The 57671-nt window shown below is 38.9% G+C and carries 50 protein-coding genes (1 of these 50 running past the window's edge); 23 read left to right on the top strand and 27 right to left on the bottom strand.

Going from position 1 to position 57671, the window contains the following annotated elements:
* From QMA08_RS00250 to QMA08_RS00240, 3 genes are all read right to left on the bottom strand, one after another.
* Positions 1-1953, bottom strand: the 5' portion of a protein-coding gene (locus QMA08_RS00250) for a TonB-dependent receptor (protein ID WP_290173302.1). It extends 1077 nt beyond the left edge of the window; only the first 1953 of its 3030 coding nucleotides appear in the window; the start codon lies at positions 1951-1953; the stop codon falls past the left edge of the window.
* Positions 1954-2340: 387 nt separating this feature from the next.
* Positions 2341-3408, bottom strand: a complete 1068-nt coding sequence (locus QMA08_RS00245) for a glycoside hydrolase family 43 protein (protein WP_007585184.1) — start codon at positions 3406-3408, stop codon at positions 2341-2343.
* A gap of 62 nt (positions 3409-3470) precedes the next feature.
* The gene (locus QMA08_RS00240) at positions 3471-4826 is read right to left on the bottom strand and encodes an MFS transporter (RefSeq protein WP_165721810.1); all 1356 of its coding nucleotides are present in this window, start codon (positions 4824-4826) and stop codon (positions 3471-3473) included.
* Positions 4827-5190: 364 nt separating this feature from the next.
* Between QMA08_RS00240 and QMA08_RS00235 the strand changes: the two genes are divergently transcribed.
* The 3 genes from QMA08_RS00235 to QMA08_RS00225 all read left to right on the top strand — a co-directional run bounded on the left by QMA08_RS00235 (position 5191) and on the right by QMA08_RS00225 (position 8542).
* Positions 5191-5919, top strand: coding sequence for an NUDIX domain-containing protein (locus QMA08_RS00235; RefSeq protein WP_101162754.1), 729 nt, complete (start codon positions 5191-5193; stop codon positions 5917-5919).
* Positions 5920-6189: 270 nt separating this feature from the next.
* Positions 6190-7680 (top strand): SulP family inorganic anion transporter, encoded by a 1491-nt coding sequence (locus tag QMA08_RS00230; protein ID WP_138489202.1) that lies wholly within the window; start codon positions 6190-6192, stop codon positions 7678-7680.
* A gap of 10 nt (positions 7681-7690) precedes the next feature.
* Entirely contained in the window at positions 7691-8542 is an 852-nt protein-coding gene (locus tag QMA08_RS00225; protein WP_290173301.1) for a universal stress protein, read from the top strand.
* A gap of 58 nt (positions 8543-8600) precedes the next feature.
* Here the strand turns inward: QMA08_RS00225 and QMA08_RS00220 are convergent, their stop codons facing one another.
* Positions 8601-8819, bottom strand: a complete 219-nt coding sequence (locus tag QMA08_RS00220) for a hypothetical protein (protein WP_290173300.1) — start codon at positions 8817-8819, stop codon at positions 8601-8603.
* A gap of 394 nt (positions 8820-9213) precedes the next feature.
* Between QMA08_RS00220 and nirB the strand changes: the two genes are divergently transcribed.
* From nirB to QMA08_RS00190, 6 genes are all read left to right on the top strand, one after another.
* Complete coding sequence (nirB, locus tag QMA08_RS00215) at positions 9214-11787, top strand: nitrite reductase large subunit NirB (protein ID WP_290173299.1); 2574 nt, start codon at positions 9214-9216, stop codon at positions 11785-11787.
* Positions 11774-12127 (top strand): nitrite reductase small subunit NirD, encoded by a 354-nt coding sequence (gene nirD, locus QMA08_RS00210; protein ID WP_290173298.1) that lies wholly within the window; start codon positions 11774-11776, stop codon positions 12125-12127. Before nirB ends, nirD begins: the two co-directional genes overlap by 14 nt.
* Before the next feature lie 9 nt (positions 12128-12136).
* Complete coding sequence (gene cobA / locus QMA08_RS00205) at positions 12137-13000, top strand: uroporphyrinogen-III C-methyltransferase (RefSeq protein WP_290173297.1); 864 nt, start codon at positions 12137-12139, stop codon at positions 12998-13000.
* 274 nt (positions 13001-13274) lie between these two features.
* A complete protein-coding gene (locus QMA08_RS00200) occupies positions 13275-14537 on the top strand; it encodes a nitrate- and nitrite sensing domain-containing protein (protein ID WP_182737628.1) in 1263 nt (420 codons plus the stop codon).
* A 275-nt stretch (positions 14538-14812) separates the two neighbouring features.
* A complete protein-coding gene (locus QMA08_RS00195) occupies positions 14813-16006 on the top strand; it encodes a HAMP domain-containing sensor histidine kinase (RefSeq protein WP_290173296.1) in 1194 nt (397 codons plus the stop codon).
* 55 nt (positions 16007-16061) lie between these two features.
* A complete protein-coding gene (locus tag QMA08_RS00190; protein WP_039489492.1) occupies positions 16062-17783 on the top strand; it encodes a GGDEF domain-containing response regulator in 1722 nt (573 codons plus the stop codon).
* Between the two features lie 150 nt (positions 17784-17933).
* On the opposite strand, the gene QMA08_RS00185 is transcribed toward QMA08_RS00190, so the two are convergent.
* From QMA08_RS00185 to QMA08_RS00175, 3 genes are all read right to left on the bottom strand, one after another.
* Complete coding sequence (locus QMA08_RS00185; protein ID WP_039488082.1) at positions 17934-18383, bottom strand: response regulator; 450 nt, start codon at positions 18381-18383, stop codon at positions 17934-17936.
* Positions 18384-18456: 73 nt separating this feature from the next.
* Entirely contained in the window at positions 18457-19833 is a 1377-nt protein-coding gene (locus tag QMA08_RS00180) for a HAMP domain-containing sensor histidine kinase (protein ID WP_290173295.1), read from the bottom strand.
* 289 nt (positions 19834-20122) lie between these two features.
* A complete protein-coding gene (locus tag QMA08_RS00175; RefSeq protein ID WP_007585216.1) occupies positions 20123-20560 on the bottom strand; it encodes a PACE efflux transporter in 438 nt (145 codons plus the stop codon).
* 129 nt (positions 20561-20689) lie between these two features.
* Here QMA08_RS00175 and QMA08_RS00170 point away from each other — a divergent pair, with 129 nt between their 5' ends.
* Complete coding sequence (locus QMA08_RS00170; RefSeq protein ID WP_002959847.1) at positions 20690-21598, top strand: LysR family transcriptional regulator; 909 nt, start codon at positions 20690-20692, stop codon at positions 21596-21598.
* Between the two features lie 6 nt (positions 21599-21604).
* Here QMA08_RS00170 and QMA08_RS00165 read toward each other — a convergent pair whose 3' ends face one another.
* The 12 genes from QMA08_RS00165 to QMA08_RS00110 form a co-directional block, all read right to left on the bottom strand.
* Positions 21605-22258 (bottom strand): MOSC domain-containing protein, encoded by a 654-nt coding sequence (locus QMA08_RS00165; RefSeq protein ID WP_002959846.1) that lies wholly within the window; start codon positions 22256-22258, stop codon positions 21605-21607.
* Entirely contained in the window at positions 22258-22716 is a 459-nt protein-coding gene (gene moaE / locus QMA08_RS00160; RefSeq protein WP_290173294.1) for a molybdopterin synthase catalytic subunit MoaE, read from the bottom strand. Before moaE ends, QMA08_RS00165 begins: the two co-directional genes overlap by 1 nt.
* Positions 22716-23018 carry a MoaD/ThiS family protein gene (locus tag QMA08_RS00155; RefSeq protein WP_290173293.1) on the bottom strand — a complete coding sequence of 101 codons (303 nt, stop codon included), beginning with the start codon at positions 23016-23018 and terminating at the stop codon, positions 22716-22718. Before QMA08_RS00155 ends, moaE begins: the two co-directional genes overlap by 1 nt.
* Positions 22996-23466: a cyclic pyranopterin monophosphate synthase MoaC gene (moaC, locus tag QMA08_RS00150; protein WP_007375236.1), complete on the bottom strand. Its 471-nt coding sequence runs from the start codon at positions 23464-23466 to the stop codon at positions 22996-22998. The genes QMA08_RS00155 and moaC overlap by 23 nt, the downstream gene beginning before the upstream one ends.
* A 1-nt stretch (position 23467) precedes the next feature.
* Positions 23468-24007 carry a molybdenum cofactor biosynthesis protein B gene (gene moaB / locus QMA08_RS00145; RefSeq protein WP_138489213.1) on the bottom strand — a complete coding sequence of 180 codons (540 nt, stop codon included), beginning with the start codon at positions 24005-24007 and terminating at the stop codon, positions 23468-23470.
* Positions 24004-24684 (bottom strand): molybdenum cofactor guanylyltransferase, encoded by a 681-nt coding sequence (locus tag QMA08_RS00140; protein ID WP_290173292.1) that lies wholly within the window; start codon positions 24682-24684, stop codon positions 24004-24006. Before QMA08_RS00140 ends, moaB begins: the two co-directional genes overlap by 4 nt.
* A 1-nt stretch (position 24685) precedes the next feature.
* On the bottom strand, positions 24686-25657 hold the full coding sequence (moaA, locus tag QMA08_RS00135; RefSeq protein WP_290173291.1) for a GTP 3',8-cyclase MoaA: 972 nt from the start codon (positions 25655-25657) through the stop codon (positions 24686-24688).
* A 17-nt stretch (positions 25658-25674) separates the two neighbouring features.
* Entirely contained in the window at positions 25675-28371 is a 2697-nt protein-coding gene (locus tag QMA08_RS00130; protein ID WP_290173290.1) for a nitrate reductase, read from the bottom strand.
* Between the two features lie 29 nt (positions 28372-28400).
* Entirely contained in the window at positions 28401-29924 is a 1524-nt protein-coding gene (locus tag QMA08_RS00125; protein ID WP_290173289.1) for an FAD-dependent oxidoreductase, read from the bottom strand.
* Positions 29925-30151: 227 nt separating this feature from the next.
* Positions 30152-31345, bottom strand: a complete 1194-nt coding sequence (locus tag QMA08_RS00120) for an alginate export family protein (protein ID WP_290173288.1) — start codon at positions 31343-31345, stop codon at positions 30152-30154.
* Positions 31346-31354: 9 nt separating this feature from the next.
* Positions 31355-33097 (bottom strand): bifunctional protein-serine/threonine kinase/phosphatase, encoded by a 1743-nt coding sequence (locus QMA08_RS00115; protein WP_033030635.1) that lies wholly within the window; start codon positions 33095-33097, stop codon positions 31355-31357.
* 13 nt (positions 33098-33110) lie between these two features.
* Complete coding sequence (locus QMA08_RS00110) at positions 33111-34580, bottom strand: NarK family nitrate/nitrite MFS transporter (protein ID WP_290173287.1); 1470 nt, start codon at positions 34578-34580, stop codon at positions 33111-33113.
* A 288-nt stretch (positions 34581-34868) separates the two neighbouring features.
* Here QMA08_RS00110 and moeB point away from each other — a divergent pair, with 288 nt between their 5' ends.
* Complete coding sequence (gene moeB, locus QMA08_RS00105) at positions 34869-35627, top strand: molybdopterin-synthase adenylyltransferase MoeB (RefSeq protein WP_290173286.1); 759 nt, start codon at positions 34869-34871, stop codon at positions 35625-35627.
* On the opposite strand, the gene QMA08_RS00100 is transcribed toward moeB, so the two are convergent.
* Genes QMA08_RS00100 through modA form a run of 3 tightly spaced genes read right to left on the bottom strand, consistent with a single transcriptional unit; the run spans position 35628 to position 38023 of the window.
* Positions 35628-36656 (bottom strand): ATP-binding cassette domain-containing protein, encoded by a 1029-nt coding sequence (locus tag QMA08_RS00100; protein ID WP_290173285.1) that lies wholly within the window; start codon positions 36654-36656, stop codon positions 35628-35630.
* Between the two features lies 1 nt (position 36657).
* Positions 36658-37335, bottom strand: coding sequence for a molybdate ABC transporter permease subunit (modB, locus tag QMA08_RS00095; protein ID WP_002959821.1), 678 nt, complete (start codon positions 37333-37335; stop codon positions 36658-36660).
* The gene (gene modA, locus QMA08_RS00090) at positions 37322-38023 is read right to left on the bottom strand and encodes a molybdate ABC transporter substrate-binding protein (protein ID WP_290173284.1); all 702 of its coding nucleotides are present in this window, start codon (positions 38021-38023) and stop codon (positions 37322-37324) included. The genes modB and modA overlap by 14 nt, the downstream gene beginning before the upstream one ends.
* A 96-nt stretch (positions 38024-38119) precedes the next feature.
* Between modA and glp the strand changes: the two genes are divergently transcribed.
* A complete protein-coding gene (gene glp / locus QMA08_RS00085) occupies positions 38120-39337 on the top strand; it encodes a gephyrin-like molybdotransferase Glp (protein ID WP_290173283.1) in 1218 nt (405 codons plus the stop codon).
* A 54-nt stretch (positions 39338-39391) separates the two neighbouring features.
* On the opposite strand, the gene QMA08_RS00080 is transcribed toward glp, so the two are convergent.
* Together QMA08_RS00080 and QMA08_RS00075 are read right to left on the bottom strand one after the other, a co-directional pair.
* On the bottom strand, positions 39392-39844 hold the full coding sequence (locus QMA08_RS00080) for a hypothetical protein (RefSeq protein ID WP_039488107.1): 453 nt from the start codon (positions 39842-39844) through the stop codon (positions 39392-39394).
* 112 nt (positions 39845-39956) lie between these two features.
* Positions 39957-41381 carry a sodium-dependent transporter gene (locus QMA08_RS00075; protein WP_138489223.1) on the bottom strand — a complete coding sequence of 475 codons (1425 nt, stop codon included), beginning with the start codon at positions 41379-41381 and terminating at the stop codon, positions 39957-39959.
* Between the two features lie 189 nt (positions 41382-41570).
* Between QMA08_RS00075 and QMA08_RS00070 the strand changes: the two genes are divergently transcribed.
* From QMA08_RS00070 to QMA08_RS00045, 6 genes are all read left to right on the top strand, one after another.
* Positions 41571-41873: a YciI family protein gene (locus QMA08_RS00070; protein ID WP_039488129.1), complete on the top strand. Its 303-nt coding sequence runs from the start codon at positions 41571-41573 to the stop codon at positions 41871-41873.
* A 162-nt stretch (positions 41874-42035) separates the two neighbouring features.
* Positions 42036-42293 carry a PepSY domain-containing protein gene (locus QMA08_RS00065; RefSeq protein ID WP_002959808.1) on the top strand — a complete coding sequence of 86 codons (258 nt, stop codon included), beginning with the start codon at positions 42036-42038 and terminating at the stop codon, positions 42291-42293.
* 3 nt (positions 42294-42296) lie between these two features.
* Complete coding sequence (locus tag QMA08_RS00060) at positions 42297-42971, top strand: response regulator transcription factor (protein ID WP_002959806.1); 675 nt, start codon at positions 42297-42299, stop codon at positions 42969-42971.
* Positions 42965-44302 (top strand): ATP-binding protein, encoded by a 1338-nt coding sequence (locus QMA08_RS00055; protein ID WP_002959804.1) that lies wholly within the window; start codon positions 42965-42967, stop codon positions 44300-44302. The genes QMA08_RS00060 and QMA08_RS00055 overlap by 7 nt, the downstream gene beginning before the upstream one ends.
* Positions 44289-44699 (top strand): hypothetical protein, encoded by a 411-nt coding sequence (locus QMA08_RS00050; protein ID WP_024595418.1) that lies wholly within the window; start codon positions 44289-44291, stop codon positions 44697-44699. Before QMA08_RS00055 ends, QMA08_RS00050 begins: the two co-directional genes overlap by 14 nt.
* Positions 44700-44984: 285 nt before the next feature.
* The gene (locus QMA08_RS00045) at positions 44985-46064 is read left to right on the top strand and encodes an FAD-dependent oxidoreductase (RefSeq protein ID WP_290173282.1); all 1080 of its coding nucleotides are present in this window, start codon (positions 44985-44987) and stop codon (positions 46062-46064) included.
* A gap of 69 nt (positions 46065-46133) precedes the next feature.
* On the opposite strand, the gene QMA08_RS00040 is transcribed toward QMA08_RS00045, so the two are convergent.
* Positions 46134-47171: an AI-2E family transporter gene (locus QMA08_RS00040; protein WP_002959797.1), complete on the bottom strand. Its 1038-nt coding sequence runs from the start codon at positions 47169-47171 to the stop codon at positions 46134-46136.
* Positions 47172-47341: 170 nt separating this feature from the next.
* Between QMA08_RS00040 and QMA08_RS00035 the strand changes: the two genes are divergently transcribed.
* Positions 47342-48232 carry a TIGR01777 family oxidoreductase gene (locus QMA08_RS00035; protein WP_290173281.1) on the top strand — a complete coding sequence of 297 codons (891 nt, stop codon included), beginning with the start codon at positions 47342-47344 and terminating at the stop codon, positions 48230-48232.
* Between the two features lie 155 nt (positions 48233-48387).
* Positions 48388-49551, top strand: a complete 1164-nt coding sequence (locus QMA08_RS00030) for a GGDEF domain-containing protein (protein WP_290173280.1) — start codon at positions 48388-48390, stop codon at positions 49549-49551.
* Between the two features lie 134 nt (positions 49552-49685).
* Here QMA08_RS00030 and QMA08_RS00025 read toward each other — a convergent pair whose 3' ends face one another.
* Together QMA08_RS00025 and QMA08_RS00020 are read right to left on the bottom strand one after the other, a co-directional pair.
* Complete coding sequence (locus tag QMA08_RS00025; protein WP_290173279.1) at positions 49686-52238, bottom strand: glycoside hydrolase family 3 N-terminal domain-containing protein; 2553 nt, start codon at positions 52236-52238, stop codon at positions 49686-49688.
* A complete protein-coding gene (locus tag QMA08_RS00020) occupies positions 52238-53512 on the bottom strand; it encodes a sugar MFS transporter (RefSeq protein WP_002959789.1) in 1275 nt (424 codons plus the stop codon). The genes QMA08_RS00025 and QMA08_RS00020 overlap by 1 nt, the downstream gene beginning before the upstream one ends.
* A gap of 268 nt (positions 53513-53780) precedes the next feature.
* Between QMA08_RS00020 and QMA08_RS00015 the strand changes: the two genes are divergently transcribed.
* The 3 genes from QMA08_RS00015 to QMA08_RS00005 all read left to right on the top strand — a co-directional run bounded on the left by QMA08_RS00015 (position 53781) and on the right by QMA08_RS00005 (position 57545).
* Positions 53781-55109 (top strand): GH1 family beta-glucosidase, encoded by a 1329-nt coding sequence (locus tag QMA08_RS00015; protein WP_290173278.1) that lies wholly within the window; start codon positions 53781-53783, stop codon positions 55107-55109.
* 46 nt (positions 55110-55155) lie between these two features.
* Complete coding sequence (locus tag QMA08_RS00010) at positions 55156-56478, top strand: MFS transporter (protein ID WP_278381787.1); 1323 nt, start codon at positions 55156-55158, stop codon at positions 56476-56478.
* 62 nt (positions 56479-56540) lie between these two features.
* Positions 56541-57545 (top strand): LacI family DNA-binding transcriptional regulator, encoded by a 1005-nt coding sequence (locus QMA08_RS00005; RefSeq protein WP_290173277.1) that lies wholly within the window; start codon positions 56541-56543, stop codon positions 57543-57545.
* Positions 57546-57671: the final 126 nt, after the last annotated feature.

The following is a 57671-nucleotide window of genomic DNA, read 5'->3' as shown; positions in this document are numbered from 1 at the left end:
GTTCCACTCTACACGGCTGTAACCGGGTGCGGTTGCTTTAGAAAATACGTCTGTTTTTTCGTAGCGTAAGCCAATTTGCAGGTCGAAGAACATGCCACTCAATTCGCCTTTATAATTTACTTGTGCAAAAGCAGACTGCGTTTTTTCTTCAGTAAAGCGGTTTGTTGCTGCATCCCAGTCGGTTGAGGCACAAAATTGTCCTTCGCCGTTTGGTCCTGCCGCTGCGCCGTCGGCTGCTTTACAATCACCGTAAAGGTTATCTACGTTAGCAACAGGATCTGCATACTCTGCTGCATTTACAATCGCATCAAAGTCGGCAAAAAAGATTGTATTAAATAAATCATATTCGCCTTGTGTTGCAGTGCCTTCAAAGTTGCCCGCTTTAGCTTGAAACTTATCTAAAATAGTATCTTGGCGCCAATCAATATCAGCAAAGTCACCTTCAACACCAACTCCACCCCAATCTGGGCGCTGTACTTGCGTATGACGGTAATGGTTATTTACTTTATTAACCGCAATACCAAAATCAATACTTAGGTTATCGTCAATGTAGTAGTCGCCCGAAATTTGCGTTTGATCGATTTCTGAATCGTATTTATCGTTTGCAAACCAACTACCCGATAAACGCATGGTGCTCGGGTTAAAGTTTTCAATATTACCAATTGCAATACCTGGTAAGTCGCCTGTTAAATCAAGCCCTGAGCGCGAACGTGTGTACGACGGTAACTGAATATTATTACGTGTACCGTGGCGTGGATCAGTTGCTTTCATTGATGCTTTTGAACTGTGGTGATCAAACTCTAGGTTAAGCTGATCAGACACTGCCCATTCTAGATTAAAGCCTAGTGAATCTGTTTTTTCTTCGCGACCCCAAGAACCGACCGTAAGCGACGTATCGCGGTAATCGGCATCACTTTGAATGTCATAAATTTCTGAGTAAATGAGTGGGTACGCGTTAGGCTCGCCCGCCCAAACAGATTCACTTCTGTCGCCAGCGTAGTTAAACCATACTGAAGCATCAGTGTGCTGCTCTTCAACGGTTGTTTTAAAGCCCGTGTAATCAAGGGTTGCTGTAATATTTTCAACAGGTTGATATTGAAATACCAACTGACCATTTACACGTTCACGTTGACGCTCTTCAAACACATAACGTGGTTGTTGCGGGTTTGAGTAAATGCCTGATGTAGGTCTGTTTGCTCCGCCTTCTGCGCCTGCAGGTACACCGCCCCATCCTGTATTTGTGTAATCAGATGCTCTGTAGCCTTGATCTTGAATAAACTGCTGCATACCGCTTTCACGGTCTTGGTAGCTACCTGAAATCGAAATACCAAACTTGTCATCCCCAAATGTTTGCGAATATAAACCGCTTACCTCTGGTGTAATGCTGCCCTCGTCGGTTGATTGATCGTCTACAGCTTTTACGCCAAACGATGCTTTTATACCTGGGCTATTTAAAGGTCTGTTTGTTGTTAAGTTTATAGTTGCACCAATGCCACCTGAGGTAACACTTGCGTCTGATGTTTTATAAACTTGCACGCCCGATACGCTTTCAGATGCAACATTTGCAAAATCAAATGTACGGTCACCTGTTGTATTTGGAAGTTGGCGGCCATTAATAGTAATTAAGTTATTAGCAGGTCCAAATCCACGTACTGTTACGCGGCTACCTTCACCGCCCGCTCTATCTATTGATACGCCGGTAATACGTTGTAGCGATTCAGCAAGATTGGTATCAGGAAATTTCCCCATATCCTCAGCCGAAATAGCATCGACAATACCAGAAGAATCGCGTTTAACATCCATAGAGCGCTGCAATGAACCTCTAATGCCTGTTACTTGTATTATTTCTACATCTTCGTCAACAATGGTTTCTGCAGCGTAGCTTTGGTGAGGAAGCGTAACGGTACCCATTGCAGCGAGTATGGCTGTTGAAATTATCTTTTTCTTAAACATCATGATGCCTTTTTCTTATTTAATTATTATTGACGTACTGCAAGACTTTAAGAATTACTCGAAACATAATTGTAAACTATTTGTTTCATTTTACGGTCAATAAATAATTATTGTGTGTGTATGTTTTAAACGTTTTACAAAGACCACAACCAGTTTTAAACATGTGCTACTCAACTAGAAACCATTAAGTAACAGCATGTTTATGCTAATTCTTTGTGCTAATTTTTTGCTTTAAAATATTTTCATTTTGTCATATGTCCTCAGCTTCCTCTTATTTAGACCATTAACAAAATAAATTAATGGTCATATTGACTATATCTTTTTTGTGCAAATAAAAGCTTAAGCGGTGCTTACGCAGATAATTTGCATTGTTTATAACTATTTTTGTTAAGCGTGTTCATATGGGCTTATTGTTTGAATTTTTCCGTTTGAGTCGTGTTCGAGCTTAGCCATTTTCATACTGCGTAAATGGGTTTGCCCGCCCGACAACGTACTGTCGTGATAAAATAAAAACCAACCATCATTGTGCTTAACAATTGAGTGATGCGTGGTCCAACCAAGTACTGGGTTTAAAATAACGCCCTGATAGGTAAATGGTCCGTATGGATTATCGCCCGTTGCGTATACAATTTTGTGTGTATCGCCCGTTGAGTACGAAAAGTAATAAACACCGTTGTGTTTGTGTACCCAAGGGCCTTCAAAAAAGCGGCGGTTGTTATCGCATACTGTAATTGGCGAGCCGCTTTCATCTAGTACAACAACCTCTTTTACGTCTTCGCTTAGGCTGATCATATCTTCCGATAATTTTGCAACGCGCGCAGGAATTGCAGGTTCACCATTTTTTGGATACGTGCTTTGTTCATTAAATTCGCTGGTTTGCCAATTTTGTAATTGGCCGCCCCACAAGCCACCAAAATATAAATAATGGCTTGAGTCGTCATCTTCAAATACAGCAGGGTCAATACTAAACGTCCCTTGAATGTAATCATCTTCGGCTTTAAATGGACCTGTTGGACTGTCACTTTTTGCAACGCCAATTCTAAAAATACCTTGCTGATCGCGCGCCGGAAAATAAAGGTAATACTGACCAAGTTTATGCGCAGCATCGGGTGCCCACATTTGCTTGCTTGCCCATTTTACGTCGTCTACACAAAGTGCTACGCCATGGTCTATGGCTTTGCCTGAGCTTTCGTCAAGCGAAAACACATGGTAGTCGCGCATTGCAAAGTGGTCGCCGTTATCATTAATTTCATTTTTTGATTCAATGTCGTGCGATGGATAAATATACACTTTGCCGTTAAACACATGCGCAGACGGATCGGCGGTATACATGTGATCAACTAATACATTATGATTTTGTATTAACGAGTTGGCTCGTTGTAAGTCTTTTAACTGTTTAAGTTCAGCGTCACTTAATCCATTAGATGGCGGTGCTGCTTGTGCTGTATTTTGCATTTTTACTCCTAGTATTGCCTGCCCACCTTGCACTTTAAAAAGGTGTAAAATGGGCTGCTAAATTAGTTTATGGTTTTGTTATCAGCCAGCTGCGTTTGAATGCGCTTTACCTCAGGCTCGGTAAGTTTGTAACGTGTTATAAAAATTAAACATGCCACGGTACAAATTACTGGAATGCCAGCAAAGGCGAGTAAAATGCCTGATAACGTGTGTTCTGACTGCTCTTGATTAGGCACGTATGCATAGCCAGATAATATCCACCCTGCAATAGCACCGCCAATTGCAAAGCCTAATTTTATTGCTAATAAATGGCCCGAAAACGTAACAGCGGTTAATCGGCGACCAATTTTTAATGCGCCGTAGTCAACCGTATCTGCCACCATCGAAAACATAATTGGGGTAATTATCATGTGGGCAAAGTTAGCAATAAAGTAGACGATAAAAATGGTGACTATGGCGTCGCGCTCAAGTACGTAAAACATGCTGTGAGAAATAATTACGACCACTAAAGCGACTATAAATAGTGTTTTCTTTTCAATAAATTTGGTTAAAAAGTTGGTAGACACAGCGCCTAGTACTGAGCCAATTGCTGAGAGTGTTAAAAAGTTAGAAGTAAGTGAGGCTTCTCCTACGTAGTACTTAATATAATGCGGTGCTACTGAGGCTCTAACGCCAATTAATATTAAAGTTGCTAGACTTATAACGGCTATTACAACCCATTGATCGTTTTTAAATAAGCTTAAAAACTCAAGAAAGGCATTCTTTTTACTTTGCGCGGGTTTAACTTGTTTGGTTTCTTTGGTCATTTTAAAACACAGTAAAAAACAAGCCGCTGCAAGTCCGCCTAAAAACACCATGGCTAGCGGGTAGCCTACTACATCGTCGCCGTCGCCAAAAAAAGCAACTAGCTTAGGCAGTGCCCATACAATTACAAGCAGTGCAGCCATTGCCATTGCAAATCGGTATGACTGAAGCGATGCTCGCTCTTTAGGGTCGTTTGTCATTACTGCGCCAAGTGCGCCGTACGGTATATTAATGGCGGTATAACACGTCATTAATAGCCCGTAAGTAAAGTAGGCATATATAAGCTTGCCCGTAGAATCAAAATCTGGAGTTATGAATGCTAAGCAAGCAAACACACCGTAAGGCACGGCTAAAAATAATATATATGGGCGGTAAGAGCCCCAACGGCTGCGCGTTCTATCGGCAATGCTGCCCATTATAGGGTCGGTAATACCATCAAATAAACGAACCGCTAATAATAAGGTACCCGCAGCGGCTGCAGATAAACCGTAAACATCGGTATAAAATATCAACATAAAGTTAGCGACCATTTGAAATACAATATTACTGGCTGTATCACCAAGGCCGTACCCTATTTTTTCTTTAATTGTGAGTGTGTGTTTTGTGTTGTTCATGTGTGCTCAATTTTCAATGCAAATCGATATAGTCAAAAATACTATATGCATTTTTAGCGCATGTAAACATTTATGTTACATTTTTAATTTACTGGTAATTTAATTTATACATCACACTAATTAACCATCAAAGCTACTAACATACAAAGGTATTACTCGCTCAATAAAGAACCACTACTTAGCTAAAGAACACTAAGTTTGTAAATTAATTTAATTGGGTACAGCTCAAAGAGCCGTTAATTACATAGATGTGGTTGTTTTAGATAGGATTTATAAACGCTTTTTATTTGCGCTTTAAGCCCCTTTTATATACTCTTAATAGTCTTTATAACAATATCTACGTATAGCTTTGGCTGAGTAATTTATGCACTATAAAACATCAAACATTTCTAACAATATTGACGAAGAATCAATTCCTGATGACTGTATCAGCAATCTAACCGTAGATAATATTGTATTTGCTATTCATGAAGGTAAGTTAAAGGTGTTGCTAGTTAAATATAATCGAGGCCTTGCAACAAGCCAGTGGGGTTTAATTGGTCACTGGGTTCGTAAAGATGAAAACTTAGACCTTGCAGCTTTACGTGTTGTTAAAAGTACGACCGGTGTTGAAAACCTTTATTTAGATCAGTTAGGTGCGTTTGGTAACGTTGACCGCTACCCTGCTAGACGTATTATAACCATTGTTTACTATTCGCTCGTACGCTTTGAAGAAACCAATCTTGTGAGCGGCGACAATGCTTTAGAATGTGAATGGTTTGATGTAAATAACGTCCCCCCTTTAATGTTTGACCACGCCGACATTTTAAAAAGTGGCTTAGATTACTTACGCTATAAAGTAAGGCACGAGCCGATTGGTTTTAGCCTGCTCCCTGAAAAGTTTACCCTACTTGAGCTACAAGGAATTTACGAGTCGATTTTAAATAAATCACTCGATAAACCTAACTTTAGACGTAAGTTCCAAAAAATGAACTTACTAATAAACTGCAAAGAAAAGCAAACAAATGTAGCTCACAGAGCCGCTACTTTGTACCGTTTTGATATAAACGTATACGAAAAATTAAGAGAGTTTGGTTTTACATTTGAGTTTTAATAAGCAAATGCATAATTAAATTAATGTTTGGTCTTTAAGGCCAAATAACATATTGCTAATATATATGTGATGCTTATAATTTGTCCGCATTATTAATATAAACTAATCAAAAGGAGCTTTTTTCTTGAAACTTACGCCGCCCTAGGCAACCACTCCCCTTTTTCATCAGCACGTTACGTGCAACCTTAATCGCCGCCTGCGCGAGAATCACTGTTATTTAAATAAAATACTCCCCTATACTTTGGGAAACTAACTAATTAGGTTTATTACATGTTTGATCACGTAAAAAGAGATTGGCTCTCTAATGTTCGTGGCGATGTGCTTGCTGGTATTGTTGTGGCGCTTGCCCTAATACCTGAAGCGATTGCCTTTTCTATTATTGCCGGTGTTGATCCAAAAGTAGGTTTATACGCCTCATTTTGTATTGCGGTTATTATTGCCTTTGTAGGCGGACGTCCTGGCATGATATCGGCGGCCACCGGTGCAATGGCACTGTTAATGGTGACGCTAGTTAAAGACCATGGTTTGGAATACTTACTGGTTGCTACCTTACTTACCGGTGTACTACAAATATTTGCAGGCTTTTTAAAGCTCGGTGAATTAATGCGCTTTGTATCGCGCTCTGTTGTAACAGGGTTTGTAAACGCGCTGGCGATTTTAATATTTATGGCGCAGTTACCTGAGCTGACTAATGTTACTTGGCATGTTTATGCGATGACCGCAGCGGGCTTAGGTATTATTTACTTATTCCCATATATTCCAACTATTGGCAAAATACTTCCCTCTCCTTTAGTGTGTATTGTTGTTATTACACTGGTTTCAATATTTTTGGGTCTTGATATAAGAACCGTTGGCGACATGGGCGAACTGCCAGACACTCTACCTATATTCTTATGGCCCGATGTACCGCTAACACTCGAAACACTGCAAATTGTTTTACCGTATTCAATTGGTCTTGCTGTTGTGGGCTTACTTGAATCAATGATGACCGCCACTATTGTTGATGACTTAACCGATACAACAAGCGATCGTAATAAAGAATGTAAAGGCCAAGGTATTGCTAATATTGGCGCAGGTTTATTTGGTGGTATGGCGGGTTGCGCTATGATTGGACAGTCAATCATCAATGTTAAATCGGGTGGTCGCGGCAGGCTTTCTACCTTTATTGCAGGCTCATTTTTAATCATTATGGTGGTGTTTTTAGATGAGTGGCTGCAGTTAATTCCTATGGCAGCCCTAGTCGCGGTAATGATTATGGTATCGATTGGTACGTTTTCGTGGACATCTGTTAAGGATTTAAAAAAGAACCCGCTTTCATCAAACGTAGTGATGATTTCCACCGTTATTGTGGTTGTTGCCACGCATAACCTAGCCATTGGCGTTTTAGTTGGTGTGTTGTTAGCTACGTTGTTTTTTGCCAATAAAATTGGTCGCTTTATGGTGGTTAAAACCAAGCATGATGAAAGCAACGATAAAATAACCTATGAAGTCGTTGGCCAAGTGTTTTTTGCCTCAGCTGAGCAATTTATTGCATCGTTCGATTTTAAAAATGCGGTTTCTAACGTGGTCATTGATTTAACCCATGCACATTTTTGGGATATAACTGGTGTATCGTCACTCGACAAGGTGGTTATTAAATTTAGGCGTGAAGGCGCAACGGTTAATATTATTGGTATGAATAGCGCAACCGAAACTGTAATTGATAAATTTGGTGTGCATAACAACCCTGAAGAAGTCGAAAAACTACTTGGCGGACATTAAGGAGAATGCAATGACTAAAATAATTACCTATGTAGATGGCTCAGCCATTACTAAAAATGTAACCGACGCTGCTATTTGGGCTTCAAAAAAGCTAAATAAACCAATTAGCTTTGTGCATACAATTGAAAAAACGCAGCGAACAAATGTTGGTGACTACTCTGGTAGCATTGGGCTTGGTGCACAGTCAACATTACTTGATGAAATGACTAAGCTTGACGAACAACGCTGCAAAGTAAGTTTAAAAATGGCTGACGAATTATTAAATTCAGTAAGTGAGCATGCTAAATCGGCAGGTGTTACTAATTTTGAACTAATTAAGCGCCACGGTGATTTGCTCGATACCGTTATAGACTTAAAAGACGACACACGTCTTATTGTTATTGGCCAAAATGGTGCTGGACATAGTAATAGCTTTGCGGTGCTGGGCTCTCATATAGAAACCTTAGTGCGTAATGCAACACAACCTATTTTGCTTATTCCAAAAACATTTAAACAACCTAAATCATTTATGATTGCGTATGACGGCCGCGAAACAGCCGACAAAGCGCTACAACAAGTGATTGATGGCGGCTTATTACATGGTTTGCATTGTCATTTAGTGAGTATTAAAAATAACGAAAAAGACCTTGAAGAAAAATTTGTTAACGCACAGCACAAGCTTATCAGTATGGACTTTGAAGTGTCGGCAAGCTTTTTAGAGGGCAATATTTTTGACTCGTTAATGCAATATAAAGAGCAAAATAATGTAGAGCTAATTGTAATGGGTGCGTTTGGGCACTCTAAATTAAGGCAGTTTTTTGTGGGCAGTAACACCATTAAAATGCTCGAATACAGCGATGTGCCTGTGGTTATTTTAAAATAAGTAGCTATTTTAAATAAGTTTAAACCAGTCTCAAAAACCTAAAATCACTTAACTGATTTTAGGTTTTTGTTTTTGGCCTAGCTTCAAGCTTTTCAAATAAAAACTGAATAAACGACGTAACCTTTTGAGCCACAAACTTTCTATGCTGCTCTGGCATAAATGAGCGCACGGCACGTTTGCCAAATGTTTCCATTATTTCTCGTTTACCGAGTTTGTCTTGTATTGCCAGCTCGCCTTCGTGAAAAGGTGAAGCATCTATTGAGTTTGTATTTATCATTTTGCTCGTAATTCGTGTGCGTATTTCATGGGATAAATTTAACCCAATACACAATGAATGATAATGGGTGTTTTATTGACTGATAATGCACAAAACAATGACAATACTTGCACCCTCTTAGTGCCAGGCGCGCACCAACATATAACAAAATAGGTTTTATCCTCACTCTAAAAACACATTAAATACTATTTAAACAATAACTTAAAAAACTGGCTGTATTTTTGCAAACACTCTATTAACAAGCCCGTTTTACTTACGGCAAAAATTTAGGTTGTGAGCACAATAGCTATTAGCAACCATCGGCAAAGAAGCCCGCACACAGTTATGCATATTGCGTATTTGTGGCGGGCTTTTTTGTTATTTGTATTTAAACCGTCACTTTAAGGAATGCCCTATGCAAACCTCGCAAAAAATACTCATTATTGGTAATGGTATGGTCGGACACCACTTTGTTGAGCAAATGCGCCAAAGCGATGCCAACGCAGACATTACTGTACTTTGCGGAGAAGCAAATCTTGCATACGATCGCGTGTACTTATCAAGTGTATTTGATGGCAAAACCGCCGCCGATTTAGCACTTACCACTCACGACAACTACAAACAGCTTAATATTAATGTGCATACCAGCCAGTGGGTTGAAGGCATTGATAGAACAGCAAAAATAGTGACCACATTAACAGGTGAGCAATACCCGTACGACAAACTTATACTTGCAACAGGTTCATTTCCGTTTGTGCCGCCTATAAAAGGTAACGACCAACCCCATTGTTTGGTGTATCGCACATTAGAAGATTTAGAACAAATAAAAGCCAGTGCCGCTGTAAGTAAAAGCGGTGTTGTTATTGGTGGTGGTTTGTTGGGGCTTGAAGCCGCAAACGCCATTAAGCAACTAGGGCTTGATACCCACGTAGTTGAATTTGCGCCACAACTTATGGCTGTTCAACTTGATGGACAAGGCGGTACGCTACTAAAAAATAAAATAGAAAAACTTGGCGTAACGGTACACACATCAAAAGCAACCAGCGAAATAGTAAAAGGCGAAACCAGTCGCTTTAGATTAAATTTTTCGGATGAGTCATTTTTAGAAACAGACCTAATTTTGTTCTCTGCCGGTATTCGCCCGTATGATCAGCTAGGTAAAATTGCTGATTTAGAACTCGGTGAACGCGGCGGTATTATCATTAATAATCAATGCCAAACGTCAGATCCTGATATTTTAGCCATTGGTGAATGTGCCCTGTGGGACAAAAAACTATTTGGCTTAGTTGCACCGGGTTACAACATGGCGCGCGTTGCAGCGAGCCAATTAAGTGGTGGCGAGCTTGAGTTTTTAGGTGCCGACATGAGCACAAAACTTAAGTTATTAGGTGTAGAAGTAGGCTCAATTGGCGACGCTCATGCAAAAACGCCAGACTGTAAAGAACTTATATATCAAGATGCTATTCGCGGCTGTTATAAAAAAATCATACTAAGTGAGAAAGGCGATAAATTACTGGGCGCTGTACTAGTTGGCGATACCAGAGATTACGATACTTTATTACAGTACATGCTTAACGACATGGACTTACCAGAAAACCCTGAGTGTTTAATTTTACCAGACAGCGGCGGCGCGCCGTCGTTATCGGGCAGTGCCCTACCCGACACCGCCACTATTTGTTCGTGTCACAATGTGAGTAAAGGCGACATTGTAGGTGCAATTGATGGCGGCTCATGCGATTTAGACTCGGTAAAATCATGCACTAAAGCAGCAAGCGGCTGTGGTGGTTGTGCGGCATTATTAAAATCTGTTGTTGATAACGAATTAGCAAGCCGTGGTGTTGAAGTAAACAACCATGTATGTGAGCACTTTGCGTATTCACGCCAAGAACTACTGCACATGGTAAAAGTAGAAAGCATTAAAAGCTTTGATGACTTACTAACTAAACATGGCAGCGGTCATGGCTGTGAAATATGTAAACCTGCCATTGGCTCTATTTTAGCCTCAACATGGAACGACTTTATTTTAGAGCCTGCCCATGTTGGCTTACAAGACACTAACGATACGTACCTAGCAAATATGCAAAAAGATGGTTCGTACTCTGTAGTACCGCGTATTGCTGGTGGCGAAATAACCCCCGACAAACTCATTGTAATTGGACAAGTAGCAAAAGACTTTAACCTATACTGTAAAGTCACTGGTGGTCAACGTATTGATTTATTTGGTGCGCGCTTAGAAGAGCTTCCTGTTATTTGGGAGCGACTTATAGAAGCTGGATTTGAGACCGGTCATGCTTATGGTAAGTCTCTTAGAACCGTTAAATCATGCGTGGGTAGTACGTGGTGTCGTTATGGTGTGCAAGACAGCGTTGGACACGCAATAGAAATAGAAAACCGCTACAAAGGGTTACGTGCACCGCATAAATTTAAAATGGCGGTATCGGGTTGTACCCGCGAATGCGCCGAAGCACAAAGTAAAGATATTGGCATTATAGCTACCGAAAACGGCTGGAACTTATACGTGTGTGGTAATGGCGGTATGCGCCCTCGCCATGCTGATTTATTTGCGACCGATTTAGACACGCCAACACTGATTAAATACATTGACCGCGTGATTATGTTTTACATTAAAACAGCTGACAAATTACAGCGTACGTCGGTATGGATGGAAAACCTTGAAGGCGGTTTAGACTACCTTAAAAGCGTAGTCATTGACGACAGCTTAGGCATTTGCGACGAACTAGAAGCGCAAATGGAATTAATTACGCAAACCTATGCGTGTGAGTGGAAAAAAGCGATTGAAAGCCCAGATGCAGCCAAACGATTCCGCCAGTTTGTTAACAGCCCCGAAACCGATGACAACATTTTATTTGTGCAAGAACGTAACCAAATTCGCCCAGCTACAGAAGCCGAAAAACGTGAGCAACGTAATACACAAAACCGTATTCCAGTAATGGAAGTTGAAGAGGAGCAAGCTGATGTCTTGGCATAATATTGGAACAATCGACAACCTAGTGGCTAATAGCGGCGTATGCGCATTAGTTAATAATCAGCAAGTGGCTATTTATTACATTCCACAAAATCCAACGGCTGTGTTTGCCATTAGCAACTACGACCCGATTGGCAAAGCCAATGTATTATCGCGTGGCATTATTGGCTCAATCGACAATAAATTAGTTGTTGCATCGCCTTTATATAAGCAACACTTTTGCCTAGAAACAGGCGAATGTTTAGAAGCAGAAGCAATACACTTACCGATTTTTAATGCAAAAATTGAAGACGGCAGTGTATTTATAAGCTCTGAACCAAAAGTTACAACAGCTGTGGCTTAGGGGAATGTTATGAGTGTACTGTCTTATTTTTCGGGTATTGAAAACGTGTGGCTAAATAAGCTTGTTACTAAGCTAACAAGCTCAAATAGTCGCAGCCTCAAAAGCGGCAACGTTTATATAATTGGTGCGGGCCCAGGAGACGCTGAGCTAATTACAGTAAAAGCGCAGCGATTAATACAAACAGCCGATGTTGTTTTATACGATTGGTTAGTAAGCGATGATTTATTAAAAACGCTTCCTAAAAAAGCACAGCGAGTATTTGTAGGTAAACGTGCTGGTAAGCATTCGATGACCCAAGCTAACATTAGCGAACTACTGGTTAAATACGCGCAACAAGGCTTAAACGTAGTGCGTTTAAAAGGCGGCGATCCGAGTATATTTGCACGTATTAACGAAGAAGCCGATGCACTTACCAAGCATAATATTAATTTTGCTATTGTGCCGGGTGTCACAACGGCTTGTGCTACTTCTGCTTATACGGGTATTCCGCTCACTGCACGCGATGTAGCCCGTAGTGTTACATTTTTAACGGCGCAGTTTGCCGATCCTAACAAGCAACCTCATTGGCAAAATTACGCGTTTATGCCTGCAAACAACAACCCCACTTTAGTGGTTTATATGGGACTTTCGCGCTTACAAACACTAAGCAACGGTTTGCAATCAGTGGGTTGGCCAAGTAATACACCCATCGCACTAATAGAGAATGCCACTACCACTAAGCAAAAGGTAATTACCAGTACGCTTGAACTAATAGTAAATGAGCATGCTAAACACAACCTTCAAGGCCCTACCCTAATTATGATTGGCCAAGTAATAAATCATAAAATGGCTGTTAGTCCTGAGTTACTAAACAGTATAAATGTTAACGCATGACGTAAAATGAATAATGCACTTTTCGCGCTTACTACCTCCCCAGGAGTAGGCGCTTTTTTTGTTTTTAATTTGGGTTCAAGTTGTGTGCAATAACATACTTAAATGCACCAAATAAGTTAAAAGTAATGGTAAGTTAAATTATAGAAACAAAGTGAAAAACAAAAATAACACTTTAAGCAATTGTATTAGCTTGATTTTAAATTCAATGATGAAATTTATTAATGATTGGAACAGTGGTTGCACTTTAAAAACAAAAAAGTGTGGAATAATACCAATGGCGACAAGCAATCCTCTCACAAAACAGTTTTTATTAGCGGCTAAGTATCAAGAAATACACGCGCTAAAGCAATTACAAAACAGTTGTGCCTCGCTTACTAAATTAGGCGATTTTGTACATCAGTTACAAAAAGAACGTGCAATGAGTAATATATTTTTGGCCTCAAATCGCGAGCGATTTAAAACCCAATTACAAGAACAAATCCCTTTAAGCAGCAGCGCACAAACTGCATTTTATGATTCTCTTAAACAAACATTTATAAACGACAACGCCGATACTGGTCATACTCGGTTATTTAATTTAATTACCTATAGCCTGCAAACACTTGACGCATTGCCCGAATTACGCAATCAAATAGCACAACAAAACATTAGTGCAGTGCATGCTACGCAGTCGTTCACTCAGTTAATTGCTAGTTTACTCAATATTATTTTAGAGGCAGCAGATGGCGCAAGCGATCCTAAAATAACGCGTTTATTAGTTGCATTTTTTAACTTTATGCAAGGTAAAGAGTATGCAGGACAAGAGCGTGCCTGTGGTGCACAAGCATTTGCCGCGAGTAAATTTACCACTGAGCAAAAACAACAACTCGCGCATTTTGTACAAGAGCAAAACCACAGTTTTGACTTTTTTAATGAGTACGCCGATGCGCACCTTTTAAAATGCTTCGCCTCGTTAACAACACATCAGGTTAATAATCAGGTAGAGCAACTTAGAAGTTTGCTGCAAAAACTCGATGACGAGAATGCTCAACCGCTCTCGCAACTAAGCGAAGTATGGTATGAAGTAACCACTACGCGCATAGATATAATGCACAAAATTGAACAAAACATAGCAGATCAATTAATTGATACCGCAGCAATGCAAATAGCCTGTGCTCAACGTAGTTTAAATACAAATAAGCAAGTACTTAACAATATGGCAGAGCAGCACATAGCCCCGACTTTTGGGCAATTAGCCATTAAGCAACCAGAGCCAGAAGTAAGCCAAAATATAGCGGCCGATAAGCTCAATAGTAATAAAAGTATGTACGATTTAATTATCGAGCAAAGCCAGCATATTAAACAAATAAACCAAGCGTTACTTGACGCTAAAAAAGTTATTAGTGAGCAAAAGGTTATTCACCAAGCCAAGTACATACTTATTGAGCAGTTAAAGCTCACCGAAGAGCAAGCCCATAAACAGCTACAAAAACAAGCAATGGATACGCATAAAACCTTATTTAGCGTAGCGCAAAAAATTGTACAACTGAGCGATTAAATATGCTGTTTTTACTTGGGCATGTTGCTCTTTAGTAAGAACACTACCCTAAATAATAGTTATTTATTAAGTTACAAATTTCACACCCAGATTGAGTTTTGCCTTATTTTAAAATTGATTCATAACCTGCTGACTACAATAAGGTAAAACTCTAATTTGACGTCTATTTATAATGCAAATTATTCAACGTATTCAAAATAATCAACTACAATAAGTTAATCATTTGTTGCATCTCATTTTAATGAGGCATATTTAATACTGTTGTAGGAGTTTGAATGCCCAATGTAGAGAGTTATATAGAAGGTGTATTATTAATAGATGAGCAGCAGTTAACAACTTCTCTTGATAATGACATTCAAACAAACATAGAAAACATTGCTGAGCTAATTTTAAACATTTTTGATGCGAGCTCATTTTCTATTGTTGCTAATCTGCCTGCAGGTGTCGTTGAGCTATATAAATCAGGTTCAGAAATAGCAGTAGCTAAAGAGCAACTATCTGATGATATTTTTAATGAATCGATTATTGAGCATGACCTTAAAATATTTAGAGTTATATCGCCTATTATTTTTCCCTCAGGTCTTAAGTTTGGATGGTTGATATTCGAGCGAGCAAGTGATTCACAACTTACAGAAAAAGAAAAATCAATTTTAAATAGTTTACAAAAAAACTTTGTACATCAGTTGGTCCAACGTAAAAACTTATTAGATAAAATAAACAGTGCTAAGTTTAACTCAACAATTTGCGAGCAAAACAAAGAAGACGAAACTGAAAAAGATCGCTTAATTAAAAAATTACAAAAAATGAGCGATGAACTTGATGAATTTACCAGTATTGCTTCACACGATCTCAAGTCACCATTAAATGCTATAAAACGTTTATTAGAATGGGTTTATGATGATTGCAAAGATTTACTCCCTCAAGAGCACCTAGAAAATTTTCAGCTTGTGCTCAGCCGAGCTAATAGAATGCAAGTACTGCTAGAAGATTTACTAAGCTACTCGAGAATAAATAGCTGTGATTCAACTCGTGCAAACATATCTTTAGAAAGTCTTTACCAAGATATAGAACAAATTTTAGAAGTTCCTCAAACTGTCACTGTAGATATACACGCCAATAACGAAGTACTCGATATACCACTGTTCCCTTTTAAAACTGTTTTTCAAAATCTTATTAGTAATGCAATAAAACATAACAATAAAGAGCACTCGGTTATCGATATTTCACTTATCCCCTCTAATCAATATTACATTATTGAAATAAAAGATAATGGTCCAGGAATTGACCCTAAGTATTTTTCACTCATATTTAAGTTATTTCAGACATTGCAATCTCGAGATGATGTTGAAGGGAGCGGCATCGGACTCTGTATTGCCAATAAGCTCATTATCAATTATGGGGGCAAAATTGAAGTAGCCTCCGATGGAAAGCTTGGCAGTACATTTACTATTTTTTGGCCCAAAGTTTAACTATGAAATTATCAATTATAAACGAGTATAATTTAGCTGCTCTTAGAAGGAACGTATGAATATATTAATTGTTGATGATGACTTAGTTGATCGCAAATTAATTAAAAAGATGCTTATTTCTGATGGCTCTCACCATCATGATATAACCGAAGTAACGTGCGTATCCGAGGGCTTGAAAGCCATTGAAAACAAGCACTTTGATATAATACTACTCGATTATAATATGCCGAAAGAAGATGGCATTGAAATGCTAATTGAAATGCGTGCAAAGCCTAAACTCGGTAACACCGCAATTATCATGATTAGTTCCTCAGAGAATTCAGCTTTAGCTATTGAGTGTATAGAAGCCGGCGCTCAAGACTTTTTACCAAAAGGTGATATAACGAGGGATAGTTTAAATAAAGCGCTTATATATGCCAAAAAACGCTTCGAAGCAGAACAACGTATGCACAATAGTTATCTTGCTGTAAAGCATATGGCAGAACGGGATCAGCTTACTGGTTTGTCTAACCGATATCATTTTGAAGAAATACTAAAAGTAATGATAGCTAACAATAAACGTGCAAAAAACTGCGTAGCGTTACTTGCTTTAGATTTAGATAACTTTAAAAATATTAATGATACGCTTGGCCATAGTGTCGGCGACGAAATTTTAATACAAACAGTAGAAAGAATTCATAGTTGCCTGAGACAAAATGAAGGATTTGCACGCTTAGGAGGCGATGAATTTGCAGTTATAATAGGTGGAATTTGCAATATTAATCAAATAGGTATGATAGCAAATAGAATACTAGCTGAAGTGTCTAAACCCTTTTTGCATGAAGGTAGAACTTTAAATTGCAGTGTTAGTATAGGAAGTGCTTTATACCCAAACGATGCGACTGAATCGCATGAACTGCTAAAATGTGCTGACATTGCAATGTATCGCTCAAAGCAAAGTGGTAAAAGTAGAATTAGCTTTTACAAAGAGCAATATCAATATGAATTTAGTCGCCGGGTAGATATTCAAAATAGTATAAAAGAGCACATAGAGGAAAAAAGCTTTAGATTATTTTATCAACCTGTTTACTGTTCTAAAACACAAATGATGACAGGTGTTGAAGCACTGGTCCGTTGGCCAAATACAACCATTCATTATACCCCTGATGAGTTTATTCCTATTGCTGAAGAGTGTCGTTTAATTGATCCACTTGGAAAATGGATAATTGCGAGCGCTTTAGAGCAGTTATCTTTATGGCAGCAAAGCTATGAAACGCCGTTAACACTATCTATTAATATTTCACCTATTCAGCTACAAAAAAAGATTTTAGAGACCTATTTATTAGAGACAATCAAAACATACAACTTAAAAACCAGCAGTATTATTCTTGAAATAACAGAAACAGCTTTTATGGAAAATAGTAAAGAAGTGATTGAGATATTAACTTCTTTGTCTAACAAGGGATTTAGAATTGCTTTGGACGATTTTGGTATGGGGTACTCATCCATATCTCATCTAATATCTTACCCTATTGATATAGTAAAATTAGACAAAAGCATGCAGTCGTTGGATGGAGAAAATAATAAGCGATTAAAAATAATCGAGAGTTTATCTTTAATGCTAAAAAAATTAGATTTTTCTGTGGTAGCTGAAGGAATCGAAACGAAAGCCCAACATCAGCTATGTAAAAAACTAAACATAGACTACTTGCAAGGTTTTCTATTTTCAAAACCTATGCCTGCAAACGAGATTAACTTGATACTCGATGACTATTGTAAAAAAATCATCCTTAAATAAATAGGTTATTTTGAGCCTCTGTAAAATTGAAGCTTAAATCAGACACCTATATAACTTTAAGCTAAAAACCTTTGGTTTGAGCCACATACTCAAACTAAAGGCTCTTCAATTGGCACAGCCTAATGGGTTAAAACTTAAAATACCTACAAATCAGCTGTATTTATCTAAATGCTGACCAATAACAGCCATCACTTTTTCTTTTAACTCTGCTGCCTGAAAACTTCCTTTTACAAGGTAACCTTTAACAAAGTCGTGTGACATTATAATCTTTTTTTCTTCTTCTCTTTCAGATGAGCTAAACATCATAACTACACACGAGCTTATCTCTATCATTTTTCTGAGTTTAGAGAACTCCTCTAAAAATTGAATGCCATTAACTTTTGGCATATTAATGTCTAAAAATATAAGAATTGGAGGAAATCCATCAGGGTACTTTATTCTATTCGATTCATAATTTTCGAGAAATTCTAACGCTTCTTGACCGTCTTTTTTTTCATAAATCGTAAGCTCTAACTTGGCTTCTTTTATTAGCCTTTTCAGAATATACCGGTCAACTTCGTTGTCATCGACAATTAATATAGGAGGTTTAATTTTTGTCATATTAGCTTATCCAATGGTATTACTATTTTAAATGTTGTGCCTTTATCAGAGCTTTGCAGTGATATTTCACCGTTTAAGTACTCAATATGTTTTTAACCAACGCCATCCCTAAACCAGAGCCCGTACTCGTCTGTGCATGAAATCGCTTAAACATATCAAACACCTCACCTTGATGCTTTTGTGGTATTCCCATTCCGTTATCTGTAACAGTAATAAAAAACGTCTCTTGCTCATTGAAAATATCACAGCGGACATAAGGAGAGTCTTTATTTCTGTCGTAATACTTCAACCCGTTTGAAATTAAGTTTTCAATAATTTGAGCAAAACGCGCTTTTTCTGACTTTATAGGTACTGATAGATTAATTGTTGTCTCAAGCGTACAAGGATTATCTTTCATAAGCCAAGTGAGTCGCTCTTTCATATCAATAATCAACTGATTAAAGTCAATTACATCTCTATCTTCACTACCAATTTCAGCTTTAGCTAATAGTAAAATATCGACAACAAGTGTCTCTAACTTTTCCATTTGTTGATAGATAACCAATGCATTTCGACTTGCCTCTTCAGTATCTCCTGCTTTTATATCTTCAATAACAAAATGCGCTAGGGATTTAGCCCCTGACAACGGTGATTTCAGGTCATGGGAAGCCCGATAAGCAAACTGTGCAAGTTCGTCATTTGCTTGCTGCAGGGAAGCTGTTTGGCTGTTTATAATCTCTTTGAGTTCAATACTGTTTTCAATATTTAAAAGATCATTTTTAATCCGCTGCCTCGCCGCGATAACGAGTGCTTTTAATTCACCCGACGTTTTTATATCAAGCTCATCATCTAGATTAATATTGCTTTCAGGTTTACTTGATAAGAGCAGAGTAAGATTTCGAATAGAGCTGGATATAGTACGAGAAAGGTAACTTATAAAAATAATATTAAAAAAGGATATGACGATAACAAGTGGGATTAACGTCATTAGTATAAACGATACTGTTTTTCTGATTGGTTCTTCAAACATCTCAGAGTGTTTGTTAAAGCTGACAAGTGCAACATTAAGGTTTAGTAAAAAATCATCTCTACTGATCTCACCTTTTTTATACTGAGTAACTGACAGTAGTGTTTTATCCGCAATTTCTATATCTTTTTCACAAATTGTTAAAGTTTGCTCTGTGTTAATAAATTTCATAACAGCATAATTTAATGGATTTATTTCTTCAATACACTCAATTGGTTGCTGCCTAATTAACAATATATCTGACTCAATGGTATTTATATCTATGGGGAGATCATTTTCTATTTTTTTAACTGACTTGGTAAGTTGATGAGTATATTTTAAGTGAAGAAAATTAAGCTGGTGAAACTTAGCCCCTTTAGCTATTTCAAAAGCTGAGTAAACAGTAATACTTACCTCTGCAGCTGTTAAAATCACAATAAGCATCAGTTTTCTGGAGATATTCATATACGATACCTATTTTAGCTACTAACCCAACAGTTTTTTAATAACACTATAATAAGTATAGTATTTATAACATTAGGTATAGCAGGTTTTATCTTTTTTACTAGGTCCTCTATAAATAATAATTTATGCTTAACTTTGTTCGCTTTTAATAAAAAAATCCTTTATTAGTTTTTTGCCACTATAAAGCAAACTTGGGTAATATTACGCCTCTAAAAGTGCTGGTGCATTGGCAAATACACCAGCAGCTAAATACAAACTTTGTTAAGTCATCCCATATTTAAAAAGTGTATTAACATGCAGCATTTTTTGAATGAAAAATATAGGCTCGTGTGTGGTCGTACACTAGGTTAAAAGTAAAAGCATAAAGGGTTATAAAAAAAGTTACGCCGATATCCATTATTAATGCTTCCCATAAGCCTACGTTTAAAATGCTCGCCATTACGGGAATAGTAAAAACAAGTAACCCGCCTTGAAATAAAATCACGTGAAAAATACGGAATAATACAGATCGTTGCTCTTTTGCACCGGTAGCTACTTTGTCAAAAAACCAATTAAAAACAAAATTCCAACACATCGCAATCGTTGCAATTATAATCATAGTGCCCGATAAAGCCGATATTGCATGCTCTGTAAATACAGCCAAACCAATAATCGACAGCGTTACCGCTAATACTTCAAACAAAACAGCCTGAAACATCCTCTCTAGCGACCCCATTTTTGCATCCATAATTAACCCCTTTTACGCCAAATAATTAAAGAAAATAATAGTGACATAATTTAATTATTTGCAAAGTTAGTAGCCATCACTTTTAGTGATAAGATGAGCAAATAAGTACTCACCTTTAAGTTGAATGATATGTATAGTTTTGAGCAACTAAAAATTTTTGTAACCGTGGTAGAAACAGGATCTTTTTCGGCAACAGCCCGAAAGCTTAACCGTGCACAATCGGGAATTAGCCAAGCTATTTCTAATCTTGAAATAGCGATTAATCAAACATTGTTTACGCGTAATAAAAATATACCCAGCTTAACGATTAGCGGTAAGGCATTGTTACCTGTCGCATACTCTATACTTCATCAGCAAAAATATTTTGACCAAAAAGTGGATGCATTAGCAAAAAATTATGAGCATGAGGTAATTATAGCTATTGATGAAAGCCTAAATAATCAAGATATTTTAAAAGTGATTACCCCACTTGCTGATCAGTTCCCGATTACTAATTTCGAAATAATATCGACAACAACTGACGATGTAGAAAACTTAGTAAAAATAGGAAAAGCACAACTAGGTATCATTTATAGTGATGGGGAACTAAAAGTTGATATGGATTTTTTTCTATTGGGTCAAGCTCGATTTTTAACGATTTCATCACCAGAACACCCGCTTGCAAAGCTAAAGGCTGTAACAAGCAATGATTTAAAAGCCCATAGGCAATGTGTTCATCGCAGCCTTAGCCAAAAAGAGTTATGGTTTAGCTACGCAATTAGCTCTAGGATTTGGTACGCAAATACACATCAAACCCTTATCGACTTAGTAGTTCAGAGTATTGGTTGGGCGCTTGTACCCGAGTTTGCTATTAAGAAGTATATAAACCAAGCTGAAGTGATAACGCTACCCGTTACTCATGAACAAGGCGGTTGGCTTACTCCTGTGGGATGCGTTGTTTCAAGAAGCCAATCAACAGGACCTGTTCTTCAAAGTTTAATAAATAGGTTGCAGCAACACTTTTTAAAGAGTGATAGCGCGGGAATAGAACAGTTTTAAACTGCTTTATTCACTTTCAATAGCAAGCTTCTTCTTTAGCTTTTCTTGCCACTCTACAGCAAGCTCTGGCAAAGTTAATGCTTCTAAAAGTATGTCTTCATAACCTACGTATTTTTTATCAAAAAATGCCTGGAACAGTTTTTTAACTGATATGTCGTGCGAGGCTTTCTTCTCGATAACAACACTATCACCCGTTTTTGCAACGCCTTGCTCTAGTACCCTAAAATAAACGCCAGTGCAGTAATACTGCGTAAACAGCTTAAGACTGTTTTTATTATTAAGGGCGATAGCAAGTTTAAAACAAGGCACACGAGGCTGGCTTACTTCAAGCAGTGCAGTACCAATTCGAATATGGTCACCTATGTGTATATTCGCTTCATCAAGGTCAGAAATCGTGAAGTTTTCGCCAAAGGCACCTACAGCTAAATCATCATTCTCGAGGGTTTGTTTCCAATAATCATAATGATTGTGCGAAAACGCATAAACCGCTTTATCAACCCCGCCGTGATTAACTAAATCAGCTTGCTCATCTCCTATTATATTTAGCTTTTCAATAACAACAGGTTCGTTAGTTGGCGTTTTAAAAATACCGGTTTTAACCTCTTTGCCGTTATACACTACCGTTTTTATTTTAGAGATATTAGTAGAGATTATTTTCATTAAGACTCCCACCTACCCATCGCTTGTTTGTCACTTTGTTTAAACTCAACCCAATTTGATGAGTCTTTAAAGTGCTCTTTTTTCCAAAACGTGGCGTGGTTTTTTAAATAATCCATAATAAATTGTGCGCCTTCGAACGCGGCTTGGCGATGGCGGGACGTTACGCCTACAAATACAATTTGCTCGCCAAGTGCTATGTAACCAACGCGGTGAATAATACATATTCGCGCCAGTTGCCAGCGAGTTTGTGCTTGCTCTGCAATAGATTGAAGCAGTTGCTCGGTCATACCAGGGTAGTGTTCAAGCTCAAGTGCAATAACGTTATCGCCACTGCTGAACTCTCTTACCAAACCTGTGAAGGTAACAACAGCGCCATCGCTTTTATTATTACTACAAAGCGTATTGTGCTCGTCACCTACATTAAAATCATCGGTTTGTACTTGAATATGTATGCTCATTAGCCACCTGTAACCGGCGGGAAAAAGGCAAGCTCATCCCCTGCTCTCACTATTTCGTCGCTTGATGACATAGCTTGGTTAAGCGCTGCAAGTAGCTCACGCTCCTCCAGCCACGGTTGCCAATGCGGGTATTGGCTCACTAATCTTAATTTAAGCTCTGAAATAGTAAGCGGCTGCGTAATCTCAAGACTTAATTTACTGCACTTTAACCGCTCTTTTAGTTGCCCAAAAAACAATAGCTCTACTTTCCCGGCGCTAGATATTGCATCGTTTGGATTATTAATCGCGTTGCCAACTGCCATTTTTGCCCCCTGCTTTTTGAGTAACGCGCATGCCGCTAATTTCCATTAATGGGTCGGCTGCTTTACACATATCAAACAAAGTAAGGCTAGCCACAGATACCGCTGTTAACGCTTCCATTTCAACCCCCGTTTTACCGGCAAGTTTGCAGTAGCTGGTTATTTTAATTTGGCTATTTGCTTCATCAAGTTCAAAATCAACAGCGACTTTACTAAGTGCAAGCGGATGACAAAGCGGAATTAAATCAGCGCATTTTTTAGCGCCTTGAATACCTGCAATGCGTGCCACGCCTAGCACATCGCCCTTTTTGTTTTGATTAAGCATTACTTGTTCAAAGGCAAGCTTACTCATGCTAATAAATGCTTCAGCTGAGGCATCGCGCAAGGTTACGTCTTTGAGCGATACATCAACCATATTAGCTTGGCCGTTTTCGTCAACGTGGCTTAACATACTATTGCTCACGCGATTCACACTTTTTACCAATGGTAATGTGCGGTACAAAGTTACACGGTTTATGCATTGAGTTAAGTTGATCTTTTATTATGCCTGTCCACGCAGTTTTACATGCACCTGTAGAGCCTGGCATGCAAAAAATAACGGTGTTGTTAGCAAGTCCTGCCAATGCACGAGATTGAATAGTAGAGTTACCAATTTCGCCGTACGATATGTGCCTAAATAGCTCACCAAAACCGTCTACGCTTTTATCAAACAGCGGCGAAAATGCCTCTGGTGTTGAATCGCGCTCAGTAAAACCTGTACCGCCAGTCACTAAAATAGCGTGAATGGTGTCATCGGCTATCCACTGCGATGCCACTGCACGCATTTGGTAAACGTCATCTTTAACTATGTCTTTATCAGCTAAGTGATGACCAGCTTCAGTTAGCGCTTTAATTAAGTAATGACCTGAGGTGTCAGTAATTTCATCGCGTGTATCGCTTACCGTCATTACGGCAATGTTTAATGCTATTTGTGACTCAGTTGTGTGACTCATAATGTTCTTCTTAATTGATTAATGCTTTGGTCAAAATGCTCATTTACAGCTTTAAATTGCGCCGGTGTATTGGTGTTTATTAATGCGTGCGCTTTATTACATAAAAGCGTTTGCACACCAATGCTTTGGGTAAACTGTTTTATTGATTTATGACTGTTAGCGTTTGTGAGTATGTGTTTTAAATGATTTTTTACACTGCTTGTATTACGAATATACAGCGGTAGTGGTTCATTTTCAAAGTGCCAAGCATGTATTTGTGACTGATTTAATTGATTGCTCACACTTTGTACGTTATTTGTCTGAGAAGCCAGCACTATTGTGCTTAACAAACTACTCGTAAGTAGAGGCATATCTACCGCAGTAATAAGTAAGTCGTGCTCAGTGGCTATTAATGTGGAATAAATTCCGCCAAGGGGTCCACTATTTGGGTATATATCTTTAACGTACTTTTCTGAGGGATAATCGCTCGGTGAATAATGGTTCAATGACTTGACTGGATTTGTAACGTTGCGACTTATAAGTATGTTTTTAGCGCCTACGTCTTTTAATAAATCACACGCATTGTGCAATAGCGTTTTGTTTTTTAAAACTAAATCGGCTTTGTCTGTGCCCATTCTTGATGACTTACCACCAGCAAGCACAACGCCTGTAAAATCTCGCTTAGCTTTTACTTCCATATTAACCACCTAACATGGCTAAGTGAGTTGTCGCACCTGTTAAGCGTTTATCTAGCTCATGGCTTATTTCTTTATTGCCCATAGCAGCTCGAATTGCCTTTACGGTCGCTGCAGTATCGTCCTCGTTGAGTAGTTCGCGTAAATCTATACCTTGCTCGGCAAACAAGCATAAGTGTAATTTACCCAGCGCCGACACCCTTAAGCGATTACAGCTTTTACAAAAATCTTTGCTGTAAGGCATTATTAAACCAATACGACCATCGTAATCAGGATGACAAAATTCCTCAGCGGGTCCGTTTAGTTTCCCCCTAACGACTTGTAACCAGCCTTGGGCGAGTAATTGGGCTTTAACCGTTTGCCCACTTAAGTGGTTTTCTTCAAAAAAGGTGGCGCCGTCACCGGTTTCCATTAATTCTATAAAGCGCACTGTAACTTTGTGGTGTTTTACCCACGCTAAAAAATCCTTCAATTGGTTTTTATTAAACTGCTTTGCAAGCACTGCATTTATTTTTATGTCTTTTATGCCCAGCTCTACCGCGCGCTCAATCCCTTTTAAAATAAGGGTAAGTTTGTCGTGCCCTGTTATGAGTTTAAACATACTCGGATTTAAACTATCAATACTGACATTAAGCGCATCAAGCCCGGCTTCTGCAAATTCATCAATTTTCTTTAATAAATTAAACCCGTTGGTAGTAATGGCTACTTTTTCTATGCCAGGCGTATTTTTACAGAGTTTTATAATATCGGTGACGTCGTTTCGCAAGCACGGTTCACCACCTGTAATGCGTACTTTTTTTGTGCCAAGTTGCGCAAACGCATTTACTAAGGTGCTAATTTCGTTTTTATTTAAAAAATTACGCGGCGTATCGCACTGATAGCCGTTTGGTAAACAATAACTACAACTAAAATTACATACATCGGTTATTGAGAGGCGCAAATAGTTAAACTGCCGACCAAATTGATCATTAAGCATATGCTTCCTTTTTTTCTTTACATTTTAACCGCAACATTAATACTGTTCGCTTTTTGCGTAGCATGTTGCTTAATTAATTGACTTAATTGTGTTTTACACGAACCACAGTTCGTTCCACATTTAAGTTCAGACCCCAATTGCTCGACGGTGTTTGCACCGTTTTTAATGGCGTTTATAATTGGCTGCTCTCTTACTTTAAAGCAGCTACACACTTGCACGCCTTGGGTAAATTCTTCATCGGGGGTTGCATAAAGCAAAGACTGTAAATGTGTAAAGGTCAGTAATGGCTCTGCAAACAAATGGTTTATCCACTCAAGTGATATTTCTTTTTGCTCATTAGAAATAACACCAACAAACGCTAATTGATCGTTTTGAATACACTGCACATGCATGGCTTTTGCCGTATTCATAGCCGACCACTGCCCTTGTAAACCAGTTAAGGTTTGGCAGTAATACAGTAAATCACTTTGTGGCTCATTAAGCGCCAATTGGTAATTAAAGCAATTACTTGCATTAACTTTGAGCCAAAAATCACTGTTTATAACAAGTTCGTTTTTAGCAAACAGCTGCATATATTGCACAAAGGGTGCTTTAACTATATTAACGGCGCCATGTTTACACTCAGCCTGACCAGATAGAGGGTCAACTACCGATTGATACAACTCACTTACTGTTGCTGACGATGCAAATTGCTTATTCCAATGAATAGGCATAAAGCATTCACCTTTTCGCACCGAATCGGTTACTTTTGCATGCGCGGTAACCTGCCCTGTTTGGGCAATCGCGCTTATTAAATCGTTTTGTTTAATTGCTAATTTACTGGCATCAAGCGGATTAATTTCAATATACGGGCGTGTAATATGCGATGAAAGCGCAGTGCTTTTACCCGTGCGGCTCATGGTATGCCATTGGTCGCGTACACGTCCTGAGTTCATTACAAACGGATAATCACTTGATGTTTGTTGCACAGGTAGTTGCGGCGTTATAGGTATAAAACGCGCCTTTTTATCAGCGGTGCTAAATTGGTTATTTGTAAAAACCTGACCGTTTTTATAAGGCTGATTTTTAACAACAGGCCACATAATGGGTTTTAAGTTATCGTACTGGCTTTTTGTGAGCCCAACTAAACCAGAGAGGTTTAATAATCGGCTGCCGTTATTTTCAAAGTCGGTTAATTGTGCCCATTCTTCAAAAATGCCACTTGGGTCTGTAAAATCAAAACCTTCAAAGCCCATTTTTTTAGCGACTTCGCACATAATTTGCCAATCGTTTTTAGCTCCCGAATAAGGCGCTACTAACGGGCGCTGCCTTGATATTCTGCGCTCTGAGTTAGTTACTGTGCCGTTTTTTTCGCCCCATCCGGTTGATGGAAAAGCAACATCGGCAAATTTTAACGTATCACTTTTTGCAATACAGTCAGATACAACCACCAGCTCGCAGGTCTCTAATGCCTTTTTAATAGCGGCGTTATTAGGCAAACTTACCATTGGGTTTGTTGCCATTACCCACACTGCTTTTATTTTACCTGCGGCTATTTCATCAAACATATCAATAGCATTACTGCCTGCTTTTTTAGCAATAGTTGGCGAGAGCCAAAAACGTTGTACAAGTGATTGATGCGCTTCGCTTTCAATATCTAAATGCGCCGCTAACTGATTAGCCAAACCACCTACTTCGCGCCCGCCCATCGCATTGGGTTGCCCAGTAATTGAAAACGGACCACTGCCTGGCTTAAGTAATTTACCTGAGGCTAAATGCGCATTAATAATGGCGTTGCATTTATCTACACCCGAGCTTGACTGATTTATACCCATTGAATAAAAGCTAATCGCACTTGGGCTGTTAGCAAATAGCGCGTAAAACTCAGTAACTTGCTCAATTGCTATATCGCAAAAGTCGCTAACTGCCTCACAGCTCCACTTTTGTGCCTCTTGCAGTGCGCTTTCAAAGCCGTTTGTGTGCTGAGCAATAAATTGCGTATCGAGGTGGTTATGCTCATTTAAATAATTAAGTAAACCGTTATAAAGCGCAGCGTCACTGCCTGGTTTTATATTTAAAAATGTGTCGGCAAGCTCAGCGGTGTCAGTTTTTCGCGGGTCAATAACGACTACTTTCATATTTGGGTTAAGCTGCTTTGCACGCTCCATTCGCTGATACAAAACCGGGTGAGTCCATGCGGCATTAGAGCCAATTAAAATAAGTAGCTCAGTTTGCTCTAAATCCTCATAGGTACACGGCACTACGTCTTCACCAAAAGCGCGTTTATAACCTGCCACAGCAGATGACATACACAGGCGCGAATTTGTATCAATATTGCCTGAGCCTATGTAGCCTTTCATTAATTTATTAGCGATGTAGTAATCTTCAGTAAGTAACTGCCCTGACACATAAAATGCCACCGCATCAGGTCCGTGCTTTTGTATTATGTCATTAAATTTATTGGCAACATGGTCGGTGGCATCATCCCACGTAACGGCTTGGTTATTAATAAGAGGCGACGTTAAGCGATTATCACTGCCTGTGGTGTCGAGCAAATGGGTGCCTTTTACACATAAACGACCAAAGTTTGCGGGGTGCTCTCGCATACCTTCAAGCTTGGTTGGCACATTATTAAAAAGTGAAATATCAACACCGCACCCTACACCACAGTAAGCACATGTTGTTTGTTTTAAACTGGTTTTATTTATAGTTGGTGACGTGTTTGCGGTTGTCATACTACTGCTCTCTTTTAGTGTGCTTTAATTTATGCAGGCTGTTTTACAGGCTCATTAAGGGTAACTACGTTAATAGTGTTACTTGCTTTAGCAAGCACGCTGTTTATTACGTTTTGAACGAGCTTTTCACACCCTCCACAACCTGTACTGGCTTTGGTGCTTTGCTGCACACTTGCCAAATCTATGCAGCCGTTAGAAACTGATTGTTCAATGGTGTGTTTGGTTACTTTATGACACGCGCAAATAATGGCTTCATCAGGCAAGTCATCGGCGCTTAGCTCTGCTATGTCGCCGGCAAGGGGCATAATGAGGGCTTCGGGAGCGGTGGTAAGTTCAATGTCGTTTAAATGATATTGCAGCAAATTGTCGTAATCGCTGGTATCGCCAACAAGTACCGCGCCAATCAGCTTATTACTTTGTGAATTTGTGACTATTTTTTTATAAATACCATTGGCTTGGTCTTCAAAATAATAGCTTATTGCGCCTTCGCTGCGTGCATGCGCATCGCCGATAGAGCCTACTTCAACACCCATTAATTTAAGCTTGGTGCTCATATCGGCACCGCTAAATTCATCGGCTTTATTGTCTAAGCCAGTACTTTGTAAACTACCTTGCTGCGTATCTTGTAAAATATGACCAACTGCTATTTTAGCCATGGCGTAACCAGGTGCCACTAAGCCAAAAATAAAATTATTCCACAGTGCACATTCACCAATAGCGTATATGTTTTTATCGCTCGTTTGGCAGTGGTTATTAATTACAATACCGCCGCGCTCGCCTAACTCTAAATTAAACTCGCGGGCCAAATTATCATAAGGGCGAATACCCGCCGAAAATACAATCATGTCGGTTTCAAGGGTTTTACCGCCTTTAAAACACATTTTGTAACGGCAACTTTCACCTTCTACTATTTCCTCAGTTGCTACCGATGTATGCACAGTAACGCCCAAGTCTGTAATTTTGTTTTTTAGTAGCCGACCGCCACCAGCATCAACTTGTACACCCATAAGTTGCGGTGCAAATTCTATTACGTGAGTATGCAGACCCAATTGCTTTAATGCGTTTGCAGCCTCAAGCCCCAGTAAACCGCCACCAATTACCACGCCTACTTTGCTGCCGTGGGCTGAATTTTTTATTGCGTGTAAATCGTTAATGGTGCGATAAACAAGGCAATGCTCGCGATCTTTACCCGGTATAGGCGGTACAAATGGGAATGAACCTGTAGCAAGCACAAGTTTGTCGTATTCAAACAACTCCCCTTTAGCGGTCGTTACAGTTTGCATATCACGATTTATATCAACCACTTTAGAATGAGTATGAAAGCGTACTTGCCAATCGTCATAGGTTTTATTGCATGTAAGTGCGAGGTCGTCTGCGGTTTTGCCTTTAAAAAAAGAGGATAGTTGTACACGGTCATACGCTAAACGGTCTTCACCACTAAGTACCGTAATTTCAAATTGCTCATCAGCTTGATTTTGAGAAACTAGCTGCTGCACAAAATGGTGCCCGACCATTCCGTTTCCTACCACTACAACACGCTGCTTGCTTAGCATTTACCCACCTTAAAATGATATCTACTTTAGTGATTGACTAAAACTGACATCGAATAATTTGTTATAGGTTTGTTATAGCAATATGTAAGCCAAATATATAAGCACTTAAAATCAGTAGGTTGCCTACATTGGTGCAGAGGTGGAAAGCATAAAGCCCCACAAGATGGTGCAATTGCACCATCTTGTGTCGCTATAAATTACAAGTGAATATTAGAAGATAAAGAGGGTTAAAATTTAGCGCTCATCCATACCCACAATTTTTGAGTATCGACTTTATTAGCAGCAGTATCGCCCGCTGAGTAATCAGCGTATTTAACACCCACTGCGTATTGTTTATTAATAGGTTTAACGTATTGTACGTTTAGTTCAGTACCCAAATCGTCAACCCCATTTGATTGCTCATTAGCATCAAAACTGTGATAAGCCACCAGCCATTTTCCGTCAAACGCTTTACCGTTTAAGCTTATGTAAGTGTCGTCCAAGCCTTGTGCGGGTGTATTTAAAAACGTATCTGTCCAACCATTAAATTTATGTAACGTGGCAAGCGGTGTTGCAAACCCGTAATCGCCATTGTCAGAGCCAAGTGACTCTATGCCGACTTTTAAAGTTACTGTTTTTATGCCCAACCCATTTAAATCCACAGCGCCTTCAAGTGCATAGTAATCAGCATCAAAATCACTCACGCTTGTTGAGGCAGACTGCGTTGCATACTCCGCTTTGTAATAAAATTTTATATCGTTTAGGGTTTTATTACCGTTAAAAGAAACGCCATAAGTATCTAAACTGTCGTCTTGTAGTGCATCGTCACTTAATAAGTAACTGTATAAAACCACTTTACCGTAGTCTGTTTTAAAGCTTGCATTAATTAGATGATCGGACGATTTAATGTCTTTATCGTCAGCAAATATGCGGTTACGCTTATTTAAATAACTGTACTGTAAATCTATGTTATTAAATGCGTAATTAATGGTTGCTGCATCAAAGGTTTGCCTGTCTTGGCGCCAACCTACGTGCCCAACAAAACGCTGCCCATCAAGGGCTATTACTTGGCGTCCTACTTTTAGCGATAGACCATCGCGGGCATATTTAACAAAACCTTGATCTATCTCAGTGTTTTCTGGGTCTGCAATAACAGAGTAATTAGTATTTTTCCCCACCGTATTGTTGTAATCATCTACGCCCAATAGGCTGCGAGTATCTTCTACTTCAATTAGGGCTGAAAAACCATTCACCTCATCTGTTTGATGCGTTAAGCGGGTTCTAAGTGTTAAGCCGCTTGCATCTTTTAGAGCATTTTCTTGATCAACGCTTTCAAAACGCAGTCTAAAATCAAGATCAGTTTGCGAAGCTTGGCTTATTGAAGGCGCAGTGAAGCAACCCAGTATAAAAATAATAGGTAAGTTGTTCTTGTAATTAAGCATTTTGGTTCTCTAAGTTTTAATTATTAATACACATACCAAAGCAATAAATAAACACAGCGAAATACATTTCCACACCATAACTGGATCGCGTTTCATTATTGAACTTTTATTAGCGGTACTTTCTAAATAAGGATTAGGTTTGTTGATATCGTTTATAAACTCAGAAAAAGCTTGGTATCTGAGCTCAGGTTTAGGGGCAAGCGCCTTCATAAGGGCTTGATCTAACCAAAACGGAATATCGGCTCTGTATTTACGAATACTTGTGTAATGCCAATGGGTGTAATCTTTTGGCGCTACGTGGTTAAGTGGCAGTGGTTTATAAGGCAATTTTGAGCACAATAACTCATATGCAATCACGCCAAGTGAAAACAAATCACTTTTAAAATCGGCGTGCATAGTAATAAGTGTTTCGGGTGCGGTGTAGTCGGCAGTACCTTGCGGGCAATCATCCGCAATTTGTTTAACCGACTCGTCCATAGCCGCAACACTTACTGTGCCGTAATCTATGAGCGTTACTTTACCGTGCGCATCTATCATTACATTATCGAGTTTTAAATCGCGATGTACCATATCGAGTCGCTGAAACGCCCTTAGTGCATGTACTATTTGTTCAATAATACTGCGTACTTGGGTTATTTCTGGGTGCGGCACGTCGTGCTTCCAATCACTGAGTGTTTGCCCGTCCATGTACTCACAAATATGATACAAAAAACGACTCTGCGATTGCGTACTCAGTACTTTCATCACGTTTAAATGATTTATGCGTTGCCCTACCCAGCCTTCTCTTATAAAGCCTTGAAGGTAGTGCACATCGTCTTCAAAATTAACCGAAGGTGCTTTTAAAACCACTGGCGGTATATCGGGCGCTTGTTGCACTAAATAAATGTGTGAGCGACTACTGGCATGTAATTTACGAATAACCGTGTAGTCATCAATTTTTTGCCCAACATTAAGCGCTGGTGGAATTTTTCGTCGTGTTAGCGAATGGTAAAGTTCATCTAACTTTTGCTCGGCAATATTTTCTACTTTTACCAGTAAACAACTTACGTTGTCGTCACTGCCTCGTGCTAATGCAAGTTCGGTAATTGCTTTAGCTGCATTTTCTAAATTAGTGTACTCGTTAATTAATTTAGCTATATCACTACTTGGGAGCACATCGTGTACGCCATCGCAGGTTAATATATAAATATCGTCTGCTTTTAGGTCAACTTCGTATACATCTATTTCTTGATGAAGTTGTGCGCCAAGTGCACGCGTTAGCGTATCGTTTACTTTGTGATCCCGTGTTATTGCCTCTATTTTATTTCCTCGCAAGCGAGTAATACGCGTATCACCTAAGTGAAATATATAACCCGTTGCCGACTTTAAAATAAGTGCTGTAAAAGTCGTCATCCAATCGGCTTGGCGCTGACCAAGGTGATTGTAATTAACCGATTGCGAATAAAGCCACTGATTTAAACTTGCTAACACCTTCGACACTGACTTTTTAACCGCCCAACTTTCGGGGGTATTTAAATACTCATTTATAAAATGAGTAACCGAAAGTTGAGACGCTTGTTTAGCATTTTTTGCTGATGAACACCCATCGGCTAAGCAGGCAATAACGCCTTTAGACTCTTTTTCTTGCGCTTTGGTATTAAGAGCTGCAAACGCATCTTGGTTTTCTGCTTTTAACCCTTTAGCACTGTGCCCGCCAAATGAAACGTTGAGTTCATTTTTTAGCGATTTAGCGTGGAGTGTTTCATCAAACATAGTCAATAATGCCTTAAGTCACTGAAATAAGTTCAACGGTGCCGTCTTCATTTACTTCGGTAATATGGCCATCTGGTTCTTTCATAAAAAACAGTGCAGCTAGACCAAGTAATGCACTACCCGCAATAATGAAAAAGAAAGTTTGATAATCAACAAGTGACAATGCCGTTAAGTACACTACTGCACCTACATTACCGTAAGCGCCTGTCATACCAGCTATTTGCCCAGTTAAACGGCGCTTAATTAGCGGTACTGCCGCAAATACAGCACCTTCACCAGCTTGCACAAAGAACGAACACGCCATAGCTGCAACAACTGCAAGCCATAAAGGCCAAGATGCATCAACCAAGCCCATTACAAAATAACCAACAGCAAGACCCGTTGTAAGTACAATAAGGGTAATACGACGACCTAATTTATCTGAAATCCAACCGCCACCTGGACGAGATGCTAAGTTCATAAATGCATAAGCAGAGGCTAAAATACCCGCGTACACCATATCAAGCGCAAACACATCCATAAAAAACAGCGGTAACATAGATACAACCGCAAGTTCAGAACCAAAGGTTGTGAAATATAAAATATTTAAAACAGCCACTTGCTTAAATTCATAACGATGAGACTCAGGTACAGGCTCTTTAAAAATATGACCATTTACGTCAAAGGTTTTATACACTTCGTAAATATAAAGCAGAACTAAAAAAGCATACACGGCAAGTACAAAGTTAGCCGAAATTAGGTTAGCACCGGTTGGTGAAAGCTTCCAAGTAAGTAATGCTAGTGCACCATACATAGGAATTTTCATAATAAGCAGTAATACAAAGTCTCCTTTACTGGTAACTTCCATTGCGCCTACTTTTTTAGGTTTAAAGTATGTACCGCCTTTTGGCGTATCGGTTACATTTAAATACCAAATAACACCAAATATAACGCTTAATACACCGGTTAAACCTACTGCGTAACGCCAACCATCTTCGCCACCAAACATAAGTGCAATAATTGGCAATAACATAGCCGCTGCTGCTGAACCAAAGTTACCCCAGCCGCCATAAATACCTTCTGCTATGCCCAGCTCGTTAGCAGGAAACCATTCACTCACCATACGAATGCCCACAACAAAGCCAGCACCAATAAAGCCTAGCGCAAAACGCGCTATAGCGGCTTGTTCAAATGTGGTTGCCTTAGCAAACATAAAACACGGAATACTACAGGTAATAAGTAGCGCCGCATAAACAATCCGGGGACCAAATTTATCGGTCAGCATACCCACCACAACACGGGCAGGAATAGTTAACGCTACATTTAAAATTAGTAATGTTTTAACTTGTGCCATGGTAATACCAAGCGAGCCCGCAATTGCACCCAATAAAGGAGCATGGTTAAACCATACAAAAAATGACACAAAAAAGACCATCCAACTCAGATGTAATACTTTCATTTTTCCTTTAAAGGATATTAAGTTAAATCCAGAACTCGGTTGCATGTTTATTTCCTCGTAAACGTATTATTGTTTTATAAATGCCCCACTCTTTTATATGAGTAGCAGCCCAAACTTTGTTAAATTTTAGTTAACCCAATACAGCAATTACTGAGCCACTAATTAAAAACTATATATTTCAGATGGTTATATGCATTTATTATTTTAATGCGTTATAGTTGCACTATATGAGTGAGGGGATATGGGCTGTTACAGTGCAAATAAAAAGCGTTACTACTTGCTCTAGGATTTAACAAATTGGTATTGTTCAAAAAAAGTATGAGATGTTTAAAAATGCAAAAAGCACCGTTAACGTACCAACAGCAACTACGCTATTCTCGGCACATTATGCTGCCGCAGCTTGATATAGACGGACAAGAGAAGCTATGGCAATCGCATGCTTTAATTGTTGGTGTAGGTGGGCTTGGATGTGCGGTAGGTCAATACTTAGCGGCATCTGGCGTTGGCACGCTCACCTTAGTTGATAACGATGAAATAGACGTAACCAACCTACAAAGGCAAATACTGTATAAAGAAAGCGATATTGGTAGCTCAAAATGCAGTGCTGCAAAAAAACAGCTTAACGCACTTAATAGTGAAATAGATATAAACACCATTGAGGCATTTTTTGATGTAAATACCTCTACAGAACAGCTATTTAATAACATTGATATAGTGATTGATTGCTCAGATAACCTAGCAACACGTAATGCACTTAATAGCGCCTGTTTTAAAGCTAAAGTTCCGCTGGTGTCAGGCTCTGCAATACGTATGGAAGGACAAGTCGCCTGTTTTACTATGGATGAAAACAGCCACTGTTATGGCTGTTTATCACAATTTTTTAGTGAACAAACGCAAAGCTGCTCAGAATCCGGTGTGCTCTCTCCTATTGTGGGGCTAATAGGCAGTATTCAGGCTACTGAAGCGCTAAAAATACTTGCTGGTTTGCCAAGTGGTTTAAGCGAGCACTTATTGCTGGTGGATGGTTTAAGCATGGAGTTTAATCGTTTTAAAATAGCTAAAAATAGTCAATGTGCGGTGTGCAGCATTTAGTTATTCTAGATCACTGATTGTTGTATAAAGCACATCGCCCACTTTAAAGTCGTTTTTGTCCCACACTCGTCTTGAAGCCAAGCAATACAAAGTTTGCCCATCTACATTAAGCGTTAACTGCCACTTATTATTAATAAGCTCAGCCTGAGTTAATACCGACCTTAAAACATTACTGTGCGTTGTTTGCTCAGGCTTTAACGCACTAAACGACATTTGCTCACTTTCTATAATTAGCTTATTACTGCTATCGACAAGTGCAGGAAGCACAAAAAGCGGTTGCTCACTTTGCTGTAATTGCAGTTGATATAGCCCGTAGTCTTCATCAAATTTAACCACATCGTAATTAATTAAGCTCAGCGGTGTTTGCCTGTCGTTTGCGTAAATAGTTTTTGCAACGTGCGCACTTGCACCTTGGTTTATCACCTTACCTTTATCAAGCTGAATAAGGGTATCGCAGCAAAATAGCAGCTCTTTTAATGAGTGACTTACTATTATAAATTTAATATTAAACTTAACGGCTAACTCATTGAGTTTAGTGAGCGTTTTAAAACGCAATGACCAATCAAGCGCACTAAAAGGCTCATCGAGCATTATAAATTTTTGACCGGCAAGCAAAGTGCGCGCAAATACTACACGCTGGCGCTCGCCACCCGATAAGCTTTGTACATCACGATTTAGTAAATCTTGTAATTCAAGTGTTTTAACAACGTATTGAAGCGTTAAGCTGGTTTGCTTATTTCCGCAGTGTTTTTGTGTAAACGCTAAATTACCTGCCACATCTAAATGAGGAAACAACGGACACGATTGCAACTGAAGCGTTATACCGCGTTTATCACTTGGCAACTCATGCACTGGCTGATTATCAATATGAACACTTTTTGCAGGCTCTAAACCACTAATACAACGCAGTAATGTTGACTTACCAGAGCCTGAAGGCCCGTAAACACCGAGTACATTAAACGACTCAAGCTCAAGGTTTATATCTAAATCAAAATTATTGAGTGCTTTAAAAAGGCTTAACTTAATCATTTTATTGCTTAACCCCTACAATGCTTTTATTAAACTTAAATAACAGCACTAAACAGGCAAACGAAATAGCCAGTAAAATAAGTGAAAGCTGATGCGCCGCCGTATAATTTAACGATTCAACATGGTCATAAAGCGCAATAGACACCACCTGTGTTTGCCCCTGAATATTACCGCCAATCATTAGTACCAAACCAAATTCACCCAATGTATGCGCAAAACCTAAAGCAAACGCGCTACCAATACTGGGTTTTAAAAGCGGGATAATTAAATGCACAAAGCGTTTAAACGGGCTCAACCCAAGCGCAATGGCAGCTTCGTTATAGGTTTGATTAATATGTTTAAACCCAGCCACAAGCGGCTGCATTACAAAAGGCAGTGAATAAAAAAGCGAGCCGATAACCACGCCCTGAAAACTAAACGCAAGCTGCGTACCCGTTAGCCAAAACCAAAACTGCCCAAAAGCGTGATCAGGCGAAAATAAAACAAGTAAGTAAAACCCTAATAACGTAGGCGGTAGCACTAAAGGCATTGCAATTAATGCCTCTAAAAATGGTTTAAATTTACCGTTATAGCCAGCGAGCTTGTATGCCAGTGGAATACAAAAAACAAGAAGGAGCACTGCGGTTATAAAGGCAAGTTTTATAGTTAACCACAGCGCGGTTAAATCACTTTGAAGCATTGTTGTCCTTTATTCTGTAACCTAATTCAATTAACTGCTGCTGCGTAGCTTCTGCCATTAAAAATTGCATAAGTTGCTTAGCGCTAGCATGCTTTTTAGTCGAGCTAATAATAACGCCTTGTTGAATTATATCGGGATATTGATTGGTAGGCAGCACGGTATAATCTAAATATTTTTGATCTTGCGTGTTACTGTAAGCCGCCTTTAGGGATGAAACAGCCACCAGCCCTACTCCTACATTACCACTTTGCACAAACTGAAACGCATGTGTAATGTTATTCCCGTACACATAATTTATTGGTTTTTTAAAATGGTTACTAGCGTAGTGCTCTGAGGCACGCCCGTATGGTGAAAAACGCGGATTAGCAATGGCTACTTTATCATTTACTTTTTCAGCTTTGGGTTGCCACAAAGCAAGTTCGCCTAACGCGTAAGTGATTAAGCTGCTTTGCTCGGCATAGCCTTCTTTAATAAGCGATTGCGGGCGAAAATCGTCAGCCGATAAAAACACATCAAATGGCGCGCCATGCACTATTTGCGAATATAAAACACCGCTAGAAGCGGCTGATATTTTCACGTCAACATTAGGTAATGGGGATTTTTTTAGTAGGGTTTCCAATACAGTTTTAAAATTACTCGCTACGGCTACTTGCAGCGTTTCTTTTGCGTTTACGCTGCACGAAAGCATGCATATCACACACAAAAAATAACCCAACCATGTATTGTAAAGCTTTGACATTATAAGTATTGTTTCAAAATAAAATGATTTAAGTAAGCAATATATATGAACGATGTTTGCAATGCACCCGGTTTATTACCAATTGAAACTGCAATACAAAATATACTTGGCACAATAACGCCAGTTAAAGACGTTGAAACCATTTCTATAATGCAAAGTGTTAATCGCGTTTTAGCAAGCGATGTTAAGTCAACTATAAACGTACCCGCTCATAACAACTCTGCAATGGATGGCTATGCGCTGTGTATTTCAGATAAAAGCTTAACCTACACACAAGTAGGTAGTGTGTTTGCGGGGCAAGTTTTTGAAGGAACACTTACCCCTGGTCAATGCGTAAGAATAATGACCGGCGCTGCCATTGCACCTGGCGCTAACGGCGTTGTAATGCAAGAAAACGCCTCGGTTGATGGCGATAAAATTACGTTTACTGCGCAACCAGAGTTAAATGAAAACGTGCGTTTTGCTGGCGAAGATATTGCAATCGACGATGTTATTTTAAAAGCAGGGGATAAATTAAAAGCCGTTGATGTGGGATTACTGGCATCTTTAGGAATTGCCAATATAGATGTGGTAAGAACCCTAAAAATAGCCGTGCTTTCTACAGGCGATGAGCTAATAGAACCTGGTCAGCCGCTTAAACAAGGCGCTATTTTTGAAAGCAACCGCGCTGTTATTATTAGTGCGCTACAACAAAAAAATATCGATGTGATTGATTTAGGAATAATCCCTGATGACAAAGAACTCATCACTAATGCATTTTTGAAAGCGAACGAACTTGCCGATGCCGTAATAAGCTCAGGCGGTGTATCGGTTGGTGAAGCCGACTTTACAAAAGAAGTGCTCAACGAAATTGGCGAAATTCACTTTTGGAAAATAGCCATGAAACCAGGTAAACCTTTTGCCTTTGGTAAACTAGCTAACAGTTACTTTTTTGGCTTGCCAGGTAACCCTGTGTCGGCTGCTGTTACGTTTAATCAGTTAGTAGAGCCTGCACTGCAAAAGCTGTCGGGACTTGGTGAAGTAAATCCTAAAATGCGCTTTAACGCGGTTACTACATCCGTTATTAAAAAGCGCCCAGGAAGAGCCGACTTTCAGCGCGGTACAGCAACAATTAACGAGCAAGGTGACTTAGTGGTTGCCCCGTTTAATAAACAGGGCTCGGGTGTACTTTCGTCGCTTAGTAAAGCTAACTGTTTAATTGTAGTGCCGGCGCAAAGCGGCAATATCGAAAAAGGCGCAACAGTAAGTATTGAGTTGCTATAAAGCCTAAAATGCTACAGCTAACTGTACAATTTAGCTGTAGCAATGCTGCAAACCTTAAAATATTTTTATATTTAATGTTTGAATTAAACAATTTAACTTTTCGCTACGCCCTACAAACTCTTCTTTGCTTAATCTATTAACGCACTTCAGCGCGTTTTTAGTTGCAAAGTATCTATCATAACTTAGGCTTCTTTCGCATTTAACACTATACGTTGAGGGCCAAGAGCCACCTGCCCCCGTTGCTATGCCAACAACGTTACATGTAGCGTCTATATACTGCTCCCATGCTTTTATTTGTGCTTTAACTGCATCAACTTGGTAATCATCAGTTAGTTGTGGGTAAATTTCATCCATCATTTTACTGATTTTAGTTTTATATCTATTGCCCTCTAAATTATAAATATTGCCGGTGTGCATTGCACCGCCTTCTGGCCAACCATCAGCGCTTTGTGCAAATGCGCCAAATGATGAAATAGCAAAAGCAAACCCAATAATAATTTTATTCATTTTAAATCCTTTTAATAGTTACCAGATACCTGAAAAAAAACGCTCATAAAAAATGCCGCTGAGCTTAGCTGAGCGGCATTATATTATTCAATAAGCTTCTAAAGAGGTCTATTTAAAAGCCAAATATTTTTAAGTGGAAAAACTTAGTCGCCACTGTATTTATAAATATCACAGCTAGAATGACAGGAATAAACGTTGAAAGTGAAAAGTTAACGTACTTTTCCATCAAGCTTCCCGCATAATTAGGCGAACCTAAGCTTAGCTCTTGCGTTAAGCGTGCTTTTTTCCAGCGATACATTACAAACAAACACACCATTAAGCCATTAAGCGGTAAAATTGTGTCGTAAAATACATCAACAATAATATCAAAAAAGCTCTTATTAACGCCGCCATAACTGGTGAACGAAGTAAGGCTGTCAATCATACCAAACGACATTGTACATAAAATAGTAAGTACACCGGTTGAAAGTGTAAGGATGCCCAATGCTTTTTTACGGCTAATACCTTTGCGGTCACTTAGTGTTGCTGTCGGTACTTCTACTATTGAAACAAGTGAGGTAATTGCTGCAAAAAAGACTAATAAGAAGAACGAGAACGCAACAATAGACGCACCCACATAGCCAATATCATTTTGCAGTGCTAATAATATTTTAGGTAGGTATACAAAAATCATCGATACAGACGAGTCAGAAAGTGCCGCAGGGTCTGTATTTGGATCAAAACTAAATATAGCCGGTAGCACCATTAAACCAGCTACAAACGCAACGAGTGAGTCAGTAATCGCAACCATTTTAGCGCTACTTACAATGTCATCCTTTTTAGAAATATACGACGCGTAAGTCATTAGGATGCCCATGCCCAAAGATAGCGAGAAAAACGCTTGGCTTAATGCGCCATTTAAGACACTTGCATTCATTTTAGAAAAATCAGGAATAATATAGTATTTAACCCCGGCCATTGCGTTATCAAGCGTTAATACATAAATAACGAGGGCAAGCAGCATAACCAATAAGGCGGGCATTAAAAACTTAGCGGCTTTTTCTATGCCCTGCTTAACACCGCCTAATAAAATTAAGTTGACCATAATAACCACAACGGCCATATAACCAAACACAGTGTAACTATTGATAAAAACACCAAAGTGGCCGGGATCTGCTAATAAATCTAAATTACCTAGGCCTGTTTGCGTTAAATAGCCAAAAATCCAAACAGTAATTACCATATAAAATACAGCAATCATAAATGGCGTAAGCACCGCTAAAAAGCCTGCAAACTTCCATTTTTTATCGTTATTAGATAATAGCTTATACGAGCCAAGTGGATCTTTTTGAGCGTTACGACCCATTGCCATTTCAGCCATCATGACTGGTAAACAAATGAATACGACAAATAAAGCGTAAATTAATAAAAATGCGCCGCCGCCATTTTTAGTAGCAGAAACCGGAAAGCCAACTAAATTACCAATACCAACAGCCGAACCTGCCGCCGCTAATATGAATCCGAGACGGGAACTAAATCGTTCTCTATTTTCGCTCATGCTTGAAACCTTTTTATTATTTTGTATATTTCAGCGACTCTACCAGTGTTACACAGAGATTTTCAAGCAATTACAGTGTAAAAATAAAATCGATGTGTAAACCTGTGTAAATACGCTTTTAATTCACCAATTTTCAACGCTGTGGTAGTATTGCGTTAATCAAATTTAACAATTTTTATGAGATTACTTATGTTGTACATGATTCATTCAACAGACGTTGAAAATAGCTTAGAGCTCAGAAAAGCAGCACGCCCTGCACATTTAGCGCGCCTTAGTGAGCTTGATTCTCAAAATCGTTTACTTACCGCAGGTCCGTTTCCGGCAGTCGATAGTGAAGATCCTCAAGAAGCAGGTTTTACCGGTTCATTAGTTGTAGCTGAGTTTGAGTCAATTGAAGCCGCTCGAGAATGGGCAGCAGCTGACCCTTACGTTGCCGCTGGCATCTATGAAAATACAGTTGTTAAACCTTTCAAAAAAGTGTTCCCTGCTTAAAAGTGTATTAAACCCTAAGAGCGTGCGTTGCACTGTAATTCAGGGTTTGTTCACAAGATTTTAATTAAAATTACTGAGATAAAAGCGAATTTAGCGTTTTTACTTGAATTTTAGTAACTTAGTTAATTAAACTAAGTGGGTCTGGTCTAGGAGTTTTCCATTATGCGCGTATTATTAAGCCTCGGTTTTATTGCTTGTGTTAGCTTAGCTAACTTTGCTCAAGCAGCGACGGCCACCCAAGCATCTCATGCTGAGGTGGACAAAAAGAAAGCCGTAATACTTGCAAAGAAAACAATAGGCGGTAAGACCTTAAAAATTACCGAAAAAACAGATTTTTATACCGTACGAATACTCAAATCTGACGGCCACGTCGTTGATTTACATATAAATAAAAAAACCGGCGAAGTGAAAAAGGATTAACAAATGCGAATTTTAGTTATTGAAGACGATTTACATTTAGCAGATAACCTACGTAATGCTTTAGAAAAAGAACGTTACAGCGTGGATTTATGCCACGATGGTGAAGCAGGTCTTTTCCACATTACAGAATACCCGCTTGATATGGCCGTAGTTGATTTAGGTTTACCTAAAATAGACGGTATTGAGCTAATCAATAAAGCACGAGCACAAGGCATTACTATTCCTATTTTAATCTTAACAGCGCGCGATCGCTGGCAGGATAAAGTAGAAGGTTTAGATGCAGGTGCTGATGACTACCTTACCAAACCATTTCATGTTGAAGAACTTATTGCACGTTGTAATGCATTAATTCGTCGCAGTGCTGGTAAAGCAAATCCAGAAATGACTGCGGGCCCAATTAAAATTCATACACGTTCACAACAAGTATGGGTTGATGATAAAGAGCTTAGCCTTACAGCTTACGAATATAAAGTACTTGAATACTTAATGGTAAATCCGCAAAAAGTAATTTCTAAATCAGAACTTACTGAGCATATTTACGACCAAGATTTCGACCTTGATTCAAACGTAATTGAAGTATTTGTACTACGTTTGCGTAAAAAGCTTGACCCTGATGGCGTGCTAAACCCAGTAGAGACACTACGTGGGCGTGGTTACAGGCTTAAAAGCCAGTGGTAATACCGCAAATATCGTTAAAAATAAGGCAAGGATTTATCCTTGTCTTTGTTTTATTAGTCGCGCTCCCTATCTTATTTTATTCAATTGGCAAAGCGTATTACGCTTCACTTGTTGATGCGACTGAAAAAACTCTCGAAGCACAGCTTTACTCGCTAATATCTGAAGTCGACTTTACTGAGCATGGTATTATTATGCCCAGCACTATATTAGCGCCTGAGTTAAACAGATTAAATTCAGATACCTACGCTATGATTTACCGCGATGATGATCCTGTTTGGAACTCAGAATCGGCTGTAAACTTAAACTATGTTCCTCAACAAATAGAAACCAAAGCCGGTGCTGCCGATTTCAGGCGCGTGGAGTATAATAACACCGCGTACTGGCAACTTAGCCTGACTGTAATTTTAAATAACATAGATCAATCAGAACAAGCTCGCTTTATATTAGTTAAACGTAATGACGCTCTACTTCGTTTAATGGATGGTTTTAAGCAAACCCTTGTAGATTGGATGTTTATAATGGGCATTGCAATTGCAGGCTTGATGGCGATTGGTTTTATTTGGAGCGCTCGCCCACTCCAACGACTCGATAAAGAAATAAAAGCAATTGAATCGGGTGATATTCAAGAAATTAAAGGCCTCTACCCTGTAGAACTGCAAACAATAAAAGCAGACCTAAATTTGCTACTTGAGTCGCAACAACGCCAAAAAGAGCGCTACAGAGCCTCATTAAGCGACCTTGCTCATGCACTTAAAACACCGCTTGCGGTACTTAAATCAAGTCCATTGGCAAACGATGCCGATGCACAAGAACAACTCGACCGAATTAATGTGATGATCGAGCACCAATTAAAGCGTGCTGCAACCGGCGCATCAGACACTTGGAAAAAACAAACACCTATTAAGCCAGTACTCGATTCAATACTCAGTGCTATGGCAAAAGTGTACCGTGATAAAGATATTATTTTTACCTGCACCGTAACCGAAAAAGATTACTTTTTAGGTGACCAAACAGATTTAATGGAATTACTTGGCAACCTGATTGATAACGCCTGTAAAGCGTGTCGCTCACAAGTAGCAATACAAGTTATTCAAAGTAAAACTTTGTGTATTGGAATTAGCGATGATGGCCCTGGCGTACCAGAGGACAAACGTGAATCTTTACTTACACGTGGTACTCGCCTCGATACATACGAAAGCGGACACGGCGTAGGGATGGCAATTGTATCTGACTTGGTTAAGTCCTATCGCGGTACACTTACCATTACAGAAGCTGATAACTTAGGCGGCGCTCAATTTATTTTAGAGTTTAATTACAATGACAAAAAGTAACTATTTATTAAAACTAACTGCCATTGTGTTATTAGCTTCAAGCCAATACAGCTTTGCAGATGAGGCATGTACTTTAGCCGCTAAAGCAACAACCGATGAAGCTAAGCGATATATTCAATGCCTAGATAGCCAAATTGATAAAGCAAAACAAGCACAAGGCAGTTGGATACAAAAGCGTAAATATGAGCTAACTAAATCACAAGAAAGCACAGGCAATACGCAAGTGCTGCCGTTATTTATGCGCAGCATTAAAAATAATGAAAAGTACCTTGAGAGCGCCTGCCAATGGCGCTACTTAATAAAACTTCCTAATGCGACAACCGCAGCCATTAGCTATAAACTGTGTGAAATTGAGCTTATAAATCAATTTACAGAATCACTAAAACACCCATTTTGACGTAACTTAAGCACACTAAACTAGTTATACCAACCTGCATAAATCTTTGATCAATTTAACGAATTAAATTGCACTATAACGTCGTTAAAAATTTTTTATTTAGAACAACTAGATACAAAAATTTTTGCCTAGTTCTAGCGTAATTTTCTTAACGTTAAATAGACCTCGTATATAAGCAGATTGGTATTACGTTTCACTACTAGTTCCCTTTAGTCTACTTGACAATTTATTCATATCAAAACAAACTACCTACTAGTAGATTGCTAAAAACTAATGGATAAACAGATGACTAAACCAGTAATTATTATAGGTGGCGGGCTTGCTGGTTTATACAGTGCGTATAAATTACAACTACTTAATATTGAGTACTTATTATTAGAGGCTAAATCGCAATTGGGTGGCCGAATTTTTGCCGCGCAATCACCAATAAATAACGATGTTAGTTTTGATTTGGGTCCTACGTGGATATTTCCCCACCAACCAAATATTCAAGCGCTAATAAAGTCACTCAACTTAAATATATTTGAGCAATACAATAAAGGTGATGTGTTATATCAAGCACCTAACGCCAAGCAACCTCAACAAATTGCAGGTGCTGGAGATATGCAACTATTTAGACTCAAACACAGCATGAATACCTTAATAACTGCCTTATACGAGCAACTTAATCCTGATTCAGTGCTATTAGAACACAATGTCACTGAGCTTAAAAAAGGTGATAATAACTGGCAAATTACGGTTAATCACTTAGGCAATATAAAGCACTTTACTACTGGTAAATTAATTTCAGCAATTCCTCCTCGTATGGTTACAACGCATTTAACACCTGAACTATGGGCGACTCCAACACTCATAAACCGCCTTAGTAGCGTACCTACATGGATGGCAGGACAAGCCAAGTTTATAGCTACTTTTGAACATGCATTTTGGCGTGATAAAAACTTATCTGGGCAATGCTTTAGCCGCGTAGGCCCTATGGTCGAAATTCACGATGCCAGTGCTGAGGATAGTAATTACGCCGCATTATTTGGCTTTATAGGTGTCCCCTACTTATCACGAAACCAAGTAACTCAAGAGCAATTAATTCAAGCCTGTGCCCAACAGCTCAGCTACTTTTATGGTAAGGATGCTGAAAAGGCAACCGGATACTTTATTAAAGACTGGGCAGAGGATAAATTTGTAGCTAATAGAGACGATCAAACTCAGCCTTCACGGCACCCAGAATTTGATTTTTCAAACTTGGAAGAGCAATTAAGTAACCTCAACATTCATTTTGTAGCGAGTGAGTTTGCAAAACAAGAAGCAGGATATTTAGAAGGCGCAATAAACGCTGTGGATGACGCTATTAAATCGTTTGTTAATTAATAGCCTTGTATTTACTGATAATTTAACCATCAAGGGTTTTAATTTTACAGCCCTTGATGGTTATAAATGTTAGTTATTTTTAGTAACGTCTTCACCACTGCCCAGTAAAGTGGCAACCCACTTGCCCTCTGCACTGGCTTCTAGGGCTATTTTTACAATCATTGTTAATGGTACAGATAAAAGCATACCCACAGTACCTAATAACCAGCCCCAAAATATTAATGATAAAAACACCACTAACGTTGAAAGACCCAGCCCTTTACCCAAAAATTTAGGCTCTACAATATTACCCATTACCGTATTTATTGTTAAATATCCTGCAGCAACAAGTCCTGCCACTAACGGGCCTTGAGTAATAAGGGCAAGTAATACAGCTGGTACAGCCGCAATAATTGAACCTATATTTGGAATGTAATTGAACATAAATGCCAACACGCCCCAAAGCACAAAGTAGTCAACGTCTAAAATCCATAAGTAAAACGCAGCAATAATACCCGTCCCTAAACTTACTAGCGTTTTAATTGCCAAGTATGAATTAATAGATTCTAAAAAGCGGTCAATTTGCTTCATTTTACTATCAGGGTCTTCAAGTGCCATGTGTATTTTTTTGCTCAGCATTGGCCCTTCAAACAGCATAAAAACAACCGTTAAAATAATTAAAAACATGTTTGCCATTACGCCACCTAACCCAGTGAGCATATTAGTGGCCACATCAACCATTTTGCCAGGGTCGAACATATTAATTAACTGATCTTTATTGATCAGTATGTTGTATTGAGATGCTAAATCGACCAGCCATACAAATTCTTCTTTAAGTTGTGTTTTATACTCAGGAAGCTGCTGAGAAAAATCGTTGATAGATTGCCCTACAAGCCCGCCAAGGCTTACCCCCAAGCCAACTATAATCAGCACGACCAACATAACAGCAATGCTTTTAGGAATTTTGTAGCGCGCAAAAAACTTAATAAGCGGATTACAAATAATGGCAATAAATGCCGCCAAAATAAACGGAATAATAATTACACTCGCCGCTTTTATCCCCGCGAGTACGACCACTAAGGAAGCAAAAACTATTAAGCTTTTATTTACTCCAGTTAAACTTGCCAATTTATTAATCCTTTTATTAACTATATCGTCCCAGTGTAAGGCAAAAGGTAATTAAATGAAATAATTACGAAGTGATCATAAAAGCCTGTTTTACGTATAAATTTGCAAAGCTGTTTGCTAGCGAGTATGTTTTTTAATCACTTGCTTCTATTTTATTGTAAGGATGAATAATGCATATATTTATAACTGGCGCGACCGGATTAATTGGTAAGCACTTAAGCCCTTTTTTACTTCATCATAATACTGTTACTGTACTTAGCCGCAATCCAACTAAAGCAAACGTATTATTAGGCCACAAAGTTAAAGCCGTAAGTGACATTAGTGATGTTGACTTTAACACTGTTGATATCGTTATTAATCTCGCTGGCGAGCCGATTGTAAATAAACGCTGGAGCGACAAACAAAAGCAAATAATACGAAACAGTCGTATTGATATTACACAGCAAATTAGTGAAGCTATTAAAGCCTGTAGTACTGCTCCGCATACTTTTATATCTGGCAGTGCAATTGGTTTTTATGGTCGACAAAATAGTAATCCTATTGATGAAACTTTTGAAAGCCCACACGATGAATTTAGCCACCAGCTTTGTAAAGACTGGGAAAATGCAGCACTACTCGCCCAATCAGAACAAACCAGAGTATGCCTTTTGCGAACGGGTATTGTTTTAGCTAAAAAAGGAGGTGCACTTGGAAAAATGTTGCCTGCTTTTAAATTGTGTTTAGGCGGCCCGATTGGTAATGGCGAGCAAGGCATGTCGTGGATACACATAGACGATATGATTCAGCTAATACTCTTTATTATTAAACACCCAGAAATATCAGGCCCTGTTAACGCAACAGCCCCCAACCCTGTAAGCAATGCTCAATTTAGTAAAAGCTTAGGCGAGGCGCTCTCTCGACCTGCATTTATCACTATGCCAACCCAAGTACTTACACTATTAATGGGTGAAATGTCAGACTTACTAACAACGGGGCAATTTGTAGTCCCTAAAAAGGCACTAATTCATAATTATCGTTTTCATCATCCTGATATAAAATCGGCTTTAGAGAGCTTGGTTTAGCGGGCGTTAATATTCGTTCAGTTAAAATCCTTTTCAAATTAGATACATGGGTAAATCACTACTTTTTACCCATATTGACCTTTAAACATTAATACATAATAATCAGCAAGTTTTCCACGCCAACCACGCCTATCTTTAATAAAAGAGAATCTTAAATGCTACACCTGCCTACTGTGATCAGTCTCTCTTTTATTCTTAACGTATTAATAGGCTTGTTTTTTTTATCCGTACATAACTTTAAAAAACAAACATCATTTTTATTATTTGGCCTAGCGTGTATTACCTTTGCATTTGCCGAGTTACTTGCCTGTTTAAAGTTAGTAATAGACGCGCCTTTTATTACCCACTATTTGGCTGATATTTTTATATTACTAAGTCCATTGTTAATTATTATTGGGTTAAATAAATATAAGCACAGTAAGGCACTAAACTTAAAACCTCTGTATTGTCTCCTTGGATCAACGGGGGTTGCTTTATTACCCATATATTCAGACCCTGCAGGGCAAATGCTGACAAGCTTAATTATTTCGGTTTTATACCTATATTCCGCATATATTATTAAGCAGATGAACTTTGTAGCCACTTTGCAAAAAAAAGCGCTGATAGTTTGTTTTTCAATTCACAGCATTTTAATGCTTATACAAACAACACTGTTGGCAATATCTATTTTTAGTACTAATTCGCCAAACTACATAGAGCCACTGCAACTTATCTTAAGTAGTCATTTAATTTTAGCCACTTGTAGCGCACTAATATTGCCATACCTGCTGGCTTCTAATACAGAGCATACACTTTCAAGCCTTGCTAACACCGATACTTTAAGCCAATTACTTAATCGCCGTGGCTTTTTTACAAAAAGTAAAGAAGCACTAAGTGATCCTAAAAATATAGACAAAAATGTGTCTGTTATTTTGCTCGATATTGACTTTTTTAAACGTGTAAACGATCAGTTTGGTCACGAAGCGGGCGACCAAGCAATTAAGTGGATATCTCACTTTATTAAAGAGCAATTTTTAAATGTAGGTATTAGTGCCAGAATTGGCGGAGAAGAATTTGCCATTTTACTACCTGATTACACACTTAGTGCAGCAAAACGTGATGCTGAGCTATTAAGAAAGAATATAAGCACTCAAGCTTTTTATCATGAAAATCAGCATATAAAACTTTCCGTAAGCGCTGGGGTAAGTAATGCAATTAATGGGAATGCAACTATAAAAGAGCTGCTCGCTTATGCCGATAAACGCCTTTACTTAGCTAAAGAAACAGGCCGAGACAAAGTAGTAACCTTTGATGAAAAAAGCTTACTCACGAAAAGTTAATTGCTTTTAAGTGACTTATAAGCGCATTAAAAACAACTATATTTACACTACCATATTTTATCTAGCTAACACCTATCCATAAAAAAAGCCCTTCATTAGAAGGGCTTTGGTATACACACAATAAAGTTAATAAACTACTTACAAGACAGCGTAGCCTCGTCCGCTTTATTTGGCACAAACTGAATATTAGCTACAGAAATTGATGCTTTACCATTGCTGTGCAAGCTAAATGGGCTTGTAAGGCTTGCAAAATTAACACCCTTATCAGCAAAACAACCTAAATCGATTGATACTGACTGCCATTTATTTTCAATAGTTTTATCAACGACGTTTGCTAAATCAATGCTTGCACCACACTCACCAGAACAAGTCATAGCAAGGGCTACATCGCTCGTTAGTGCTTCGTTTAATTTAATATCAAAGCTAATCACACTGTTTGCTTCAACGTAGGCAATGGTATCTTCTGCAAAGCTTGTTACTATTTCAGCACTGGCTTTTTCTGCACCACTGAAGTTAAATTGGCGCGCGTCTTCTTGTACTGTTTTGTCCTCAGTACGGTATTTAATTGCACCAAATTCATGGGTACTACTCGATACATCTAAAAGCTCATCGCCCGATTTTAACAATAAGCGCCATGGTGCTACAGGTGCACCAACAAGTATATCCATACTTGTAAGCCCTGAGTTATCAAGTTTAGAGTCTTCATCAAGGTCGTCAGCTAGCACGTTTTTATCGCCATACGTTAAACCAAAACCATAAGGAAGTAATGGATCGTAATTTTCATCGCCTTTATTAACCGCAGTTTGTACCGCCGATTTAGGCCAAGAAAACGATAGCTTACCTTTAAAGTTATTTTGGATGGTGCCGTCTGCCGCTTTTAATAAAACATCAGCAATACCCGCACCTTCTGTACCAGGTAACCATGCAGCTACAAACGCATCAGATGCGTTAAGTTCGCTGTTCACCCACATAGGTCGACCTGAAATAAACACAGATACAACAGGGATACCTTGCTCTTTTAGCGAGCTTAAAAGTGCTAATGACTTTTTATTTCCGCGCTCAAACTCAAGGTTATCTTTATCGCCGTGCCCTTCTGCGTAAGGTTCTTCACCAAATACGACAATGGCAACATCAGGACGTTGTTCAAACGTACCATCAGCACTTAAAGTAACACTTCCACCTGCTGCAGATATTTGCTCTTCAAGCCCTTTGTAAATTGACGTTGCTCCAGGGAAGTCTGCATTTTTGTTATTGGTTCCCTGCCACGTAATACTCCAACCACCAGACTGTTTGCCTATGTTATCGGCACCATCACCAGCAACAAGTACGCGTTGATTAGCTGCGATAGGTAATAGGTTATTTTTATTTTTAAGTAATACAAGCGATTCGCGCACAGCTTGACGTGCTACTTCGCGATGCGCTTGCGCGCCAATAAGCTCTGTTTTACCCGAGTAAAGACGCTTAGCCGGACTTGGTTTATCAAATAACCCAGCGCGAAGTTTTACGCGTAAAATACGTGCAACCGCATCATCAATGCGGCTCATACTTATTTTACCTGCATTTACTTGTGCAATTGTATTTTCATATAGCGGCTTCCACGCGCCTGTTGGCACCATAAAAATATCAAGGCCAGCATTTACCGCTTCTGGGCAGCTTTCGTTAGTACAGCCTTTAATTTGCCCATGGCCGTTCCAATCTCCCACTACAAAACCATCAAAACCCATACGTGTTTTTAATACATCTGTAAGTAAGTATTTATTGCCGTGATTTTTAACGCCATTCCAGCTATTAAAAGACGCCATAACAGATTGACTACCCGCCGACAAACCACCTACGTAACCTTGAGCATGAATATCAAATAGCGATTGCTCGCTGTCTATATTATTTCCCTGATCATCCCCATCAACAGTGCCGCCATCGCCAATAAAATGCTTAACCGTGCTAATAACGCGCTTATCACTTAAAAAGTCGCCATCGGCTTTACCTTGCAATCCATTTACAATCGCTGCTGAGTAATCGTGAACAATTTTTGGATCCTCAGAATAGCCTTCGTACGTTCTGCCCCATCGGTCGTCTCGTACTACTGCTACAGTAGGTGCAAATACCCAATCTATTCCCGTAGCCATTACTTCTACTGCGGTAATAGACGCTATTTGCTCTATTAAATCTGGGTTATTAGCCGCACCTAAACCAATATTATGTGGAAAAAGTGTCGCGCCAATTACGTTATTATGACCATGTACTGCATCGGTGCCCCACATAGTTGGAATTTTGCTGCCATCCACTGAGTCATCAATAGATGCTTGATACATTTTTTCTGCAAGTGCAACCCAATCCTCTGGCGTTGCATGCTTATCGCCATTAGGAAAAGCACCACCGCCATTAAGGTAAGAGCCAAAACCATATTTACGCATGTCTTCAACGGTAATATCACGAATTTCTGGTTGAATCATTTGCGCTACTTTTTGCTCAAGCGTCATATTTTCTAAAAACGTGACAATTTGAGCTTCAATAGCTGGGTCTTTTTTCACTGCAATTGAAAGCTTTGGCCAAATTTTCTCAAGCTCTGATTGCGCTTCAACATTTACTTTTTCAACATTGCTTTCGTTAGTACATCCGCTTAGTGCAGTAACACTTCCTACTAACGTTGCAATTGCTAATGCATTAAGTTTAAAAGTCGTTTTCATTATGATGGCTCCTTCACTAATACTGGTTTGCTGCCTCGTAGGCCGTAAAAAACAATGAATATGTAACATAAAATAGGTAAAACATACGAAAGTTGAACACCCACACTATCAGCAAGCGCACCTTGTAAAAGTGGCACTATTGCACCACCTACAATCGCCAAACACAAAATACCAGAGCCTTGAGCGGTATGCTTACCAAGTCCATTTAACGCTAAACTAAAAATAGTTGGGAACATAATAGAATTAAATAAACCAACCAATAGTATTGACCACATTGCTAATTGACCCGATGTGCTCATGGCAATAATGACTAAAATGATAGCCATGGTTGCGTTAAAGCCAAGTACTTTACCTGCGGGTAGTTTTTGCATTACAGCGGCACCAATAAAACGCCCAACCATAGCACCACCAAAATAATAAGTGATGTAATGAGCTGCAACATTCTCTTTTAGCCCTGCTATATTTTCTTGTGCTAAAAAGCTTACTAAAAAGCTACCAATTGCCACTTCGGCGCCTACATACATAAATATACCCACAGCACCTAATACAAGATGGCGATACTGCCAAGCACTGCCTTCAATTGCTTCTGATTTTTCGGCTTCTGCTTTTTGCTCGCTCATAATGTCTGGTAATTTAAGCCAAGCAAAAATACCGGCTAGTAAAATAAGCATTGCAGCTAAAAGGAGGTAAGGAAGTTGAACTGACTCTGCATTTTGAGCCGGTGTTAAAAAGGCTTCTGACGCTGAGTCTAGAATTAACAGAGCACCAAATGATGGCGCAACAGTGGTACCTAATGCATTAAAAGCTTGGGTAAGCGTAAGTCGAGACGACGCAGTTTTTGGTGAGCCCAACAAACTTACGTAAGGATTAGCAGATACTTGCAATAACGTTATACCGCTGGCAAGTACAAATAAAGCGAATAAAAATACAGGATAACTATGTAAAGACGCTGCTGGGTAAAATAATATACACCCGACTGCTGCAATTAATAATCCAATCACGATGCCTTTTTTATATCCCACCTTTTTAACTATATAACCACTTGGAAGTGACATTAAAAAGTAAGCGCCAAAAAAGCAAAATTGAACCAACATGGCTTGTACATACGTTAAGTTAAATACGGCTTTTAAGTGTGGGATTAAAATATCATTTAAGCAGGTTATAAATCCCCACATAAAAAACAATGTTGTTAAAGAAGTTAATGCAAAACTGTAATTTTTATCCTGATAGTTTTGCGACTGTGTGTGTGTTGTCACTGGTGCTGAACTTGCCATGTGTTCTCCGTATTTTATTATTATAAATCTATTCTTAAGCTGCTCTGTTTTAGTTTTCAGCTGTCTTTAAACCATCCAGAAGCATTAAAGGGTTGACCTAAGAATTAATAAACACTAACCTTAAATGTAAGCGCTTTCATATGCAATTAAATACGAACAAGCTGTATATTTCAACACTTTTTATTTTTTGTACCACGCATACAGCATTAATTAAGCAAAAACACAGAGCTGATTTCTCTGTAAATGACTAACAAAAGGTTTGTTATTAATGACAAAATTATCACTACCACCCCATTCACCGCTTTTATCTAAAAACTTTGTATACGGTGTGGCCACGGCTTCTTTTCAAATAGAAGGCGGATCACAAGATCGCCTCCCATGTATTTGGGACTCTTTTTGCGATACGCCCAATAAAATAGTCGATAGCTCAAACGGTCATACCGCGTGCGATCACTATAACCTTTGGCGTGATGATATAGACCTTATTGAGTCCCTTGGCGTAGATGCTTACAGGCTTTCTATTTCATGGCCGCGCGTGATGACCCAAGACGCAAAGTTAAATCCTGTAGGCGTGAAGTTTTATACTGATATTTTAGATGAGCTAAAACGTCGCAATATTAAAGCCTTTGTTACTTTGTACCACTGGGATTTACCGCAACACCTTGAAGATGAAGGCGGTTGGCTTAACAGACAAACAGCTTACGCTTTTGAACATTACGTAAATTTAATTACTAAAGCCTTTGGCGATCGCGTTCACTCTTATGCCACATTGAATGAACCATTTTGTAGTGCGTTTTTAGGTTACGAAATTGGTATTCATGCCCCAGGTAAAGTGGGTAAAGAATATGGCCGTAAAGCAGCGCACCATTTATTATTAGCCCACGGACTCGCTATGAGCGTATTAAAGAAAAACTCGCCTAATACATTAAATGGCATAGTGCTTAACTTTACGCCGTGTTATAGCCTTACTCAAAGTGATGAAGACTTAAAAGCCACTGCATTTGCAGACGACTATCTTAATCAGTGGTATATAAAACCAATAATTGATGCCCAATATCCTGATATAATTAATCAATTACCATTGAACCATCAGCCTGAAATTCTTGAGGGCGATATGGAACTAATTTCTCAATCTATTGATTACTTAGGTATTAATTTTTATACCCGCCAAGTTTATAAAGCGCACCCTACTGACATTTATGAGCCTATTGCACCTACAGGCCCGCTAACTGATATGGGGTGGGAAATTTACCCGCAATCGTTCACTGACTTGCTCGTATCGCTTAATAAAACATACACCTTACCGCCTATTTATATAACCGAAAATGGTGCAGCAATGCCCGATACGTATAATAATGGTGAAGTTAACGACTTAGACCGTTTAAGTTATTATAATACTCATTTAAACGCGGTTCATAATGCAATTGAACAAGGTGTTGTTATACATGGCTACTTTGCTTGGAGCCTAATGGATAACTTTGAATGGGCAGAAGGCTATTTAAAACGTTTTGGTATTGTGTATGTAGATTATAAAACCCAGCAACGCACTATTAAAAACAGTGGCTTAGCTTATAAAGAACTCATCTCTAAAAGATAAGAGCATACCCATAACTAAAAACAAGTATAAAGCGGGATAAATAATCATGGTCAGTGTAAAAGAAAAAATAGCGTATGGCTTAGGCGACACCGCCAGTAATATTATTTTTCAAACAGTTATGATGTTTTTAATGCTGTACTACACAGACGTAGTGGGTTTATCACCCGCTGTTGTCGGTACTATGTTTTTAGCAGTACGTATTTTTGATGCCGTAACCGACCCATTAATGGGCAACCTTGCTGACAAAACACATACGCGCTGGGGGCACTTTCGCCCCTACTTACTTTGGCTTTCACTTCCTTTTGCCATTATTAGTATTTTAGCGTTTACTACGCCTGATTTAGAAGGCACCGATAAAATAATTTACGCCTTTACTACTTACACACTACTTATGGTGGCTTACACCGCTATCAATATTCCTTATTGTGCATTGGGCGGTGTACTTACTGCAGATGTTAAAGAGCGCGTGACTATTCAGTCTTACCGCTTTGTATTTGGTATGTTAGGCGGCGTAATAGTAGCGGGTTGTACTATGCCAATGGTTGAGTACTTTGGCCAAGGCGATGCAGCTAAGGGCTATCAATACACCATGACTGCAATGAGCATTTTAGGCTTTGTACTGTTTTTACTTTGTTTTTTAGGCACAAAAGAGCGTATACAACAGCCAAAAGAGCAAAACATTCCTTTTGCTCAAAGTGTTAAAGCATTAATTAAAAACGATCAATGGCGAACACTTTGCTTAGCTGCGTTTTTTTTACTTACCGGTCAAGTATTAAGGCTTACGCTTGCTGTTTACTACGTAAAATACTATTTAGGTCGAGACGATTTAATCACCTTATTTATGACACTAGGCGTTGCAGCAAGCATGCTAGGGTGTGCTTTAGCTCAACCGCTTGCAAAGCGCTTTTGTAAGATAAAAGCCTATATAAGCTTACAAGTTATTGCTGCCGCTATTTGTGGTTTTAGTTACTTTATTAGTAAAGATCAATTAGTACTCGCATTTACTGCCTTTATTTTATGGAAATTCTTTTTAGATATGGCAACCCCGTTGTTGTGGGCAAAAATGGCCGACACCATAGATTATGGGCATGAAAAAACAGGTGTACGCATTACGGGTTTAGTTTATTCAGGCGTTATATTTTTTATTAAAATGGGCGTGGCGGTAGGCGGCGCAATTGCAGGCTGGTTATTATCTTTTTACAGTTATCAGGCCGATGCAGTACAAACGCTTGATACCCAACACGGTATTTTACTGTCATTCACTGTACTACCTGCTTTTGGCTCATTATTTGTTGCCTACATAATGAAAAAATATACACTGACTAATCAGGTTGTTGAAAATATTCAATCTAAACTAACAACTAGTTAAGATATATACTCTAAGGTATTATTTAGCCGAAGTAGTTAAGGATAAGCGAGTGAACAAATAACATGGCAACAATTTATCAAGTTTCAGAGCTTGCGGGCGTATCGTTAGCCACCGTTTCTCGCGTGATGAACAAAAATACCCGTGTAAGCGATAAAACCAAACAAAAAGTGCTTGATGCCATGGAGCAGCTTGGCTACAAGCCTAACTCAATAGCGCAATCTTTAGCCTCTAACTGTACTAACAGTGTTGGTATTTTAGTGTCTGAGTTACATGGTCCTTTCTTTGCCCAAATGATGGCTGGTATTGAGTCGGAGCTTCGAGCTGCGGGTAAACACGTTATTATTACCACCGGGCACAGTGAAGAAGACAAAGAACAAGAAGGCATTGAGTTTTTAATTAGCAGACGCTGCGATGCTATTATTTTGCACGTAGAAGCCGTTTCAGACGACTACCTAATAAAACTAAGTAAAGGCTCTACGCCCGTTTATTTAATGAGCCGTTACGTAGAGCAATTAAAAGATAACTGTATCAGTTTAGATAATCAATTAGGTGGCTACCTAGCCACTAAATCGATATTAAATCAAGGCCATACACAAATAGCGTACATTGCAGGTCCGCAGTTTAAAGCCGATGCTTTTAACCGCTTAGAGGGTCATAAACAAGCACTCACAGAGGCTGATATTAAATTTGATCCTGCGCTTTATTATATTGGGGACTTTAACGAAACCGGTGGTAGTAAAGGCTTAAAACATTTTATTGATGAAAAGCTCAGCTTTACTGCACTAGTGTGCGCCAATGACGAAATGGCTTCCGGTGCTATGAAATATGCTCGAGAGCACGGTTATAATTTACCAAACGATTTATCGATTGTTGGATTTGATAACGTTATTTTTGCAAACTACCTGTACCCTACACTCACGACCATAGATAATCCGGTCGGAAAAATGGGCGAAATGGCTGCTAAATTAGTGCTTAAAGATGTTTATCAAAATAAAAACCTTGTTATAAATCGCTTTTTTGAACCTACTTTAATGCAGCGCGATTCATCTGCACCACTTATCAAGTAAAAACTAAAAGCGAATACTAATTTTGGTACAGAAAAAGCGGCTAAATGCTTAATGCCAGTCAGTTAAGCTGACTGGCATCTTTCTTTTTATGGGGATACTTAGATGGTTTTGGCTTAACCCATCGGG

It is taken from the genome of Pseudoalteromonas sp. APC 3355, from assembly GCF_030407615.1.
Lineage (GTDB): Bacteria > Pseudomonadota > Gammaproteobacteria > Enterobacterales > Alteromonadaceae > Pseudoalteromonas > Pseudoalteromonas distincta.
This window is presented reverse-complemented; position numbering and strand designations above follow the sequence as displayed.

What these genes read in the sequence shown, in the direction of transcription:
- QMA08_RS00240 (WP_165721810.1), bottom strand. Translation starts at nt 4,826, where the DNA reads ATGAACAACACAAAACACACACTCACAATTAAAGAAAAAATAGGGTAC.
- nirD (WP_290173298.1), top strand. Translation starts at nt 11,774, where the DNA reads ATGTCTTGGCATAATATTGGAACAATCGACAACCTAGTGGCTAATAGC.
- nirB (WP_290173299.1), top strand. Translation starts at nt 9,214, where the DNA reads ATGCAAACCTCGCAAAAAATACTCATTATTGGTAATGGTATGGTCGGA.
- modA (WP_290173284.1), bottom strand. Translation starts at nt 38,023, where the DNA reads ATGCTTTCGTGCAGCGTAAACGCAAAAGAAACGCTGCAAGTAGCCGTA.
- QMA08_RS00035 (WP_290173281.1), top strand. Translation starts at nt 47,342, where the DNA reads ATGCATATATTTATAACTGGCGCGACCGGATTAATTGGTAAGCACTTA.
- QMA08_RS00130 (WP_290173290.1), bottom strand. Translation starts at nt 28,371, where the DNA reads ATGACAACCGCAAACACGTCACCAACTATAAATAAAACCAGTTTAAAA.
- QMA08_RS00020 (WP_002959789.1), bottom strand. Translation starts at nt 53,512, where the DNA reads ATGGCAAGTTCAGCACCAGTGACAACACACACACAGTCGCAAAACTAT.
- QMA08_RS00075 (WP_138489223.1), bottom strand. Translation starts at nt 41,381, where the DNA reads ATGAGCGAAAATAGAGAACGATTTAGTTCCCGTCTCGGATTCATATTA.
- moaA (WP_290173291.1), bottom strand. Translation starts at nt 25,657, where the DNA reads ATGCTTAATGATCAATTTGGTCGGCAGTTTAACTATTTGCGCCTCTCA.
- QMA08_RS00230 (WP_138489202.1), top strand. Translation starts at nt 6,190, where the DNA reads ATGTTTGATCACGTAAAAAGAGATTGGCTCTCTAATGTTCGTGGCGAT.
- QMA08_RS00185 (WP_039488082.1), bottom strand. Translation starts at nt 18,383, where the DNA reads ATGACAAAAATTAAACCTCCTATATTAATTGTCGATGACAACGAAGTT.
- QMA08_RS00030 (WP_290173280.1), top strand. Translation starts at nt 48,388, where the DNA reads ATGCTACACCTGCCTACTGTGATCAGTCTCTCTTTTATTCTTAACGTA.
- QMA08_RS00170 (WP_002959847.1), top strand. Translation starts at nt 20,690, where the DNA reads ATGTATAGTTTTGAGCAACTAAAAATTTTTGTAACCGTGGTAGAAACA.
- QMA08_RS00010 (WP_278381787.1), top strand. Translation starts at nt 55,156, where the DNA reads ATGGTCAGTGTAAAAGAAAAAATAGCGTATGGCTTAGGCGACACCGCC.
- QMA08_RS00045 (WP_290173282.1), top strand. Translation starts at nt 44,985, where the DNA reads ATGACTAAACCAGTAATTATTATAGGTGGCGGGCTTGCTGGTTTATAC.
- moaB (WP_138489213.1), bottom strand. Translation starts at nt 24,007, where the DNA reads ATGAGTCACACAACTGAGTCACAAATAGCATTAAACATTGCCGTAATG.
- QMA08_RS00165 (WP_002959846.1), bottom strand. Translation starts at nt 22,258, where the DNA reads ATGAAAATAATCTCTACTAATATCTCTAAAATAAAAACGGTAGTGTAT.
- QMA08_RS00115 (WP_033030635.1), bottom strand. Translation starts at nt 33,097, where the DNA reads ATGTTTGATGAAACACTCCACGCTAAATCGCTAAAAAATGAACTCAAC.
- QMA08_RS00190 (WP_039489492.1), top strand. Translation starts at nt 16,062, where the DNA reads ATGAATATATTAATTGTTGATGATGACTTAGTTGATCGCAAATTAATT.
- QMA08_RS00245 (WP_007585184.1), bottom strand. Translation starts at nt 3,408, where the DNA reads ATGCAAAATACAGCACAAGCAGCACCGCCATCTAATGGATTAAGTGAC.
- QMA08_RS00175 (WP_007585216.1), bottom strand. Translation starts at nt 20,560, where the DNA reads ATGGATGCAAAAATGGGGTCGCTAGAGAGGATGTTTCAGGCTGTTTTG.
- QMA08_RS00065 (WP_002959808.1), top strand. Translation starts at nt 42,036, where the DNA reads ATGCGCGTATTATTAAGCCTCGGTTTTATTGCTTGTGTTAGCTTAGCT.
- glp (WP_290173283.1), top strand. Translation starts at nt 38,120, where the DNA reads ATGAACGATGTTTGCAATGCACCCGGTTTATTACCAATTGAAACTGCA.
- moaC (WP_007375236.1), bottom strand. Translation starts at nt 23,466, where the DNA reads ATGTTAAGCCACGTTGACGAAAACGGCCAAGCTAATATGGTTGATGTA.
- QMA08_RS00060 (WP_002959806.1), top strand. Translation starts at nt 42,297, where the DNA reads ATGCGAATTTTAGTTATTGAAGACGATTTACATTTAGCAGATAACCTA.
- QMA08_RS00225 (WP_290173301.1), top strand. Translation starts at nt 7,691, where the DNA reads ATGACTAAAATAATTACCTATGTAGATGGCTCAGCCATTACTAAAAAT.
- moaE (WP_290173294.1), bottom strand. Translation starts at nt 22,716, where the DNA reads ATGAGCATACATATTCAAGTACAAACCGATGATTTTAATGTAGGTGAC.
- QMA08_RS00220 (WP_290173300.1), bottom strand. Translation starts at nt 8,819, where the DNA reads ATGATAAATACAAACTCAATAGATGCTTCACCTTTTCACGAAGGCGAG.
- QMA08_RS00125 (WP_290173289.1), bottom strand. Translation starts at nt 29,924, where the DNA reads ATGCTAAGCAAGCAGCGTGTTGTAGTGGTAGGAAACGGAATGGTCGGG.
- QMA08_RS00155 (WP_290173293.1), bottom strand. Translation starts at nt 23,018, where the DNA reads ATGGCAGTTGGCAACGCGATTAATAATCCAAACGATGCAATATCTAGC.
- moeB (WP_290173286.1), top strand. Translation starts at nt 34,869, where the DNA reads ATGCAAAAAGCACCGTTAACGTACCAACAGCAACTACGCTATTCTCGG.
- cobA (WP_290173297.1), top strand. Translation starts at nt 12,137, where the DNA reads ATGAGTGTACTGTCTTATTTTTCGGGTATTGAAAACGTGTGGCTAAAT.
- QMA08_RS00005 (WP_290173277.1), top strand. Translation starts at nt 56,541, where the DNA reads ATGGCAACAATTTATCAAGTTTCAGAGCTTGCGGGCGTATCGTTAGCC.
- QMA08_RS00140 (WP_290173292.1), bottom strand. Translation starts at nt 24,684, where the DNA reads ATGGAAGTAAAAGCTAAGCGAGATTTTACAGGCGTTGTGCTTGCTGGT.
- QMA08_RS00200 (WP_182737628.1), top strand. Translation starts at nt 13,275, where the DNA reads ATGGCGACAAGCAATCCTCTCACAAAACAGTTTTTATTAGCGGCTAAG.
- QMA08_RS00235 (WP_101162754.1), top strand. Translation starts at nt 5,191, where the DNA reads ATGCACTATAAAACATCAAACATTTCTAACAATATTGACGAAGAATCA.
- QMA08_RS00120 (WP_290173288.1), bottom strand. Translation starts at nt 31,345, where the DNA reads ATGCTTAATTACAAGAACAACTTACCTATTATTTTTATACTGGGTTGC.
- QMA08_RS00180 (WP_290173295.1), bottom strand. Translation starts at nt 19,833, where the DNA reads ATGAATATCTCCAGAAAACTGATGCTTATTGTGATTTTAACAGCTGCA.
- QMA08_RS00080 (WP_039488107.1), bottom strand. Translation starts at nt 39,844, where the DNA reads ATGAATAAAATTATTATTGGGTTTGCTTTTGCTATTTCATCATTTGGC.
- modB (WP_002959821.1), bottom strand. Translation starts at nt 37,335, where the DNA reads ATGCTTCAAAGTGATTTAACCGCGCTGTGGTTAACTATAAAACTTGCC.
- QMA08_RS00070 (WP_039488129.1), top strand. Translation starts at nt 41,571, where the DNA reads ATGTTGTACATGATTCATTCAACAGACGTTGAAAATAGCTTAGAGCTC.
- QMA08_RS00015 (WP_290173278.1), top strand. Translation starts at nt 53,781, where the DNA reads ATGACAAAATTATCACTACCACCCCATTCACCGCTTTTATCTAAAAAC.
- QMA08_RS00025 (WP_290173279.1), bottom strand. Translation starts at nt 52,238, where the DNA reads ATGAAAACGACTTTTAAACTTAATGCATTAGCAATTGCAACGTTAGTA.
- QMA08_RS00100 (WP_290173285.1), bottom strand. Translation starts at nt 36,656, where the DNA reads ATGATTAAGTTAAGCCTTTTTAAAGCACTCAATAATTTTGATTTAGAT.
- QMA08_RS00110 (WP_290173287.1), bottom strand. Translation starts at nt 34,580, where the DNA reads ATGCAACCGAGTTCTGGATTTAACTTAATATCCTTTAAAGGAAAAATG.
- QMA08_RS00050 (WP_024595418.1), top strand. Translation starts at nt 44,289, where the DNA reads ATGACAAAAAGTAACTATTTATTAAAACTAACTGCCATTGTGTTATTA.
- QMA08_RS00195 (WP_290173296.1), top strand. Translation starts at nt 14,813, where the DNA reads ATGCCCAATGTAGAGAGTTATATAGAAGGTGTATTATTAATAGATGAG.